51 protein-coding genes (1 of these 51 only partly in view) are annotated in these 56,772 nt (G+C 72.1%); 24 read left to right on the forward strand and 27 right to left on the reverse strand.

Annotation, left to right across the window (positions count from 1 at the left end):
* The 4 genes from DMB66_RS46235 to DMB66_RS46250 all read right to left on the reverse strand — a co-directional run.
* On the reverse strand, positions 1–713 hold a 713-nt coding region (locus DMB66_RS46235), incomplete at its 3' end, for an RNA polymerase sigma factor (protein WP_148112831.1).
* Positions 714–799: 86 nt separating this feature from the next.
* A complete protein-coding gene (locus DMB66_RS46240; protein WP_199753020.1) occupies positions 800–1,786 on the reverse strand; it encodes a phosphotransferase in 987 nt (328 codons plus the stop codon).
* Positions 1,783–2,088, reverse strand: a complete 306-nt coding sequence (locus DMB66_RS46245; protein ID WP_125810472.1) for a hypothetical protein — start codon at positions 2,086–2,088, stop codon at positions 1,783–1,785. The genes DMB66_RS46240 and DMB66_RS46245 overlap by 4 nt, the downstream gene beginning before the upstream one ends.
* 44 nt (positions 2,089–2,132) lie before the next feature.
* Positions 2,133–3,086: a GlxA family transcriptional regulator gene (locus DMB66_RS46250; RefSeq protein ID WP_125810473.1), complete on the reverse strand. Its 954-nt coding sequence runs from the start codon at positions 3,084–3,086 to the stop codon at positions 2,133–2,135.
* 145 nt (positions 3,087–3,231) lie between these two features.
* Here DMB66_RS46250 and DMB66_RS65405 point away from each other — a divergent pair, with 145 nt between their 5' ends.
* Positions 3,232–3,363: a hypothetical protein gene (locus DMB66_RS65405; protein ID WP_255441350.1), complete on the forward strand. Its 132-nt coding sequence runs from the start codon at positions 3,232–3,234 to the stop codon at positions 3,361–3,363.
* A 66-nt stretch (positions 3,364–3,429) separates the two neighbouring features.
* Here DMB66_RS65405 and DMB66_RS46255 read toward each other — a convergent pair whose 3' ends face one another.
* On the reverse strand, positions 3,430–4,299 hold the full coding sequence (locus tag DMB66_RS46255) for a hypothetical protein (RefSeq protein WP_125810474.1): 870 nt from the start codon (positions 4,297–4,299) through the stop codon (positions 3,430–3,432).
* Between the two features lie 163 nt (positions 4,300–4,462).
* Between DMB66_RS46255 and zwf the strand changes: the two genes are divergently transcribed.
* Positions 4,463–5,857, forward strand: coding sequence for a glucose-6-phosphate dehydrogenase (zwf, locus tag DMB66_RS46260; RefSeq protein WP_125810475.1), 1,395 nt, complete (start codon positions 4,463–4,465; stop codon positions 5,855–5,857).
* Positions 5,858–5,902: 45 nt separating this feature from the next.
* On the opposite strand, the gene DMB66_RS46265 is transcribed toward zwf, so the two are convergent.
* Both DMB66_RS46265 and DMB66_RS46270 read right to left on the reverse strand, forming a co-directional pair.
* On the reverse strand, positions 5,903–6,106 hold the full coding sequence (locus DMB66_RS46265) for a hypothetical protein (protein WP_199753021.1): 204 nt from the start codon (positions 6,104–6,106) through the stop codon (positions 5,903–5,905).
* A gap of 25 nt (positions 6,107–6,131) precedes the next feature.
* Entirely contained in the window at positions 6,132–6,407 is a 276-nt protein-coding gene (locus DMB66_RS46270; protein WP_125810476.1) for a hypothetical protein, read from the reverse strand.
* Between the two features lie 212 nt (positions 6,408–6,619).
* On the opposite strand from DMB66_RS46270, the gene DMB66_RS46275 reads away from it, so the two are divergent.
* Complete coding sequence (locus tag DMB66_RS46275) at positions 6,620–7,039, forward strand: hypothetical protein (protein WP_125810477.1); 420 nt, start codon at positions 6,620–6,622, stop codon at positions 7,037–7,039.
* A gap of 48 nt (positions 7,040–7,087) precedes the next feature.
* On the opposite strand, the gene DMB66_RS46280 is transcribed toward DMB66_RS46275, so the two are convergent.
* Positions 7,088–7,291 (reverse strand): hypothetical protein, encoded by a 204-nt coding sequence (locus DMB66_RS46280; protein WP_125810478.1) that lies wholly within the window; start codon positions 7,289–7,291, stop codon positions 7,088–7,090.
* A 26-nt stretch (positions 7,292–7,317) separates the two neighbouring features.
* Positions 7,318–8,136, reverse strand: a complete 819-nt coding sequence (locus DMB66_RS46285) for a BTAD domain-containing putative transcriptional regulator (protein WP_158647575.1) — start codon at positions 8,134–8,136, stop codon at positions 7,318–7,320.
* A gap of 264 nt (positions 8,137–8,400) precedes the next feature.
* On the opposite strand from DMB66_RS46285, the gene DMB66_RS46290 reads away from it, so the two are divergent.
* Positions 8,401–10,359: an acetyltransferase gene (locus DMB66_RS46290; protein ID WP_125810480.1), complete on the forward strand. Its 1,959-nt coding sequence runs from the start codon at positions 8,401–8,403 to the stop codon at positions 10,357–10,359.
* 43 nt (positions 10,360–10,402) lie between these two features.
* Here DMB66_RS46290 and DMB66_RS46295 read toward each other — a convergent pair whose 3' ends face one another.
* Together DMB66_RS46295 and DMB66_RS46300 are read right to left on the reverse strand one after the other, a co-directional pair.
* Complete coding sequence (locus tag DMB66_RS46295) at positions 10,403–11,086, reverse strand: response regulator transcription factor (protein WP_125810481.1); 684 nt, start codon at positions 11,084–11,086, stop codon at positions 10,403–10,405.
* A gap of 53 nt (positions 11,087–11,139) precedes the next feature.
* Positions 11,140–13,992, reverse strand: a complete 2,853-nt coding sequence (locus DMB66_RS46300) for an AAA family ATPase (RefSeq protein WP_158647576.1) — start codon at positions 13,990–13,992, stop codon at positions 11,140–11,142.
* 211 nt (positions 13,993–14,203) lie between these two features.
* Here DMB66_RS46300 and DMB66_RS46305 point away from each other — a divergent pair, with 211 nt between their 5' ends.
* From DMB66_RS46305 to DMB66_RS46315, 3 genes are all read left to right on the forward strand, one after another.
* The gene (locus DMB66_RS46305; RefSeq protein ID WP_125810483.1) at positions 14,204–14,701 is read left to right on the forward strand and encodes a hypothetical protein; all 498 of its coding nucleotides are present in this window, start codon (positions 14,204–14,206) and stop codon (positions 14,699–14,701) included.
* The gene (locus tag DMB66_RS46310; RefSeq protein ID WP_125810484.1) at positions 14,698–16,014 is read left to right on the forward strand and encodes a radical SAM/SPASM domain-containing protein; all 1,317 of its coding nucleotides are present in this window, start codon (positions 14,698–14,700) and stop codon (positions 16,012–16,014) included. The genes DMB66_RS46305 and DMB66_RS46310 overlap by 4 nt, the downstream gene beginning before the upstream one ends.
* Positions 16,015–16,377: 363 nt before the next feature.
* Positions 16,378–17,151: an aminoglycoside phosphotransferase family protein gene (locus tag DMB66_RS46315; protein WP_125810485.1), complete on the forward strand. Its 774-nt coding sequence runs from the start codon at positions 16,378–16,380 to the stop codon at positions 17,149–17,151.
* Positions 17,152–17,309: 158 nt separating this feature from the next.
* Here the strand turns inward: DMB66_RS46315 and DMB66_RS46320 are convergent, their stop codons facing one another.
* The 3 genes from DMB66_RS46320 to DMB66_RS46330 form a co-directional block, all read right to left on the reverse strand.
* On the reverse strand, positions 17,310–20,012 hold the full coding sequence (locus DMB66_RS46320; protein WP_125810486.1) for an ABC transporter permease: 2,703 nt from the start codon (positions 20,010–20,012) through the stop codon (positions 17,310–17,312).
* A complete protein-coding gene (locus DMB66_RS64635) occupies positions 20,009–20,185 on the reverse strand; it encodes a hypothetical protein (protein WP_233625326.1) in 177 nt (58 codons plus the stop codon). Before DMB66_RS64635 ends, DMB66_RS46320 begins: the two co-directional genes overlap by 4 nt.
* Positions 20,186–20,440: 255 nt before the next feature.
* A complete protein-coding gene (locus DMB66_RS46330; protein ID WP_125810487.1) occupies positions 20,441–21,664 on the reverse strand; it encodes a styrene monooxygenase/indole monooxygenase family protein in 1,224 nt (407 codons plus the stop codon).
* A gap of 306 nt (positions 21,665–21,970) precedes the next feature.
* On the opposite strand from DMB66_RS46330, the gene DMB66_RS64640 reads away from it, so the two are divergent.
* Complete coding sequence (locus DMB66_RS64640) at positions 21,971–23,575, forward strand: ricin-type beta-trefoil lectin domain protein (RefSeq protein ID WP_233625327.1); 1,605 nt, start codon at positions 21,971–21,973, stop codon at positions 23,573–23,575.
* Between the two features lie 40 nt (positions 23,576–23,615).
* Here the strand turns inward: DMB66_RS64640 and DMB66_RS46340 are convergent, their stop codons facing one another.
* On the reverse strand, positions 23,616–24,029 hold the full coding sequence (locus DMB66_RS46340) for a VOC family protein (RefSeq protein ID WP_125810488.1): 414 nt from the start codon (positions 24,027–24,029) through the stop codon (positions 23,616–23,618).
* Positions 24,030–24,130: 101 nt separating this feature from the next.
* Here DMB66_RS46340 and DMB66_RS46345 point away from each other — a divergent pair, with 101 nt between their 5' ends.
* Entirely contained in the window at positions 24,131–25,099 is a 969-nt protein-coding gene (locus DMB66_RS46345; RefSeq protein ID WP_125810489.1) for a YafY family protein, read from the forward strand.
* A 134-nt stretch (positions 25,100–25,233) separates the two neighbouring features.
* Here the strand turns inward: DMB66_RS46345 and DMB66_RS46350 are convergent, their stop codons facing one another.
* Positions 25,234–26,268, reverse strand: coding sequence for a LacI family DNA-binding transcriptional regulator (locus DMB66_RS46350; protein ID WP_199753022.1), 1,035 nt, complete (start codon positions 26,266–26,268; stop codon positions 25,234–25,236).
* Positions 26,269–26,300: 32 nt separating this feature from the next.
* Positions 26,301–27,077, reverse strand: coding sequence for an ATP-binding cassette domain-containing protein (locus DMB66_RS46355; RefSeq protein WP_125810490.1), 777 nt, complete (start codon positions 27,075–27,077; stop codon positions 26,301–26,303).
* Between the two features lie 123 nt (positions 27,078–27,200).
* On the opposite strand from DMB66_RS46355, the gene DMB66_RS46360 reads away from it, so the two are divergent.
* From DMB66_RS46360 to DMB66_RS46375, 4 genes are all read left to right on the forward strand, one after another.
* Entirely contained in the window at positions 27,201–28,568 is a 1,368-nt protein-coding gene (locus DMB66_RS46360) for a glycoside hydrolase family 125 protein (RefSeq protein ID WP_199753023.1), read from the forward strand.
* Between the two features lie 492 nt (positions 28,569–29,060).
* Positions 29,061–30,116 carry an ABC transporter permease gene (locus DMB66_RS46365; RefSeq protein WP_125810492.1) on the forward strand — a complete coding sequence of 352 codons (1,056 nt, stop codon included), beginning with the start codon at positions 29,061–29,063 and terminating at the stop codon, positions 30,114–30,116.
* Positions 30,117–30,184: 68 nt separating this feature from the next.
* Complete coding sequence (locus DMB66_RS46370; RefSeq protein ID WP_199753024.1) at positions 30,185–31,180, forward strand: ABC transporter substrate-binding protein; 996 nt, start codon at positions 30,185–30,187, stop codon at positions 31,178–31,180.
* A gap of 85 nt (positions 31,181–31,265) precedes the next feature.
* Positions 31,266–33,911, forward strand: coding sequence for a glycoside hydrolase family 97 catalytic domain-containing protein (locus DMB66_RS46375; protein ID WP_125810493.1), 2,646 nt, complete (start codon positions 31,266–31,268; stop codon positions 33,909–33,911).
* Between the two features lie 43 nt (positions 33,912–33,954).
* Here the strand turns inward: DMB66_RS46375 and DMB66_RS66280 are convergent, their stop codons facing one another.
* Both DMB66_RS66280 and DMB66_RS46385 read right to left on the reverse strand, forming a co-directional pair.
* A complete protein-coding gene (locus DMB66_RS66280) occupies positions 33,955–35,733 on the reverse strand; it encodes an HNH endonuclease (RefSeq protein ID WP_125810494.1) in 1,779 nt (592 codons plus the stop codon).
* A 124-nt stretch (positions 35,734–35,857) separates the two neighbouring features.
* Positions 35,858–36,841: a hypothetical protein gene (locus DMB66_RS46385; protein ID WP_125810495.1), complete on the reverse strand. Its 984-nt coding sequence runs from the start codon at positions 36,839–36,841 to the stop codon at positions 35,858–35,860.
* A gap of 208 nt (positions 36,842–37,049) precedes the next feature.
* Here DMB66_RS46385 and DMB66_RS46390 point away from each other — a divergent pair, with 208 nt between their 5' ends.
* The 7 genes from DMB66_RS46390 (at position 37,050) to DMB66_RS46420 (ending at position 44,269) form a co-directional block, all read left to right on the forward strand.
* Complete coding sequence (locus DMB66_RS46390) at positions 37,050–38,087, forward strand: LacI family DNA-binding transcriptional regulator (RefSeq protein ID WP_125810496.1); 1,038 nt, start codon at positions 37,050–37,052, stop codon at positions 38,085–38,087.
* A gap of 66 nt (positions 38,088–38,153) precedes the next feature.
* On the forward strand, positions 38,154–39,740 hold the full coding sequence (locus DMB66_RS46395; RefSeq protein ID WP_125810527.1) for an FAD-dependent oxidoreductase: 1,587 nt from the start codon (positions 38,154–38,156) through the stop codon (positions 39,738–39,740).
* 13 nt (positions 39,741–39,753) lie between these two features.
* Complete coding sequence (locus DMB66_RS46400) at positions 39,754–41,001, forward strand: sugar ABC transporter substrate-binding protein (protein ID WP_125810497.1); 1,248 nt, start codon at positions 39,754–39,756, stop codon at positions 40,999–41,001.
* Entirely contained in the window at positions 41,002–41,907 is a 906-nt protein-coding gene (locus DMB66_RS46405; protein WP_125810498.1) for a carbohydrate ABC transporter permease, read from the forward strand.
* Entirely contained in the window at positions 41,897–42,727 is an 831-nt protein-coding gene (locus DMB66_RS46410; RefSeq protein ID WP_125810499.1) for a carbohydrate ABC transporter permease, read from the forward strand. Before DMB66_RS46405 ends, DMB66_RS46410 begins: the two co-directional genes overlap by 11 nt.
* 49 nt (positions 42,728–42,776) lie before the next feature.
* Entirely contained in the window at positions 42,777–44,006 is a 1,230-nt protein-coding gene (locus tag DMB66_RS46415) for a GTP-binding protein (protein ID WP_125810500.1), read from the forward strand.
* A 5-nt stretch (positions 44,007–44,011) separates the two neighbouring features.
* Positions 44,012–44,269, forward strand: a complete 258-nt coding sequence (locus DMB66_RS46420) for a type B 50S ribosomal protein L31 (RefSeq protein WP_125810501.1) — start codon at positions 44,012–44,014, stop codon at positions 44,267–44,269.
* 51 nt (positions 44,270–44,320) lie between these two features.
* Here DMB66_RS46420 and DMB66_RS46425 read toward each other — a convergent pair whose 3' ends face one another.
* Genes DMB66_RS46425 through DMB66_RS46435 form a run of 3 tightly spaced genes read right to left on the reverse strand, consistent with a single transcriptional unit; the run spans position 44,321 to position 45,815 of the window.
* Positions 44,321–44,713: a hypothetical protein gene (locus DMB66_RS46425; protein ID WP_125810502.1), complete on the reverse strand. Its 393-nt coding sequence runs from the start codon at positions 44,711–44,713 to the stop codon at positions 44,321–44,323.
* Positions 44,710–45,201 carry a nucleoside deaminase gene (locus DMB66_RS46430; protein WP_125810503.1) on the reverse strand — a complete coding sequence of 164 codons (492 nt, stop codon included), beginning with the start codon at positions 45,199–45,201 and terminating at the stop codon, positions 44,710–44,712. The genes DMB66_RS46425 and DMB66_RS46430 overlap by 4 nt, the downstream gene beginning before the upstream one ends.
* Positions 45,202–45,248: 47 nt before the next feature.
* Positions 45,249–45,815 (reverse strand): hypothetical protein, encoded by a 567-nt coding sequence (locus DMB66_RS46435; RefSeq protein ID WP_125810504.1) that lies wholly within the window; start codon positions 45,813–45,815, stop codon positions 45,249–45,251.
* 129 nt (positions 45,816–45,944) lie between these two features.
* Here DMB66_RS46435 and DMB66_RS46440 point away from each other — a divergent pair, with 129 nt between their 5' ends.
* Genes DMB66_RS46440 through DMB66_RS46450 form a run of 3 tightly spaced genes read left to right on the forward strand, consistent with a single transcriptional unit; the run spans position 45,945 to position 47,960 of the window.
* A complete protein-coding gene (locus tag DMB66_RS46440; RefSeq protein ID WP_125810505.1) occupies positions 45,945–46,358 on the forward strand; it encodes a DUF6069 family protein in 414 nt (137 codons plus the stop codon).
* A 37-nt stretch (positions 46,359–46,395) separates the two neighbouring features.
* Positions 46,396–46,752 carry a YciI family protein gene (locus DMB66_RS46445; protein WP_125810506.1) on the forward strand — a complete coding sequence of 119 codons (357 nt, stop codon included), beginning with the start codon at positions 46,396–46,398 and terminating at the stop codon, positions 46,750–46,752.
* Positions 46,749–47,960 carry an RNA polymerase sigma factor gene (locus DMB66_RS46450; protein ID WP_125810507.1) on the forward strand — a complete coding sequence of 404 codons (1,212 nt, stop codon included), beginning with the start codon at positions 46,749–46,751 and terminating at the stop codon, positions 47,958–47,960. The genes DMB66_RS46445 and DMB66_RS46450 overlap by 4 nt, the downstream gene beginning before the upstream one ends.
* A gap of 5 nt (positions 47,961–47,965) precedes the next feature.
* Here DMB66_RS46450 and DMB66_RS46455 read toward each other — a convergent pair whose 3' ends face one another.
* The 5 genes from DMB66_RS46455 to DMB66_RS46480 form a co-directional block, all read right to left on the reverse strand.
* Positions 47,966–49,207 (reverse strand): phosphatidylserine/phosphatidylglycerophosphate/cardiolipin synthase family protein, encoded by a 1,242-nt coding sequence (locus DMB66_RS46455; protein ID WP_199753025.1) that lies wholly within the window; start codon positions 49,205–49,207, stop codon positions 47,966–47,968.
* Positions 49,208–50,955: 1,748 nt separating this feature from the next.
* Positions 50,956–51,969 (reverse strand): galactofuranose ABC transporter, permease protein YjfF, encoded by a 1,014-nt coding sequence (gene yjfF, locus DMB66_RS46465; protein ID WP_125810508.1) that lies wholly within the window; start codon positions 51,967–51,969, stop codon positions 50,956–50,958.
* The gene (locus DMB66_RS46470; RefSeq protein ID WP_199753026.1) at positions 51,966–52,997 is read right to left on the reverse strand and encodes an ABC transporter permease; all 1,032 of its coding nucleotides are present in this window, start codon (positions 52,995–52,997) and stop codon (positions 51,966–51,968) included. The genes yjfF and DMB66_RS46470 overlap by 4 nt, the downstream gene beginning before the upstream one ends.
* Complete coding sequence (locus DMB66_RS46475; RefSeq protein ID WP_125810509.1) at positions 52,994–54,517, reverse strand: sugar ABC transporter ATP-binding protein; 1,524 nt, start codon at positions 54,515–54,517, stop codon at positions 52,994–52,996. The genes DMB66_RS46470 and DMB66_RS46475 overlap by 4 nt, the downstream gene beginning before the upstream one ends.
* Positions 54,518–54,584: 67 nt before the next feature.
* The gene (locus DMB66_RS46480; RefSeq protein WP_125810510.1) at positions 54,585–55,592 is read right to left on the reverse strand and encodes an ABC transporter substrate-binding protein; all 1,008 of its coding nucleotides are present in this window, start codon (positions 55,590–55,592) and stop codon (positions 54,585–54,587) included.
* Between the two features lie 340 nt (positions 55,593–55,932).
* Between DMB66_RS46480 and DMB66_RS46485 the strand changes: the two genes are divergently transcribed.
* Positions 55,933–56,772 carry the 5' portion of a LacI family DNA-binding transcriptional regulator gene (locus tag DMB66_RS46485; RefSeq protein ID WP_125810530.1) on the forward strand. The gene runs 162 nt beyond the window's last position, so the window shows 840 of its 1,002 coding nt (coding positions 1–840); the start codon lies at positions 55,933–55,935; its stop codon lies beyond the right edge, outside the window.

Consider the following 56,772-nt stretch of genomic DNA (forward strand, 5'->3'; position numbering starts at 1 on the left):
CGCCCCAGAGCGGAATCGCGCGACTCCTCCTCGGACGCGCGCCCCAGAGCGGAATCGCGCGACTCCTCCTCGGACGGACGCCCCGGGGCGGGATCGCGTGGCTCCTGCTCGGGTGGGCGTCCCGGCGCCGGGACGCGCTGTGACGGGACCGCCTGCCACATGGCCACCGCCTGTTTGCGGCCCAGCTTGAGCGCCGTGCGGACCGCCTCCGGCGTCTTGCCGACCAGCTGGGCGATCTCGGCGGGGGTCAGGCCCTGCGCGGACAGCTCGAGCGCCTCGCGGCGGGCCGGCGGCAGCTGGGCGAGTACTCCGGCGAACCACTCCTGCAGCTCGTATGCGACCAGCTCGGGATCGGCGCGCCCGGCGCCGAGCGCGCTGACGTCGGCGACCAGCACCTCGACGTCGCCGTGCCCGGCGCTGCGCCGCTGCTTGAGCCAGTGTGACCGGGCCGCCGTGCGCACCCAGGCGACCGGATGGGTCAGCTCCGACCAGCGGCGCAGCGCCTCCCGGATCGCCTCGGCAACGGCGTCCTGAGCCTCCCAGAGGTTGGCACCCTCACGCTGCAGGCTGTGCACGAGGCCCTGCCAGTAGCGCCGGAAGAACTCCTCGATCTGCGCGGCGGGCGGTGGATCGGGGATGGCCCCGGGTGGTGGAACGGGCGCCTGCGCACTGTCCACGTCGTCCGTGTCGTGCGTATCACGCGCCTCAACCACCGATGTCTCCGTTTCGCCCCGGGAACTCCCACCTAGTTAGGTCTCCGGGAGCCCGTCGGCGTGACATCGACGGCCGACATTTCTTTTCAGGCGCGGGCGAGGGCCTCCCGCATCGCGGCGGCCAGCCGTACGGTGGCGGCGAGGTCGGCGCGCCCGTCGGCCGCGGCGGCGGCGACCCCGAGCCGGTGGATGACCCGCTCGCGGGCGGTCATCGTGCCCCACTGCCAGTCCGCGCGCAGCATCCGGGCGAAGTGGTCCGTGCCGCGCCGCTCGGCGCGTTCGACCAGGGCGTCGCCCTGGACCACCCAGCCCAGGCAGGCGTCGGCGAGGTCACCGGGCGGGTCGCCGCCGCGCAGCGACCGCCAGGTGTCCCGGTACGCCCGCTCGGCGGCGAGCAGCACCGGCGCCGGCGTGGACCGCACGCACCAGCAGGTCGGGAAGCCGATCCGCAGGTAGGCGAGCTCGCTGAGGCCGGCGCCGGCGGCGGCGCCCTCCAGGTCGACGAAGCGGATGCCGCCGGCCGTGGAGATCTCGTTGCCCGGGCACGGGTCACCGTGCAGCAACTGGGCGCTGCCGGCCGCCCGGAGCCGGCCGAGCAGGGCGGACAGCTCGTCCTCGGCGCCGGCCGGGACCGGGACGCCGAGGGCCCGGGCCAGTGCGAGGAACGCGCGGATGTCCGGCGCCCCGGGGCCGGTGTCGGCGGGCAGGTCGCCGGGGCTGAGGGCGTGCAGGCGGGCCAGCGCGGTGGCGTAGCGGATCGCCCAGGGTCCGTCGTCCGGGACGGCGGCGAGGTGTTCGAGCACCAGCACCCGGTGGTCCCGGTCGGCGGCGAGCACCTCGGGCACGACCCGGGGGCGGCCGGCCCCGGCCAGGCGCAGGGCGAGCAACTCCCGGTCGAACCGGTCGACGGCGTCGGGGCCTCCGACGATCTGCTTGACGACGGTGGGCGTACCGGCGAACTCGGCCCGCCAGACCCGCGACCGCGGGCTGCTGACCAGGCTCCGGACGCGGCGCGGCCGGCCCAGCCGGTCGCGCAGCACCACGCCGAGCGGCAGCGTCCGCCGGAAGATCACTCCGCGATCATCCGGATGATCGCGTTACCGCCGAGCATGAGCACGTCGGCGCCGGCGACCAGGGCCATGGCCAGGTGCATCCGGCGGCTGGTCAGCTCGGGGTCGGACCCGGTCATCCCGAGCCCGGCGATGACCAGGGCGAGCAGCACCAGCGGCACGCCGAAGATGAGCAGCACCCCGACGGATCCGGGTGTGCGGTCCTGCACGACGAGCAGCGTGAGCATCACCGCCGGCCCGATGCCGAAGAAGAGCACGGCGAGCCCGCCGTACCATCGCAGCGACCGCGTCGCGTCCGTCACCATGCACCTCCGATGCGGGGGTCATGGTATCGAGAGCCGGTGACGGGTCAGCGGCTCCGGGTCCGGAACATCGACCGGTACGCCTGTGGTGTCGTGTCCAGCCGGTGCCCGAAGTGATGGCGCAGGGTGGCGGCGCCGCCGAAGCCGGCCCGGACGGCGATCGCGTCGACGCCCAGGTCGGAGTCTTCCAGCAGGCGGCGGGCCAGCAGCACCCGCTGGCCGATGAGCCAGTCGTGCGGGGTCGCGCCGGTCTCGGCCCGGAACTTGCGGGCGAAGGTGCGGGGCGCCATGTGCGCCTGCGCCGCCAGCGTGTCCACCGTGTGCGGCTGGTCCAGGCTCTCCAGCACCTGGGCCAGCAGCGGCTGCAGCGTCTCGCACTCGATCGGCTGCAGCGGCGTCTCGATGAACTGGGCCTGGCCGCCGTCGCGGTGCGGCGGCACGACCATCCGGCGGGCGAGCTGGGTGGCCACGGCGGAGCCGTGCTCCTCGCGGATCAGGTGCAGGCCGCAGTCGACGGCCGAGGCGGTGCCCGCGCTGGTGATGATGGTCCCGTCGGCCACGTAGAGCACGTCGGGGTCGACCTTCGCCAGCGGGAAGCGGGCCGCCAGCGCGTCGGAATGCCGCCAGTGGGTGGTGCAGCGGCGGTCGTCGAGCAGCCCGGCCGCGCCGAGCGCGAAGGCCGCGGTGCACACGCTCATCACCCACGCGCCGCGGGCGTGGGCGCGGCGCAGCATGTCGAGCACCGCGGCGGGCGGCTCCCAGTCGGGGTTGCCGGGCACGACCGCGACCAGGTCGGCCTCGTCGGCCGGGCCGAGGTCGTGGCTGGGCACGATGGTGAAACCCGACTGGGTACGGACCGGGCCGCCGTCGACGCTGCACACGGCGAAGTCGTAGGCGGGCAGTCCCTCGGCGGTGCGGTCGTAGCCGAAGAGCTCACAGATCACACCGAGCTCGAAGACGGCCACGTCGGGAAGGGCGATGACAGCGACACTGCGCAACATGCCGCCAGCCTACGACGGGTTGGCAGGATTTTGAAGATGTATGGCATCTCTGCCACTGTCCGAACCCGCGCCGCCGGTCCATGCTGGTAACAAGCAACCCGGTGCGCACCGGCAAACAACTCGCCGGAACAAGGGTGTGAACGTCATGGGAATCGCCATCCTGCTCTTCTTCGTCGCCATCGCCATCGCCTCGGGCGCCGGGCTCACCTTCGACAGCCGCGACAGCGGCGACTGGAAGCCCACCGCCGACGGCGTGCGCGCGCCGGACCGATTTTGACCCGGACGCACGGCACCGGCCCGCCCCGCAGGTGACTGCGGGCCGGGCCGGTGCCGTGCGGTGCGACTAGTTCTTCTTCGTCGTCGCCTTGTGCTCCTCGGCGGCCTGCTCGTCGGCAGCCTCGTCGGCGGCACCGGCGTCGTCAGCCTCGTTGGCCTGGTCCTCGGCACCGGCCTGCTCGTCGGCAGCGGCGCCCTCGCCGGCCGCGTCCTTGGCGGCGGCGAGGTCCAGGCACGCGATCAGCAGAGTCGCACGGGCATCCGTCACCGCGGCGTCGAGATCCTCGGCTGCGGCACCGTCCTGCTCGGCAGCCTCCTGCTCGGCAGCCTCCTTCTCCTTGGCGGCCTGCTCGGCGGCTTCCTTGTCCTTGGCGGCCTCGCGAGCGGCCTGCTCGGCCGCGCGCTCCTCGGCGGCCTTGCCCATGTCCTTGACGTACTTCTTCGCCACGGCCTTCTTGGCCTTCTTGGACATCTCGGCCGGAGCCTTGCCGTCCGCGGCATCCTCCTCGGCGGCGCCCTCTTCAGCGGCACCTTCCTCGGCGGCGCCCTCCGCGGCGGCCTGGTCGATCACGAACTGATCGCACGCGGCCTCGAGTGTCGCGGCAGCCGCATCGGCGGCATCGCCCGCGCCGACTTCCTCCTCGGGCGCCAATTGCTCACCGTCGCAGATGACGGCGCCCGCGTTGATTTCCAGCTTCTCGCAGCCGGCGATATCGAAGTTCTGGCCGTCAACGGCCACGATCTCGGAAGCCTGGGCCTGCTCGCCCGCCGAGGCGAACTGCAGTCCGGTGACACCACCCACCACCAGCACACCAGCGATGACCGCGCCGCCGATCGCCTTACGGTTGAACCCGGTCGTACCGGCTCCGATGCGTCGTCGCTGTCGCAGTCTCATCACCACTCCTAGTCGTTGGCTATCAATGTCGTTCGGGATCAAGTACGCGACGGCACCACACCTGGGTTCAGTTCCTGGGCGAATTCATCCGGTTCAAAATATCGGCGATTATTTTCGGCAGATTGTGAAGCGGGGGCGGCCGGCGTCACAGGACCCGGTCGCGCGTCCGCGGTTAGCCGGCCGCCGAACGGAGAATGCTGGGGACATGGCGACGACGAAGACCGTGTTCGTACTGTTCGGGGCCACCGGCGACCTGGCGCGGCGGATGGTGCTGCCCGCCTTCTACACGCTGGCCATCGAGGGGCTGCTGCCCGCCGACTGGGTGCTGGTCGGCAACGGGCGCGGCGACGTGGCGCACGAGGACTTCCGCCGGCGCGTGCACGACGCGCTGGTCGAGTTCGGACCGCACCCGGGCAAGGGCCCGTGGCACGAGTTCGAGCAGCGGCTGCTCTTCGCCGGCGGCGGCTTCACCACCGACTCCCCCGGCAGCCTGCTCGACGTGATCGGCGGCGCCCGGCGCAGGCTGGGCCCGAAGGCGGAGCTCGTGCACTACCTGGCGGTGCCGCCGCAGACCTTCCCCGAGCTGACCAGGGCACTCGGGGAGCACGGCCTGGCCGCGGGCGCCCGGGTGGTCTACGAGAAGCCGTTCGGCACCTCCCCGAAGGACTTCCGCTCGCTCAACCGGATCGTGCACGCCGTGCTGGACGAGTCGCAGGTCTACCGGATCGACCACTTCCTGGGCAAGGAGGCGACGCAGAACCTGCACGTGATCCGCTTCGCCAACGAGCTCTACGCGGCGATGTGGAACCGAGAGCACGTCGAGAGCGTGCAGATCGACGTGCCGGAGACCCTCGGCGTCGAGAACCGGGCCGGCTTCTACGACGCGACCGGCGCCGTGCTGGACATGCTGGTCACCCACCTGTTCCAGGTCGCGGCGGAAATCGCCATGGAGCCGCCGGCCAGCCTGGGCGCCGCCGACCTGCAGTCGGCCCGGGAGCGGGTGATCCGCTCGTTCCGCCCGCTGGACCCGGCCGAGGTGGTGCGGGGACAGTTCGACGGCTACCGCGACATCACGGGTGTCCGGCCGAGGTCCAGGACCGACACCTTCGTCGCCGCGAGACTGTGGATCGACAACCCACGGTGGAAGGGCGTGCCGTTCCTGCTGCGCACCGGCAAGCGGATGGCCGCGAGCGAGCAGCGGGTGACCATGGTGCTGCGCACCCCGCGGCGCCCGCTGACCGGCCTGTCGCCGCAGACGAACACCCTGACGTTCTCGCTGGCCGGCGACGGCGCGATCGAGCTGGGCCTGCTGGCCAAGACGCCGGGTGTCGAGCTGCGGGTCGAGCCCGCGACGCTCGGGCTGCCGCTGGACCAACTGCCGGGCAACGAGCCGCTGCCGCCGTACGTGCGGCTGATCCACGACGTGCTGCTCGGCGACCGGTCGCTGTTCACCCGCCCGGACGGGCTGGCGGCGGCCTGGCGCACGGTGCAGCCGATCCTCCAGGCGCCGCCACGCCTGGCGAAGTACCCACAGGGCTCGTGGGGCCCGCCGGCGGCACGCAAGCTCGCGGCGCCGCACCGGTGGCTGCTGGGCCAGTGAGTACAGCGTTGGCCCGCCGTGCCCACCATGCCGACAGACAGTAACTCAGGCGCCGTCCGGGTCGCTGAAGAACACGAAGCCGACGTTGTCCAGCGGATCGTCGACCGGGGCCGGATTCTCGCCCGGCGCCCGCACCGCGCTGTTCTCCACGCCCCGGGCGACGAGTTCGGCGCGCGCCTCGGGCACCACCAGTTGCAGGCCCCTGAGCGAGCCCGTTGGTATGTCAGTGCCGCCGGAGGTCGCTGTCATGCCGCGGGTGGTGGCCGGAGCAGGATCAGTGCAGGCTCTTGCGCCGCTTCTTCTCGGCGCTGAGGATCGCTCGTGCGTCCTGCCGGCTCAGGCCGAGCTCGTTCAGCAACCGGCGGTGCGGCACGCTCAACAGGGCTCCGATGGCGACGCCGACCAGGGCACCGGGCACGAACGACACCCCGGCGCTGGCCATCGCCACGACGATCGCCACCAGGACGACGACCGCCACCAACGCCGAGATGTTGAGTTTGCGCTGGGAGCTGACCAGCCGGTCGAGCTCGCTGGGGGTAAGACTGGACACGGGAATCTCCGATCGTCGGCAACGGCGAGAACATAGCCGGATCGGTGATCACGCGAGGCTCTGATTGGACGCGCTTGGACACGGCTGGACAATGCCGTCGGCACGCTCTTACCGGATTCGTCTCGGTGGTTAGGTCGCAGGTAAGGGCCGTGTAACCGGGTGGCGGCATGCTCCGCCCATCGGCAGCGACCTGCTGCCGGGGAGAGGAAGACATGGCTCAGATCCAGTTTCCCAACGTGCTCTTCAGCCCGGGCACGTTCAACGCGACGATCGTGGACAACAGCGGCGCTCCCGCCTCGGTCCTGGAGGCCGGTGCCCCGTTCCGGATCGACACGGACTGGTCGGTCGACGCCCTCACCGCTCTGCTGCTGGGCGGCGAGTGGACGGTCACCGCCTATGTCGAGTCGGTCGGGCCGGGGCCGGAACAGGAGATCGGGACCACGACGCTCGCGGTCAACGGCGGGCAGAACTACGCCGCCACCGTAGCGGTGCCGGCGAACACCCTGCCCAACCCGCCGATCGCGCCGACGTCGGGGATCTACAAGGTCGTCACCGTGCTCACCCACCGCAACTTCGGTACGCCCAGCAACGTGGCCGCCGTCGTGGAGGGGCCGGTGTTGCGGATCGCGTAGCCCGCGGGTCGCGGATGGCGGTCTCCGGCCGGGGCCCGCCATCCCGCGTCAGGCGGGACCCACCCGCGCGGGCGACAACCGGACGCCGCCGACCGAGCCGCGATGCAGGGCAGCCCGGTCGCCGTGATCGATCACCACGAGCCCGCCGCCGGCCGGGTCGACGATCAGGCGGCGGCCGCACTCGTCGTCCTCGCAGGTGAAGAGCAGGCCACCCGGGCTGACGGCGCATGTCAACTGGTGAAATGTGGTCATTCATCGACCGTACGCCGACCGGGCCGTCACGCAACCCTGGTCACGCGGTCGTGCCGGGGATGGCTCAGTTCCTCGAAGAGGGCGGTCGTCCGGGACGACGGCCGCACGCGCAGCGCGGTCCACAGCAACTCCACGAGCCGGTGGTACTGGGACAGCGCCAGGTGCCGCTGGCCGGCCGCCGCGTAACACGTCATCAGCCGCCGGTGCACCGCCTCGTTGCACGGGTCGATCTCCAGCAGCCGCCGGGCGAGCACCGCCGCCGGCCCGTAGGCACCGTCCGCGAGGTAGCGCTCGACCAGGCGGCCCTGCACGTCGATCACGTCGAGCCGCAGCCCGTCCCGGATCGGCGCGGCCCACTCCACGTACGGTTCGTCGGCGAGGAAGTCGCCCCCGTACAGCTGGCAGGCCGCCTCCTGGTCGTGCCGGGCAGCCACCTGGTCGCCACGCCGCTCGGCCAGCGCGCCGGCGGCGCGGTGCCGCTCGAAGCGTTCGATGTCGGTCCACACGGCCACCGCGTCCGCGATCCGGTAGGTGTCGAAGCGCCGCTCGATCGCCGCCCGCGGATGCGCCGTCCGCAGCGCCTGCCGGACGTGGCTGAGCGCGACGTGCAGGCTGTTACGCGCCGCGGCCGGTGCGGTGCCCGGCCAGAGGGCCTCGATCAGCACGTCCCGCGGGACCGGCGCCCGCCGGTGCGCCAGCAGGTAGGCCAGGACGTGGCGGGTGCGGCGGCGGGAGGTCGTGTCGACGGGCACACCGTCGATCGTGACCTGGAAGGTGCCCAGGAAATGGGCGGCGAGCAGCGGCCGCCGGCCGTCGGCCGGCGGCGGCCCGGTGAAGGTTCCCATCGTTCGCATCCCTCGGATCGGCGTCCGCGGCGCGCCGAAACGGCACGCCACCAATTCGAGGATTCCCTTTTCCGGCGGCACCGGCGTCCGTCCGATGCGGGTACGCCGAACTACGTTATCGCGCTGACCGGGCTAGGTAATCGCGCGTGCCGGACGCCGCGCGTACGTCTCTGATCCGACAGGGGAAATCAGTTGAGTGGCGGACGAGGCCGGCGGATTTCCGGCGAATAATCGGAGCACCGGACCAAGATTAAGGACTCAGCCATGGGCGATCTGACGCCGATCCCGCAGTCCCTGCCTGACGGCCGCTACGAGGGTGGCAACGGCACCTATTTCGTGGAGCTGCGAATAGATGTCGGCGATTCCCAGGTCGTCAGCGGCGACGTCTTCCTCGCGGGCGCCGCACCGCGCCGGCCCGTGGCCTCGGTGCGGACCGAGCCGGGCCTGGCGGTCACCCAGCCGCACGGTGCCTGGCGGGCGGTCTGGCAGTCGAGCGACCGGGTGGTCGTCCCCGGCGACCTCGCCGTCGAGGCCGTGCCGGGGCGCGGCGCCGCGGCCGTCGTGCGGCTGCGCCCCGACCGGGGCCTGAACGGCCTGCCCGCCGGCAACGAGGTGATCGTGCTGGTGCAGTGGGTCGCGGCGGAGTTCCGCCGGCTCGGCGTCGAGACCGAAACCGAGATGGACGTGCTGTGGCCCCAGCCGCTGCAGTGGGAAGGCCTGCGGATCACCGTCCGGGAGTGCCTGCGCCTGGCCGGTTTGGAGGCCTCGGGCGTGGGCCAGCCCGGGATGCTCCCGCGCAACCTCCCCGGCTGGGAGTGGAACGAGTCAAACGTCTTCGACCTGCAGCGCGACCTGCAGCGGCTGCACGACGTGATGGACGGCTCGGCCCAGGCCGCCCTCGCCGTGCCGAGCTGGGAGGTCCATCTGCTCATGCTCACCCGGGCGACGAAGCCGGGCCTGTTCGGGGTGATGTTCGACGTGATCGACCTGCTGCCCCGGCAGGGCCTCGCCGTCTTCGTCCAGGAGATCCGCGACCGCACCCCGGTCGACGAGGAGGACCGGCGGATCATCCACACCACGGTGCACGAGCTGGGCCACGCCCTCAACCTCGCCCACCGGTTCGAGCGGGTCCTGGGGCGGGCCGACTCGATGTCCTTCATGAACTACGACTCCGAATACCGCGGCGGCGGCCGGGAGGACGACTACTGGCGGCAGTTCGCCTATCGGTTCGACCCCGACGAGGTGGCCTTCATCCGGCACGGGCCGCTCTCGTCGGTCATGCCCGGGACGGCGCCCTTCCACTCGGTCAACTACTGGGGAAGCACACCGGGCGCCCGCCCGGAGTTCGTCCCGGCGGAGCCGACCCCCGGCTTCCGGCTGGCCCTCGAGCCGCCGGACGCCGGGACGCTGTTCGACTTCGGCCAGCCGGTCTATCTGCAGGTGTCCCTGACGAACAACGGCACCCGCGGCGTCATCCTGCCGCCGGACGCCCTCGACATCAAGGCCGGCCTGCTGGAGGTGCTGGTCGAGCGCTACTCGGGGGTGGGCGTCACCCGGGTGAGCGAGGCCCAGCCGTTCGTGCCCATGCTGCAGCGGTGTCTCGATCTCAGGTCCAGCCCGAGCGTGCTGCAGCCCGGGATCCCCCAGACGGAGAACATCAGCCTGTCGTTCGGCGCCGGCGGCTTCACCATGGCCGACCCGGGCCGGTACCGGCTGACCCCGCTGCTGACCATCGCCGATCCCGACGATCCGGGCCGGTCCGCCACCCTGGTGATCCGCGGCGAGTCGCTGACCATCCAGGTCGCCTACCCGAAGACCCGCCGGGACGAGATGAACGCGATGGAGCTCTTCCGGCCGGACGTGGGCGCCTGGTTCGCGCTCGGCGGCAGCAACGCCCTGAGCCAGGCCCGGGAACTGCTGACCGAGATGGGCGAGGCACGCCGCAAGGACGCCCGGGACACGACCGACCCGATCGCGTCGGTGATCGCGCGAAGCCTCGGCATCTACGCCAGCCGCCCGTACGTGCGATACCGCGACGGCGAGTACGTGCGGCATCCGGCCGAGGTCGGCCGGGCCGCCGACCTGCTCGGCGGCCTGGCCAAGGATGACACGGCGATGCGCTGCTTCGACCCGGCCACCGCCGAGGCGACCAGGAAGCTGGCCAAGGAGCAACGGGCCAAGGCGAAGAGATGGGTCAGGCGCGCCCGGCCCCGCCGGCGGTGACCCGGACCAGCCCAAGGCGCAACGGCCAAGGCGAAGAGATGGGTCAGGCCCGACCGGCCCCGCCGGCGGTGACCCGGACCAGGCCGGAGCGGTAGGCCACCACGACCGCCCGGGTCCGGTCGCGACAGTGCAGCTTCATCAGGATGCGGCCGATGTGCGTGCGGACCGTCGCCTCGCTGAGGTAGAGCCGGCCGGCGATCTCCATGTTGCCCAGCCCGTTGGCCAGCAGCACGAGGACCTCGCGCTCCCGGGCGGTCAGCAGCCGGACGTAGCCGACGACGTCTTCCCCGGTGGCCGGGCGGCTCGACAGCTCCGCCAGCATCGCGTCCACGACCGCGGTCTCGAGCCAGGTGCCGGCCACGGCGACGGCCCGGACCGCACCGATCAGCACCTCCGGCGGGCTGGACTTGAGCAGGAACCCGGCCGCGCCGGAGCGCAGGGCAGCGAACGCGTGGCGGGGGTCGCGGTCCGAAGTCATCGCCAGCACGCGGCAACCGTCCGCGACCAGCTTGCCGATCAGGTCGCCGTCGGCGCAGCCCGGCAGCAGCAGTTCCATGATCACGACGTCGGGCAGGTGGGTGGCGGCCGCCGTGCGCAGTGCCTCCGCGCCGGACGCCTCCGCCAGCACCTCGATGCCGGGCTGCGCGGCGAGCAGCGCGCCGAGGCCGGCCCGGATCAGTGGCTGGTCATCCGCGACCACCACCCGGATGGTCAAGGGTGTCGACATGGCGGGCCTCCGATTCAGCGATGCTGCTGCCATCGTCGGCTCGGAACCGGCCCTCAGGCGTCAGGGTAGCCACCCTGAGAATTGCCCGCGAGAGCCGGCTCCAGCTGGTCGCGCCGGGTGACGGCCAGCTTGCGGTAGACCGCGGCCAGATGCGTCTCGACGGTCTTGATGCTCACGTACAGGCCCTCCGCGATCTCGCGGTTCGTCCGCCCGGCGGCGGCCAGCCGGGCCACTGTGGCCTGGCTGTCGGTCAGCGAACCGACGCCGGTCACCCTGGTCCGCCGCGGGCGGCCGCCGGCGGCGTGCAGGTCGTCCGCCACCCGGCGGCCCAGCCGGGTCATGCCGAGCCGTCCGGTGTGATCGAGGGCCTCGGCGAGCACGGTACGGGCCTCCCGCAGGCGCCCGGCGCGGCGCAGCGCCGCGCCGTGGCTCGCCTGGACCCGGGCCAGCACGGGCAGCCGCGGTGTGCCGGCGCACACCCGGGTCGCCTCCTCGAGCAGGGCGACGGCCCCGCGGGCGGGCGCGAACGACGCGCGCCGGCGCAGGGCCAGGGCGAGGCGGAAGGACGGACCGTGCCGGCGCCGGATGGCGAGCTCCCGTTCGGCCTCCCGGATGGCCGCGTCGCGGTCGCCGAGCAGCTCGTGCGCGTGGCTGGCGACGAGATGCGCCTCGAACTCGATCTCCCGTTCGGTCGGGGCCGCCGCGCCGGCGGGGAGGGCGAGCCGGGCGAGCGCCTGCGCCGGCCGGCCGGACAGCAGGTCGCCGAGCGCACCGATCACGCCGGCCTCGACCGGGCCGAGCAGCAGCTCCCGGCCGGCCTCGCGGTAGTCGCCCCGCTCCAGGTGCAGGCAGCCGCGGGCATAGTGGGCGAGGCCGGTGTAGACCGCGAGCCGGTGCCGGCCGGCGAACTCCTCCGCGTAGTCCAGGCGGGCCAGGGCCTCCTCGAACCGCCCGCGGCGCAGCGTGTTGAGCACCGTCCGGTGGGTCCACTCGGCCTGCAGATCCGGCGCGGCGCCGCGCAGCCGGGCCACGTCGGGACACAGTCTCTCCAGTACGGCCTCCGCGTCGGCCATCGCCTCGACCGACGCGAGGTACGCCGCGGCTTCGAGCGCCGCCAGGGTCTCCCAGTAGGTCAGCGGCCGGTCGGCGGGCAGCCCTCGCACAGATCGACGCAGGTGCGCCAGGAACTCGTCGGGCCGGCAGGCGTCGGCGGCCCGGCAGTGGATCGCCGCGCAGAGCAGCAGGCGCCGCTGCTCGCCCGACTCCATGGGAAGGCTGCCCAGGTCGAAGTCGAAGAGCTCGGCGGGCGCGTTCTTGGCCAGCCCGGTCGCGACGTGCACCAGGAGTTGGGCGCGCAGGCGTAGCTCCGCCGCGCTCGCTCCGTACGGTTTGGCGGCGAACGCCCGGTCGTGCAGCCGCGTCGCGCCCTCCTGGTCGTCGAGCGCGTAGAGCAGCTCGAAGAGCTCGGCCATGGCGCTGATCGCCAGCTCCCGCGGCCCGGTTTCGGCCACCTCGATCAGGTGGGCCCGGGCCGCGGCCGGCTCGCCGACCGCACGCTCCGACTCGGCGAGGGCGAGCAGCACCGCGGGACGCGCCGACGCGGACGGCGGCTCAGCGAGCGCCCGCTGGAGCAGTTGGTGCGCCACCGTGACCGAGCCCGCCGCGAGATCCTGACGGGCCTCGTCCGTCAGGAGCCGCACGGTCTGTGCCGACCCGGTCGGCGGCGCCAGGATCAGGTGCTGGACGACCTGGCGGGCCGGTGCGGCCGCGTCGTCCAGCAGGCGGGCCGCCCGGGCGTGCAGCGCGCCGAGCCCGCCGGGCCCGACGGTGTGCTCGACGGCGACCCGGACCAGCGGATGGTTGAACCCGGCCGGATCGGTGCGGGCCAGGATCGCGGCCGCGGCCAGCCGGGCCGCCTCGTGGCCCGCCCGGCCCGCGTCGATCCCGGCCAGGGCGGACACCTGCCACAGCGGGGTGTCGTCGCCGAGCACCGCCGCCGCCTGGGCCAGCCGGGTGGCGACCTCGCCCAGCTCGCCGAGCCGGCCCTGGACGGTCCGGACGAGGGCGTCCGGGCCGGTCGCCGCGAGCTCGCCGGCGGCGCTCACGCCTGGCGGCAGGCCGGCCGCGACCAGTGGCCGGATCAGTTCCCGGAGATAGAACACGTTTCCGCCGCTGGCCTGGGTGCAGGCGCGGACGAAGGCCTCGTCCGGCGCCCGGCCGAACGCGCCGCGCAACACCGCGGCGGCGCCGCTCTCGGTGAGCGGCGCCGGGCGTACCAGGCTCGCCCAGCCGAGCGTGGCGAGCCGCGCCAGCAGCGGCTGAACGGCCGGATCCGCCGTCGGCCGGGCGGCCACCAGGATCGCCAGCGGGATGGTCCGCAGATCCTCGGCCGCGTCGCAGAGCACTCGCAGCGAGTCGACGTCCGCCCAGTGCGCGTCGTCGACGGCGACCAGCAGCGAGCCCTCCTCGGCCAGTGCGGCGAGCAACCAGTGACAGCCGTAGTCGACACCCGCGTCGCTGCCGGCGCCCGGGATGAAGAGCGGGGCCGCGAACGCCGGGGCGCCGGTGAGCGCGCCGGGCCCACCCCGGGCGGCCACCGCCGGGCCGAGGAGCCGGCGCAGCAGGTCGTACGGCGCGGTGGCGGCGAGGTGGCGCGCGCGGGCCCAGAGCGTCCGGACGCCCGCCTCGGCCGCCATCTCCCGGGCGGCCTCGAGCAGGGCGGTCTTGCCGATCCCGGCGACGCCCTCGACGACGACCACGCGGGCCGTGTCGCTGGGCCCGCCGTCGGGCCCGCCGCCCTGGATGCCGCGCAGGCAGTCGGCCAGCGCGGCCAGCTCATGTGTGCGCTCGACCATCGCCGGTGGCCGGCCGGTGGCCGCGCCGACGACCCGTGGCCGCCCATCCATGGCAACGATGTTATACACGGGTGAGACCCGGACGCATTCAGTTATTGAGCAGCGAGTCTGTCCGCTTGGTTGATTGACGGACATGGTGGTCATAGGAATTGTTCGAGGGGATACCGGTGGCCCGCGGCCATCATTCGATCAATCAGTTAGATCAATTCAAATGCGGGAGTGATCGCTCATGACTGATGGTTCCGGGAAGCCCCGACTATTCATGATCCGCATCGACGGCGAGCCCCAGAAATATTATTCCGAGGCGTTTCGCCAGGCCGCCGAGCTGCTCATCGCGTACGCCGACGGCTTCACCGCCGGCCGCGCCCAGCCCTCCGGCGACGGCCCGGGAGGCTCGCCGTCGACCGGGAGCTCCGGGACAACCATCGCGCCGAAGGGCGACGGCTTGGGCTTCGCGACGAATCCCGGACCCGCTGCCGGGGCGTCACCCGCAGCAGCGCCCTCCCCCGAAAGCCCAAAGCCCGCGGGGACGACACCGCCCGCCGCCGTACGCACAGAGGTGGAGCGAGCGGCGGATGACAAGGCCAGTGCGGCAACGGCAAGCGCAGTCGTCCCCGCGGGCATCATGTCGATCTGCGGACCGATCTACCAGGCCGGTCCGGCCCTTCTCCCGGTGGCGGGCGAGATGCCATCGCCGCGCGAGATCGTCCTGGTCTGGGGCCCCAACGCTTACGCCGAGGTCGAGCGGCGGCTCAAGTGAGGGAGTCCCGCTACAACATCTGGGTCGACGACGGCACCCAGTCGTATGTGTACAACGGTTTCTCCGGCAAGGTCGCCGCCGTGCCCACCGCGCAGCGCGAGCCGATCGTCCGGTTCCTGGCCGGCGACGACGCCGCACCGGCGGATCCCGCGCTGCTGCACGCCCTGGTCGACGGCCAGATGATCGTCGCGGACGGGTTCGACGAGCTGTCCCTGTTGCGCCGGCGCTACGCGCTGACCCGGCGCAACGCCGACCGCTTCCACCTGACCGTCGTGACGAGCCTGGGCTGTAACTTCGACTGCCCGTACTGCTTCGAGGCCAAGCACCCGTCGCTGCTCGACGACGCGGTCCAGGAGCGGCTGCTGCGCCTCGTCGACGTCAAGCTCCGGACGGTCCGCGCGTTGTCCGTGCTCTGGTACGGCGGCGAGCCACTGGTCGGCTTGACCGCCCTGCTCGGGCTCTCCGACGAGTTGCTGGCCCGCGCCGCCGGGGCCGGCGCGAGCTACACGGCCGCGATCATCACCAACGGCTATCTGCTCACCGAGCCGGTCGCGCGGCAACTGCGCGGCCGGGGCGTCACCGCCGCGCAGGTGACCATCGACGGCCCGCCCGAGGTGCACGACCGGCGGCGGCCGCTGGCCGGCGGCCGGGGCACCTTCGCCACCCTGCTCGAGAACGTCACGGCGGTCGCCGACCTCCTCGATGTGTCCGTCCGGGTCAACCTGGACGCCGAGAACGTCGGCCAGGCACCCCGGCTGCTGGCGATCCTGGCGGCGAACGGCCTGGCCGGCCGGGTCGGCGTCCATCCCGGACATGTCGTGACACCGGCCGGCAACACGCGCGCGCCGAGCGCGCGATACCGCGCCGCCTGCCTGCCCCGTGCCGAGTACGCCGCGGCCGAGCAACGCTTCTTCGACGTGGCCGCCGACCTGGGCTTCGCCACACCCGGCCCGCCCGGACCGGTGGGCGCGCCGTGCACGGCGGTCCGGGACAACGAACTGGTGGTCGGCTCCCGGGGCGAGCTCTACAAGTGCACCGAGACCGTCGGCGACGGGTCGGAGGTCGTCGGCAACCTGCTGAACTGGCCGCAGGCCGGCGACCGCCTGATGAAGTGGCTGACCTACGACCCGTTCGCCGACGCCGAGTGCCGAGCCTGCCCGGCGCTGCCGGTCTGCATGGGCGGCTGCGCCTACCACGCGATGGACGGGCGGCTGCGCGACTCGCGCTGCTCGACCTTCCGCTTCAACCACGAGGAACAGGTCCGGCGCCTGATCACCCGGCGTGCCCGCCGGCCCGCGCCCGCCGGATCCTGACCCCGGCTGCGGCGGCCGTGTCGGCACACCGCCTCGGCGGTGCCGGCGGCGTCGGCGTCGGGTGTCGGCGCCAGTGCCAGTGCCGGTGTCGGCGCCAGTGCCAGTGCCAGTGCCGGTGCCAGTGCCAGTGCCCGGTGTCGGCGCCAGTGCCAGTGCCGGTGTCGGCGCCAGTGCCGGTGTCGGCGCCAGTGCCAGTGCCGGCGCCAGCCGGCTCCACGAACTGCGGCGTCACGGTCGCCGTGCCAGTGCCGGTGTCGGTGTCGGCGCCGGTGCCCGAACGCTGCTCCGCGCGGGTCGGTCGGATAGCCGACGGCTCGCGGTAATCCGGTGTCGCTGCCGCGCGAGGCCCGGTACACAAAGTGGATGCGCGAAGTGACCCTGCCCGGCGGTAACACCACCGGCGCCGTGCTGATCGACGGTGTCGTCCACAAGCCGGCCCAGCCGTGGACGGCGACGGTGCACGCCTTGTTACGGCATCTGGCGGATGGCGGCTTCGACGCCGCTCCCCGCGCGCTCGGCTTCGACGGGCAGGGCCGCGAGATGCTCACCTATCTGCCGGGAGAGACGATCGGCGACCGGGATCCCTGGCCCGGCTGGGCATCGACCGACCCGATGCTGGCCCAGGTCGGCCGGTGGCTGCGACGGGTCCATGATCTGACAGCCGGCTTCACGCCGCCCGCGGACCAGCGCTGGTTCATCGGCGGCGCGACCGGGCCCGGGCTGATCGTCGGGCACCAGGACGCGGCTCCCTACAACGCGGTGGTGGACGGCGACCGGCTGGTCGGCTTCTGCGACTGGGACATCGCCGGCCCGTCTTCGCGGGATTGGGATCTGGCCTTCTCCGCGCTGACCTGGGTGCCACTCGCGTCTCCGCGCGACGGCACACCGGCAAGCGACCACGACCTGCGGGAGCGGTCCCGCCGCCTGCATCTTCTGCTTGACGCGTACGGCTACGACGGCGACCGGCGTGCGTTCGCCGCCGTGGTGCCGCAGCGGGCCCGGCGGCAGGCCGATGTCATCCGCAGCATGGCCGACGCCGGGGACGCCGCGGCGACCGCACTGCTCCCCATCGCGGACCTTCTCGAACGATCCGCGACCGACGTCCAGGCCCTGCCAGACAACTTCTGGGCACACTGATCGCTGCCCCCACCTCCGGCAAACCACGCTGCCACCCAACGCGGACCATCTCAAACGATCCGCAACCGACGCCCAAACCCTGCCAGACGACCTCTGGGCACACTGATCGCTGCCCCCGCCTCCGGCGGGCAACCGCGGCCTATCCGTCGCCCGCTGGCCTATGGTCGCCGCTCGATCGGCAGCCGGGAGCGGGTGAGCAGGCCGGCGCCGAGCATCGCCACCACCGGCACCACCAGCAGCGCGATGGTGACATTGAGCCAGGGCACCGCGATCGGGTACGGCGTGGGAACCGGCCAGACGTCGTCGAGGTTCCGGTTGTCGGCCGCCAGCACCGCCGTCGCGGCGCCGAGGCCCGCGATCGCGCCGAGTACCGAGCCGAGTCCGGCGATCAGGCCGGCCTGGCTGAGCGACAAAGCCCGGCGGACCCACGGGGACGCGCCCACGGCGGCCAGCATGGCGAGATCCGCGCGGCCGTCCGCGGCGGCCAGCCCGGTCGCGATCGCGGCGGCGCCGAGGGTGATCACACCGGCCACGATGGCGAGCACCAGCAACGACGCGCGGTCTGGCTGCGGGCGGCGCTCGACCACCACGTCGTACCCGTTGCCGAGCGCGGCCCGCAGCCGGTCCTGCTCGGCGACCGTCGGCACGCGGTTGGTGGTGGCCAGCGTCACCAGGGTGCTGCCGGACAGGCCCAGCGACCGTGCGGTGTCCGGGCTGAGCAGGGCCAGCGGCGCCCGCGGCGGCTGCGCGAACGCGATGCCCGGTGCCGTGACGGTGCGGATCACCTCGCCGGAGGGATCGGCGCGCACCTCCATCGTCGCCCGGCCGTTGTCCAGCAGGCGCGGGTCGTCGACGACGACGGCTCCGGCACGCATCGCGGTGGCCACCCGCGTGGCCTCCTCCGCCGGGATGTCGACGAGCGCGCCCACCGCCTCGGGGTCGAGGACGAGGGTCATGCCGACGTCGGAACTGAGCGCTCCGCCGAAGTAGTCGTACCGATTGCCGACGCCGTCACACCGGGCGTCGCGGCGGGCGGCACGCTGCTCGGCGGCGGTCGGATCGCGCCCCCGGCCGAGGTTCGCATACGGGCAGCGGCGCTCGGGTGGTGTCCGCGCGACCACGAGGCACTCCTGGGTGGCGCAGGTCGCTTCGCCGATCTGGTGGATCCGCGCCACCGGCAGGGTGCTGCGCAGTGCCGACGACACCTCGGGCGGCGTCGCGAACGAGCCGCCCGGCCGCGTCTTCTGCCCGGGGTCGGCGGCGGACACGAACACGTCGCCGACCCGTCCCAGCGGCCGGTAGTCCGCCCGGGCGCGCGCGTCGCTCGCGGTGAGCACCATCCCGACGGCGAGGGTGGGGATGACCGCGGCTATCACGGCGGAGATCGCCGGGGCCGCGGCAGTGCGGTTGCGGGACGTGTCCCGGAGCGCGATGCGCGGGGCCAGCGGCAGGAAGCGGCCGAGCCGGGTCACCAGGCCCACGATGGCCGGCGTGCACAGCACCAGCCCGAGCTCGGCGAGGACCAGCCCGGCGAGGACGAGCGGCGCGTCGACCCGCCAGGCACCGACGGCGGCGACGGCCACGCCCACCGCGCCGAGTGCCGTGCCGAGCACCACCCATCGCCGCCGCGACCGGGTGATCCCACGCCGTCCGGCCAGCGCGGCCACGACGTCCTGGCGGGCGGAGATCCAGGCGGGCACCAGCGCGGCCAGCACCCCGGTCACCACCGCCAGCCCCGCGAGCACCGCCAACGCCAGCGGGAAGACCCGCAACGGGCCCGACCTCACATGGGTGAGGTGTTCCTCCAGCCCGGGGCGGACGCCGGCGGCCACGGCGACGCCCAGCAGGACGCCGGCGCCGGCCGCGACCGCGCCGAGCACGACACCGTCGGCGAGCACGATCCGGCGGACCTGTGCCGGGGTGCCGCCGACGGCGGCGACCAGCGCGAGGTCGCGGCTGCGGCGCCGGGCACTGACCGCGAACGCCGGCCCGGCCAGCAGGACGATCTCCAGGGCTGCCAGCCCGGCGATCAGCATCAGCAGACCGGTCTCCGACACACCCGCCTCCTGCCGGAACTCCGGGTATCGCTCGTCCACGCCCGGTGGGTGCGCGAGCACGTGCCGGGAGACCGCGACCACCCCGCGCGTGTTGAGCCGCTTGACGTCGGGCCAGGTGAGCGGGCCGGGCGTGGCGACCAGCCAGGTCACCGCACGCGGGTCGGCGGGCGGGCCGCCGGGGCGCACGACGATCGCCGTCGCCCGGATGTCGGTCGGGTCCTCCACCAGGCCCACCACGCGCAGGGTGCGGCTGCCGTCGGCCGGGCGCACGGTGCCGCCGAGCCGCGTGCCCAACCGCGCGGTGGCTGCCGGGGTCAGGGCGACCTCGTCGGCGGCTGCGGGCGGGCGCCCGGCAACCGGACGCAGGATGCCGCGCGCCAACGGATCGGCGTAGTCCAGGGCCCGGGTCGCGACGACACCGATACCGGTCGCGGTGTGCACGGTCAGCCGGCCCGGGTGGTCGCTGATCGCCCGGCTGCCCGGTGGCAGCAACGCCAGCAGCCGCGACAGCGTCGGTACGGTCTCCGGCACGGCAGCCGCCGCCCGCGGTGCGGAGAGATAGGAAAGCTCGGCCGGGTCCTGATACAGCGGGTCTTCCTGCGGCCACCGCATCGCGGCCTGTCCGGCGCCCATGAGCCGGTCAGCCTCCTCGCCGGGGCGCAGCGTGAAGGTGTCGTACGTGACGGACGTGAACGCCATGGCCGCCACCGGCAGCGCGATCATCGCGATGACCAGCGCCGAGCGCCCCCGGGCCCGCCGCGCCTCGCGCCGCGCCACCCGCAGCGCGGCCCGCCAGCCGGTCATCCGGCACCGCCGGGGAAGCACGCGCCATAACCGTCCAGGTCCGCCTCGCCCAGCGTCTCCTGCGCCAACCACCGGGCCCGGCGCATTCGCATGCCGTCGAGCTCCAGCGGCAGCGCCCCGTTCTCCGCCGCGGTAAGGCAGGGCAGCAGGTTGAGACCGTGTCGAACCGACATGGCTACCGAGTATGCATACTCGGTATGGGGTTGGCAACCCGGCGCCACCCGGAGCCCCGGCCCCGGGGACGCCCGCCGGGCTCAGGCGGCAACCTCGGCCAGACACGCGACAGCCCGACCCCGAAGACACCCACCCAGCTCACACAGCAACCTCGGCCAGACACACGACAGCCCGACCCCGAAGACACCCACCCAGCTCACACAGCAACCTCGGCCAGACACACGACAGCCCGACCCAGGAGACGCCCGCCCGGCTCAGACGGTGACCTCGGCCAGGTACGCGGCAGCCCGGTCCGGGTCCATGAACCAGTGGTAGAAGTCGCGCGGCTCGTCGAAGCCGTTCGCGAAACGGCGGGCGATACGCGGGTTGCCCCCGGCGGCGCCGAGCAGGTCGAGCACGTGTGGGGGCGGCGGCGCCAGCAGCGCGTTGGTCCACCCGGTCACGTAGCGCGCGTAGTCCCAGTAGCGGTCGAAGGTGGCCTGCATGAACGCGGCGTCGAAGGGTGCGTCGCGATGCTCGAGGATGCTGCCGAGATACGAGGCGGCGCACTTGCCGGCGCTGTTGGAGCCCTGCCCGGTGATCGGGTCGTTGAGCACCACCACGTCGGCCAGGCCGAGGACGACGGCGCCGGACGGCAGGACGCCGACGGGCTTGCGGACGGTGGGCGGGAAGCGGCCGGCGAGGGTGCCGTTGTCGTCGGTGAGGCTGATGTCGCCGGCGCGGGCGGCCTCCCACGGCAGGAACCGCTCGAGCAGCTCCTTCGACCTGCTCAGGTGGTCGGCCGGGGTGCGAACGTCGCCCCAGCAGTCCATCGGCCCGCCGGGGACGCCCTCGAACACCATGATCTCGCACGGGCCGGACGTGGTCAGGGCGGGGAAGACGAAATACTCGCCGACGCCGGGGATGAGATTGAACGACACCGCCGCGTACCCCTCCCGGGGCGCCAGGCAGTGCACGTACGTCAGGGCCAGCGCGCGCTGGGGTTTGTCGTACGTGGAGCGGGCTTCGTCCCGGGCGAAGAGCCCGGCGATGTCCCCCTTGCCGGCAGCGACGATGACCAGGTCACCCTCCCGGGCGTACGCCTCGAGGTCGTCGACTCCCGCGTCGGCGGCCTCGATCTTGCCGCCGCGGCTCTCGAACTCGGTCATCCACGCGGGTATCTTGACCCGCTGGTCCACCGACTGGGCCGGCAGGTCCAGGCGCGACGCCCAGGAGAAGGCCTTGCCGCCGGCGCCGTCGGGCACAGTGAACGAGACCCCCGCGACCGGCGGGCACTCGCCGTCCCAGAGATTGAGCCCGAGGGTGCGCTCGCGGGCGAGCGCGCCGCCGAACATGCACTGGCTCGACATCACCCTGCCGTGGCGGATCTGCTCGGCGGTGCGGTTGGACACGATGGTCACGTCGTAGCCGGCGTCGATGAGGCCGATGCCGAGCTGGAGCCCGGCCTGGCCGGCGCCCACGATAATGATCTTGCGCATGGTCGATGCTCCGTCTTCGCTGGTCGGGAACGCGGGTTCATCCGGAAGGCGTTGATTCTGCCCGGATCAACGGGCGACAGCCCCGGCCGGATGCGCGGCGACTGTCGCGCTCACCGGCGGCGCCGACGACCTTGATCACGGACTGTCCACCCGCCACTCTCACGCCGTCATTGAAGGTTAAATCTTTTATAGATCGCGTCCGGCGGTTTGACGGAGAACGTCAGTCATCGATATCTTCCGCGCTGCTCACTCGCGTTGACCTGGAGTTTTGTCCGGGCGCGTCCACTGACGAACAGATGGGTTCCGGTGACTCCTCACCATCGATCGGCGTTGCTCGCGGCTGCCGCCTCGCTCGCCGTCATCTCCGCGCTGTACGCCTGCGGCACCGCGCCCGCCGCGCAGCCGAAGGCAGCGGCCCAGGCCGGCGTCGCCGTCCCCGCCGCCGGCGCCGGCGCCGGTGCCGACTCCGCCGCGGCCGGCAGCAGCCAGGCGCCCGCCGCGAGCGCGGTGAAATTGTTCGGGCGCGACGCCAGGCCGCTCGCCCGGGTGCCCAAGGACAACCCGCGCAAGGGCCTGATCTACCGCGGCCTGACCGTGGCCAAGACAGGTCCGTGCGTGGGTGGCTACCGGATCGGCACCGCGGCGGAAGCGCCGTGCACCCACGGTCCGGACGCGCCGCCGCGGGACGTGTCGGTGAAGGCCGCGGCCGCGCCGGTGACCGCGGCCGCCGCGGCTGCCGCTGCGGACGGCCTGCCGGTGTGCGAGGGCGACGGCGTCTCCGGGCGGCGGGTGGAAGTCCTCTACGTGCACGGCGCCACCAGCCAGTACGCCAAATATCTGGACACCTTCCGGGTACGGGCCGAGCAGGTGGACGACATCTACTACCAGAGCGCCCTGGAGACCGGTGGGGTGCGGCACGTGCGATATGTGACCGAGACGGTCGACGGGGTCTGCCGCCCGGTCGTCCGGGACGTGCGGATCGCCGACTCCGAGATCCGCGACTTCGACAAGGCCCGCGCCGCGGTGGCCGGCCTCGGCTACAACCGCGCCGACCGCAAGTACCTGATGTTCGTGGACATCAATGAATACTGTGGCATCGGCGAGTTCCTCGGCGACACCACCAAGTCGGACGCCAACCGGTCCAACGGCATCGGCTATTCCCGCGTCGACAACGGCTGCTGGCAGTATCCGGATGTGGCGGCCCACGAACTGGGGCACAACCTGGGCGCGGTCAACTACGACGCCCCCAACACCTCACACCAGGGACACTGCGTCGACGAGTACGACGTCATGTGTTACAAGGACGCCAACGAGACCGTGCTGCGCTTCCCGTGCGCGGCACAGTCGCACGACATGCGGCTGGACTGCAACCACGACGACTACTACCACACCAACCCGTCGCCGGGCAGCTACCTGGCGAAGGAGTACAACGTCGCGGACAACCTCTTCCTGATCAAGGGCACCGGCACGACGCCGGCCCCCAGCGCCAGCGCCAGTGCCAGTCCCACGCCGGCGAGCAGCCCGGCCGCGACGGTCCAGGTGGTCGGCGGGGAGTCCGGCCGCTGCGTCGACTTGAACGCGGACATCGTCGACAACGGCTCGCAGGCCCAGTTGTGGGACTGCCACAGCGGCCGGAACCAGGCGTGGACCTACACCTCGCAGCAAGCGCTGTTGCTGCACGACGGCAAGTGCCTCGACGCGTTCGGAAAGGGCACCGCGGACGGGACCAGGACCGTCGTCTGGGACTGCAACGGCCAGACCAACCAGCAGTGGTCCTTCACCGCGAACGGCACGCTGACCAGCGTGCTGTCGGGACTGTGCCTCGACGCGTCGGCCGGCCGTACCAATGGCACGAAGCTGCAGCTACGCACCTGCACCGGCAGCGCCAACCAGCAATGGACCCGCAGGTAGCGCCGATCCTAGCCGGCGGCCCCTCCACCGGGCCGCCGGCTCACGCCGGCCGGACGTCGAGCACCCAGGTGATGCCGAACGGGTCGGTGAGCATGCCGTACAGCGGCGCCCAGCCGGCCGGGCCGAGGTCGACCAGGACGGTCGAGCCCTCGCTGAGCTTCTTCCAGTAGCCGGAGATCTCGTCGGCGTCCTCGCCGCGGACCGAGACGAAGAACGGGCTGTCGCCCCGGCTCCACGGTCGCGACGACGGCACGTCGTACGCCATGATCTGGAAGCCCTCCGGGGAGGTCACCTGGCCCCACATGATCTGGTCGGCCTCATCCGGATTCCCCACGTTGTGGGCGTCGGCGTAGCTGACCGCGACGACGTCACCCCCGAACACGGACCGGTAGAACTCGAGCGCGGCCCGGGCGGTGCCCCGCAGGTTGAGGTGGGCGACGGTGTCGATGCTCATTGCTGCTCCTTCTGTTCTCCGCCGGCTGTTCACCGGCACGAGGGAACGATCGCAGGGGTAGCGGACAGGGAGTGGCCGCTACTTCGGGGAAGATCGGATTCATGCCCAAGACCTCGGCTCGGCTGCTGTCGCTGCTCTCCCTGCTGCAGGCCCGCCGGGACTGGCCCGGCGGCCTGCTGGCCGAAAGACTGGAGGTCAGCCCGCGCACCGTGCGGCGCGATGTCGACCGGCTGCGCGAGCTCGGCTATCCGATCCGGACCTTCAAGGGGCCGGACGGCGGATACCGGCTCGACGCCGGAGCCCAGCTGCCGCCGCTGCTGTTCGATGACGACCAGGCCATCGCCATCGCCGTCGCACTCCAACTCGCCACCGCCTCGGGCGCCGGCATCCAAGAGGGCGCGGCCCGCGCGCTGAACACGATCCGGCAGGTCATGCCCGGCCGGCTCCGCCACCGCATCGACACCCTGCTGGTCACCGCCGTCGAACAGCCCACCACCCGCCGGGAACCCCCGCTCGACAGCACCGTGCTGACCGCCCTCGGCGGCGCCGTCCACACCCACGAAGTGCTCCGCTTCGACTACCCCCCGGCCGCCGCCGGTACGGACGCACCCCCACGCCGGGTGGAACCCCACCACCTCGTCACCTGGAAAGGACGCTGGTACCTCGTCGCCTGGGATCTCGACCGGGCCGACTGGCGGATCTTCCGCGCCGACCGCATCACCCCGCGCACCCCGACCGGCCCGCGCTTCGCCCCGCGCCACCTACCCGCCGCGGACGTGGCCACCTTCGTCACCGCCCGGTTTCGGGGCTCCTCCGACTCGGCCGCCTGGCCCTGCGTCGGCGAGGTCATCCTCGACCTGCCCGCCGCCGCCGTCGCCGCCCACACCCACGACGGGCTCGTCGAGGAACTGGGCGCCGACCGCTGCAGACTCCTCCAGGGCTCCTGGTCGTGGCCGGGCCTCGCCGCCGCGCTCGGCCGCTTCGACGCCGACATCGAGGTCATCGGGCCCGCGGCGCTCAAGGTCGCCTGCGCCGACCTCGCCCGCCGCTACGCCAAGGCGGCGGAATGACACCGCCTCGCCGGTCAGGACCGCCCTGCCGGACGGGAGAATCCGGGTAGGCGATCAAGACCGCCCTGCCGGACGGGAGGACCCAGGTGGGCGATCAAGACCGCCCTGCCGGACGGGAGAACCCGGGTAGGCGATCAAGACCGCCCTGCCGGACGGGAGAACCCGGGCGGGCGGATCTCGCCGCTGCCCCGCGGCACCAGCGTCGGGCGGACCACCCGGCGGGTCTGCGGCCCGGCCCAGCCGTCGATCCGGGCGAAGAGCGTCTGCGCGGCCACCGTACCCAGCACCCCCGGGTCGCCGGCGACCACCGTGACCGGCACCGGCAGCATGTCGGCGAGGGGGAAGTCGTCGAAGCCGACGACGGCCACGTCGCGGCGCGGGCCGAGCGCGCGCAGCAGCCCCTGGGTCATGAAGCCGGTCGTGGTGAACACCGCGGTCGGCGGGTCGGGCACCGCGAGCAGGTCCCGCGCGGCCCGCTCGGCTTCGTCGACCGAGCCGGTGGTCAGCCGCCGGATCAGGCCGGCGTCGACGCCGCCGGCCTCGGCGCGCATCGCGTCCCGGAAGCCGCGTAGCCGTTGCGCGGTCGCCCACAGGCTGGGCGCCACGATCGCGCCGATCCGGCGGTGTCCGTGCGCGACCAGGTGGCTCACCGCCATCCGCGCGCCGGCCGCGTTGTCGAGCACGACCTCGTCGGCGTCGAGGCCGCCGCCGGGCCGGTCGACGAAGACCACCGAGGTGCCGAGGTCGAGCTCGGGCCGCAGATAGCCGTAGTCGCGGCCGCCCGGCACGATGAGCAGCCCGGCGACCTGCCGGCCGAGCAGACCGTCGATCAGGGCGCGCTCCCCCTGCGGGTCCTCGTCGGCGCTGGCCAGCACGGCCGCGTAGCCCCGGCTGCGGGCCACCGCGATCACCGCGTGGGCGACGGCGGCGAAGAACGGGTTGGTGAGGTCACCGAGCAGCAGGCCGATGTCGTCGGTGCTCTGCCCCGAACGCATCGCGCGCATGCTGCGCGCCACCTCGTTGCGCCGGTAGCCGGTCGCGGCGATGGCCGCCTCGACCTTCGCCCGCGTCTCGCGGCTGACCCGGCCCTCCCCGTTGACCACCCGGGACACCGTCTTCATGCCCACGCCCGCCAGCTGCGCGACCTGACTCATCGTCGGCCGGGCCATGCGCCCGCCTCCTCCCCGTCGTGCCCGTCCGCCTACGGCTCGGGCATCGTCTCGACCGCGCCGGTCATGGCGCCGAGCACCCGCTCGGCGGTCGCTTCCGCCCGCGAGTAGACCGCGACCCGCCGGCCGAGGCGCAACACCTCGATCCGGTCGGCCACCTCGAAGACGAAGGGCAGATTATGACTGACCAGCAGCACGGACACGCCCTGCTCCCGTACGGACTCGATGAGCGCGCGCACCCGGGAGGTCTGCACCACGCCCAGTGCGGCCGTCGGCTCGTCCATCAGCACCAGGCGGCTGGCCCACAGCACCGCGCGGGCCACCGCGATGCCCTGCCGTTGGCCGCCGGACATGGTGCCGACCTCGCTGCGGGTGTCCTGCAGGCCGACGCCGAGCCGGGAGAAGGCCGCGTCGGCCTCGGCCCGCATGCGGGGCTTGTCCAGCATGCCCAGCCGGCCCAACAGCCCGCCGCGGAGCACCTCGCGGCCGAGGAACAGGTTGGCGGCCGGGTCCAGATCCGGCGCGAGGGCCAGGTCCTGGTAGACCGTCTCGATGCCGTGCCGGCGGGGCGCCAGCGGGTTGGCGAAGGTCGTCGGCTCCCCGTCGACGGCGATCCGGCCGGCGTCGGGCTGGATCACCCCCGAGATCACCTTGATCATCGTGCTCTTGCCCGCGCCGTTGTCGCCGACCAGCGCGACGACCTCGTTGCGGTGCACGGTAAGGGCGGCGCCCTGCAGCGCCCGCACGGTGCCGTAGTGCTTGGCGATGCCGGAGAGTTGCAGGATCGGGGCTTCGGCGTGGTCACTCATGTCGCGCCTCCGGGTCGGCGGTGGCCTGGATCTCACCGCGGATGACAACGCTGTCGCAACCGACAGTACTGGGGTAGCGTGCGCTGTCAAACACCCGAACGACCAGGCCCGGGAGGTCATCTAGTGTCGCCGGACGCCCTGCCCGCCGGCCTGGCCGCGGTGGTGGACCGGGCCGCGGCCCGGCTGGAGCCGGAATTCGGCGCGGGCGCCGTGCTGCGCCGGTGCTTCGCCAGTGCCTGGACCACCACGCTGGGCGGCCGGCCCGACGAACCGTTCGTCAGCACCGGGGACATCCCGGCGATGTGGCACCGCGACACGGTCGGGCAACTGCGGCCGTACCTCAGCGGCGTGGCCGACCCGCAGGTGCTGCGAGTGCTCGGCGGGGTGGTCCGGCGCATGGCCGGCGCGGTGCTGGCCGACCCGTACGCCAACGCCGTCAACGACGGACCCACCGGGGCGCACGCCGACCCGCACGACCGGCCGCCGCCCGCGCCGGGGGTGTGGGAGCGCAAGTACGAGGTCGACTCCCTCTGCGCGGTGCTGTCGTTCGGTTACGAGCTCTGGGCGGCCAGCGGGTCCGTGGCGCACCTGGACGAGCGCTTCGCCGCCGCGACCGCGCTGATCCTCCAGCTGTGGCGGGTCGAGCAGGATCACGAGCGGGCCTCGCCGTACCGGTTCGAGCGGGTGGCCGGACCGTTCCGGGGCGACACCCTCGACCGGGGCGGGCTCGGCTCGCCGGTCGCGCACACCGGGATGACCTGGTCCGGCTTCCGGCCCAGCGACGACCGCTGCACGTACGGCTACCTGGTCCCGGCGAACGCCATGGCGGTCGTCGCGCTCAACAGCGTGGTGCACCTCGCCGAGCGCGGCGTGTTGCCGGGCGAGCTGGGCCTGGGGGCCCTCGACCTCGCCGTCGAGGTGGCCGGCGGCATCGCCCGGCACGGGGTCGTCGACACCGGGGCCGGGCCGGTCTACGCCTACGAGGTGGACGGCCTCGGTGGCGCCAACCTGATGGACGACGCGAACGTGCCCAGCCTGTTGTCGCTGCCGTACCTGGGCTGGTGCGACATCGACGACCCGCTCTACCGGCGCACCCGGGCGGCCGTGCTCAGCGCCGCCAACCCGTACCACTACCGGGGCTCGGCGGCCAGCGGCGTCGGCAGCCCGCACACGCCGCCGGGCCACGTCTGGCCGATGTCACTGTGCGTCCAGGCGATGACCAGCGGCTCGCGCGAGGAGGCGGCGGCGCTGTTCCGGACGCTGCTGGCCACCGACGCCGGCACCGGCCAGATGCACGAGAGCTTCCACGTCGACGATCCGGCCACCTTCACCAGGCCGTGGTTCGCGTGGGCCAACTCGCTGTTCGCCGAGGTGGGGCTGCGGCTGGCCGGTGTGCCGGCGCCCCGGATCGTGCCGCCGATGCCGCCCGAGGTGGCCGACGCGGTGCACACGGCAGGCTCGGCCGTCGCGGTCCGCTCCCCCACGGCCTGAAACCGGGGCCACGCGGTGAAGGTCCGGCGCGGCGCACCCGCCACAGCCTGAAACCGGACGCCACGCCGCGAAGGTCCGGCGCGGCGCACTCGCCGCGGCCCGAAACCGGACGCCACGCCGCGAAACTCCAGCACAACCCCACCCACCACACGCCCGAAACCAGGCGCCACGCCGCCAAACTCCAGCACAACCCCACCCACCACAGCCCGAAACCAGGGCGCCACGCCGCCAAACTCCAGCACAACCCCACCCACCACAACCCGAAACCAGGCGCCACGCCGCCAAACTCCAGCACAACCCCACCCACCACAACCCGAAACCAGGCGCCACGCCGCCAAACTCCAGCACAACCCCACCCACCACAGCCCGAAGCCTGAGGCCACGCCGGCAACGTTTCCGTCGTGGTCGTTGACGTTCACCGAGTCACGGGGTTACCGTCCCTGGTCATGGCGGTGACAACGCTGTCACATCCGAGACGGATTGAGGTGGGCGATGGCAGAGCGCGAGGCAGCCCCGGGCGTTGTCGACCCGGCGCCGGCCGCCGAAGACCCCGCCGATCCACCGGCGCGCCGGCCGTACGGGATTCTCCAGTCCTTGCGGCACACCCAGAAGAGCTGGTCGGTGCTCGTCCTGGCGGTCCTGATCGCGCTCTTCTCGGCGCTGCGGCCGGAGCAGTTCGTCTCCCTGTTCAACGCCAAGAGCATCGCCGTGGACGCGTCCAGCTACCTGCTCATCGCGGTCGGCATGACGTTCGTGATCACGATCGCCGGCATCGACCTGTCGGTGGGCTCGGTGCTGGTCTTCTCCGGCGTGGTCGGGCTCAAGGTGATGCTCGCGATCGGCGGCACCGGGCCGCTGACCTGCCTGGCCGGGCTGGGCGCCGCGCTGGTCGCCGGGCTGCTGTGGGGCCTGCTCAACGGGCTGCTCACCACCCGCGGCGGCATCTCACCGCTGATCGCCACGCTGGGCACCTTCGCCGCGGCGACCGGCCTCGCCTTCGTCCTCGCCGGCGGCCAGGACATGCACGGGGTGCCCGACACGCTGGCCAACACCCTCGGCTTCGGCGACCTTTTCGGCATTCCGTACACGGTGCTGCTCGCGCTCGTCGTGGCCGGCGCCGGCGCGTTCGTGATGTCGCAGACCCGGTTCGGTCGCTACACGATGGCGATCGGCTCGAACGAGGAGGCGGTGCGGCGTGCCGCCGTCAACGTCAACCGGCACATCGTCAAGGTGTACGCCCTCTCCGGCGTGCTCGCCGGGCTGTCCGGCTTCGTGAGCCTGGCCCGGTTTCAGACCACCACCCTCAACGGCCACCAGACAGACATGCTGCAGGCCATCCTCGCCGTCGTCATCGGCGGCACCAGCCTCAGCGGCGGCGTCGGCACCGTGCTGGGCACGGTGGTCGGGGTCGCCATCCCGTCGGTGCTCACCGACGGCTTCGTCATCCTCGGCTTCGAACCGTTCTGGCAGCAGGTCGCGCTCGGCACCGCCCTGGTCGCCGTCGTCATGGTCGACCAGCGGCGCCGACGAGCCAAATCCCGCGGCTAGGCCCGCCGCCTGACCTACCACCCACCCACGCTCACTCCCCATGCCCATCCTCTGAAAAGGGGCTCCTGATGACCAGAAGAGCGACCGTCTGCCTCGCCATACTCGCCGGCCTCACTACCACGCTGGCCGCCTGCGGCTCGGACGGCTCGGGCGCGTCCGGCACGTCCGCCGACACCGGTACGAAGAAAGTCAAGGTCACCTTCATCGAGGGCGTCGCCGGCGACCCGTTCTACGAGACCATGGCCTGCGGCGCCAAGGAGCAGGCCGCCAAGGACAACGTCGACCTGACCGTGCAGGGCGCCAAGAACTGGGACGTCAGCCTGCAGATCCCGCTGCTGAACTCGGTCATCGCGGCCCGGCCCGACGCCCTGTTCATCGCGCCGAACGACTCCAACGCCCTGGTACAGCCCCTCAAGCAGGCCACCGGCGCAGGCATCAAGGTGGTGCTGGTCGACACGACGCTCGCCGACACGAGCTTCGTCGCCTCCGCGATCGCCAGCGACAACTACAAGGGCGGCAAGGCGGCCGCGGACGCGCTCGCCAAGCTCGTCGGCGAGAAGGGCAGCGTGCTGCTGGTGGGCGGCCAGCCCGGCGTCAGCACCGCCGAGGCCCGGCAGAAGGGCTTCGAGGAGGGGCTGCGGGCGTACCCGAACATCAAGTACGTCGGCAACGTCTTCACCGCCAACGGGGTCGCGAAGATCTCCCAGCTCGTCTCGGCCCAGCTCGCCGCGCACCCCGACCTGGTCGGGGTGTTCGCGCTGAGCACCGACCAGAGCGAGGGCGCCAACAACGCGGTCAAGGCCGCCGGCAAGGCCGGTCAGGTGAAGCTGGTCGGCTTCGACGCCGGGCCGACCCAGGTGGGCCAGCTCAAGGACGGCGTGGTGCAGGCGCTGGTCGCCCAGCAGCCCGGCCAGATCGGGGCGGACGGCGTCACCCAGGCGGCCGCCGCGGTCCGCGGCCAGCCGGTGACCAAGGAGATCGGCACCGACTCGACCGTGATCACCAAGGACAACGTCGACGACCCGGCGGTGGCCAAGTACCTCTACAAGACCAGCTGCTCCTGACGGGAAGGGCCGATCCGGCGGGCCCCGCCCGCCGGATCAACTAGGGTAGGCATCGTCCCACGTAAATATGCACGAGGGAGATCCGATGCGCCCCGGACGGTTGTCCTCCACTGTGGTCGGTGTCGTGCTGATGGCCGCCACGATCCCGGCCGCTGCCGCGGCTGCCGCGGACCCACACTCCTGGTCCGTGACCGGGCCCGGCGCGGCGGTGTCCGCCCGGCTCGCCCTCGACGAGACCGGTCACCTGAGCTTCGGCGTCGACCTGCGCGGCAGCGTGGTGCTCCCGCCCGCGCCGATCGGCATCACCACGACCGCCGCCGATCTGAGCACCGGACTCAGCTTCCTGTCGCGCAGCGACCGCACCGTCCGCGAGCGCTACACCCGCACCACCGGCAAGCGACTCGCCCGCGACGTCACCCTCGCCGAGTCCACATTCGCCTTCAGCGGCTCCGGCGGCGCGCGGCTCGACGTCGTCGTCCGCGCCTCGGCGGAGGGAGCCGCCTACCGCTACGTGCTGCCGGCCGGCGGCACGGTGACCGGGGAGGCCTCGTCGTACGCCCCGGCGCCCGGCTCACCGGCGTGGCTGCTGCCGTATTCGCCGAACTACGAGAACGCCCACGTGCAGACGACCGCCGGCGCGGCCGCCGCCGGCGACTACGGCTTCCCGTCGCTCTTCCAGGTCGGCACGGCCTACGTGCTGCTCACCGAGTCCGACGTGGACGGACGCTACTCCGGCGCCCGGCTCACCCACCCGGCCGGCTCCGGCGCGTACCAGATCAAGCTCGCCGACCCGCGAATCGTCGCGACCGGGCGGCTGGCGACTCCCTGGCGTACCGCCGTCGTCGGCGATCTCGCCACCGTGACCGGTTCGATGCTGGTCGACGACCTCGCGCCGCCCGCGAAGCTCGCCGACACCTCGTGGGTGCGGCCCGGCCTGGCCGCGTGGTCCTGGCTGTCGGAGCACAGCAGCCCGGCCGACCCGGTACGGCAGCGGCAGTACATCGACTTCGCCGCCCGCAACGGCTGGCCGTACGTCCTGATCGACGAGGGCTGGAGCGCCGGCTGGGTGCCCGAGGTGGTCCGCTACGCCCGGGCCCGCGGGGTCGACGTGCTGCTCTGGTTCCACTGGACGGCGCTGGACAGCGCCGCGGAACGCGACAGCACGCTGCCGCTGATCAGGTCCTGGGGTGTCGCCGGCGTCAAGGTCGACTTCATGGACTCGGACACCCAGGCCCGCTTCCAGTGGTACGACGACATCCTCGCCGCCACCGCCGCGCGGCACCTGATGGTGAACTTCCACGGCGCCACGATCCCGCGCGGCCTGCAACGGACCTGGCCGCACGTGATGTCGCTGGAGGCGGTCCGCGGCGCCGAGAACTTCCGGACCCGGGCCGCCACGAACACGATCTTCCCGTTCACCCGCAACGTCGTCGGCGGCATGGACTACACGCCGGTGACATGGGCGGTCACCGACCGGGACAGCACCGACGCGCACGAGGTCGCGCTGGCGCTGGTCTACGAGTCCGGCTGGCAGCATCCGGCCGACAAGCCCGAGACCTACGAGGCGCATCCCGAGGCCCTGCGGACGCTGAGCCAGCTGCCGACGGTCTGGGACGAGACCCGGCTGCTCGCCGGGACCCCCGGCCAGGAGGCCGTGTTCGCCCGCCGGCACGACGATCGCTGGTACGTGGGCGGCATCTCCGCGGTCGCCGCGAAGACCTTCACCACCGGGCTCGACTTCCTGGGCGGCGGCCGCTACCTCGCCGAGACCCTGCGCGACGGCGACCACGGGCTGGTCCGGGAGAGCCGGATCGTGCGCCGCGGCGACACCCTCGCGGTCCCGGAGCAGGCCAACGGCGGGTTCGTCACCGTGCTGTGCGCCTACACCGGGTCGGCGACCTGCGACCGGCCGATCCGGCACGTGCCGGCGACGACGCTGACCGTCGACCCGGCCACCGCGACCGTCCGTCCGGGAGAGACGGTCACCGTGTCGGCCACCTTCACGTTGCCCGCCGGCGGGCCGATCACCGGCGTCACGCTGGCCCCGGTGCCGCCCGCGGGCTGGAGCGTCGCGGGCGCGACCGTACGGGATGCGACCATGCGCGGCGGCGACTCGCTGCGCGGCAGCTGGCAGATCACCGCCGCGGCCGGCGCCGCCACGGGTTTCGTGGACCTGCCGGTGGCCGCCGGGTTCACCTTCCCCGGCGACCCGGGGTCGCCGGACACGCCGGGCCGGCGCGGAGTCCACGTCGAGCAGGCGGTGCGCGCCCTGGTGCCGCCGCCGAACCCCGGTGGGCCGGTCGCGGTGAGCGATCTGCCGTTCCTGACCGAGACCAACGGGTACGGACCGGTCGAGCGCGACAGGTCCAACGGGGAGGCCGGCGACGGCGACGGCAGGCCGTTGACGATCCGCGGGACCGCGTACCCGAAGGGCCTGGGCATGCACGCGCCGGGCGAGGTGACGCTCTGGCTCGGTGGGGCCTGCACCGGCTTCACGGCCGAGGTCGGCATCGACGACGAGGTGACCCAGCCGGGCTCGGTGGACTTCCAGGTGCTCGGCGACGGCCGGGCGCTGGCGGCCAGCGGCATCCGGCGCAGCGCCGACCCGGCCGCGCGGATCGCCGCGGACGTCACGGGGGTACGGGTGCTGACGTTGCGCACGACGGACGGCGGCGACGGCAAGAACTTCGACCACGCCGACTGGGCCGACGCGAGACTCACCTGCGCCTAGCGCCGCCATTCGTGATCATGGTTGGTGTGGGCTGCTGGAGTGGCTATTGGCGGCGGTGGAAAGTGTTTCGCTGGGGGCGGCGTTCGGGGTCGATGGTCGCTGGTGGGAGGAATTCGGGGTGTCCGTCGGGGCCGAGACGGGCTTGCCAGCCGCTGTTGTTGTGCAGGAGCCGGTGGTGTCGGCGGCAGATGAGGCAGGCGTTGGCCAGGTTGGTGGTGCCGCCGTCGGCCCAGGGGATGAGGTGGTGGCCTTCGGCCCAGCGCGCGGGTCTATCGCAATGCGGGAAAACACACCCGTTGTCGCGCAGGATCAGTGCGCGGCGTAGCGGGCCGGTGAACAGTCGTCGCGCCCGGCCGAGGTCGAGGACTTGGCTGTCGCCGCCGAGGACGGCGGGCAGGATGTGGGCGTCGCAGGCGTAGCGTCGGGCTTCGGCGGCGCTGATCGGGGCTCCGGTGTCCAGCCAACCCACCCTGTTTCCGACGCTGGCCTGACCGTGCGGGCCGGCACTGGCCCGGCCATGCGACGCGGCACCGGCCTGACCGTGCGAGGCGGCACCGGCCTGACCATGCGAGGCGACGCCGGCCTGACCATGCGACGCGGCACCGGCCTGACCATGCGACGCGGCACCGGCCTGACCATGCGACGCGGCACCGGCCTGACCATGCGACGCGGCACCGGCCTGACCATGCGACGCGGCACCGGCCTGACCATGCGACGCGGCACCGGCCTGACCGTGCGGGCCGGTGCTGATGCGGGTGTTCGGTCGGGGAGCCTGGCCACGGGCCTGACTGCCGTTGGTGGTGGTGTTGGCGGCGGCTGGCTCGACCTTCGCGGCTGGCTCGGCGTTCGTGGACGGCTCGGCCTTCGCGGATGGCTCGGCGTTCGTGGGTGGCTCGGCGTTCGCGGCTGGCTCGGCGTTCGTGGGTGGCTCGGCGTTCGTGGGTGGCTCGGCGTTCGTGGGTGGCTCGGCGTTCGCGGGCCGTTCGGCTGGCCAGAGTTGGTCGGTCAGGGTGGTGAATGGGACCGTGACGACTACCTGTGCCGGGTCACCACCCTGGCTGGGCAGGCCCGCGCCGTCGCGTAGCGCACCCGTGCACACATCCACCAACGCGTCCGCCCGCCGCTGCGCCGGGGTGCGCGACCCGGCCGGGTCCTGCCGGGGATGACACAACGGATCCAGGGCGGCAGTGACCGTGGCCGCACCAGACGTGTCGAGGAAACCAGACAACCGGACCTGACCATTGCCCAGCGGGCTGAGGGTGAACCCCCGCCGGCAACGCGCCCGGGCCTCCTCCCGGTCCAGGCGATCCGCTTCCCGCCGCTCGGCGACCTGCGGGGCGACATGAGCCAGGATCCGCGCCCCCAGCCTGCCCAGACTCACCGAGTCGAAAACACCCGCCTGCTCGACCAGCGCGGCCTCGGCCTCCTCGGTGACCTCCCGCCCCAGATCAGCCGGGAAATCCGTGATCATGGCCGCGATGGCCGTGGCCTGCTCAGCGGACACCGCGCCCGCACAGACCGCGTCGTCCAGCACCGGCCGCGCGTGCAACGCTCGCGCGAGGGCGACCAGCCCGGCCGCGACGCCGGGACTGACCCGCAACCGCTGGCGTAACCACACCAGGGTGCTGGTCGCGGCGTGTGCCCGCGGCACACCCCGCGACTGCGCCTGCCAGACCAGATGCGCGGTCACCGCGGTCAACTGCTGCACCGCCGCCCAGACCTGCTCCAAGCAGCCGACCAGATCCCCGTCCGCGACAGCCCAGGCCGGGGCTGTCGCACACACGGCAGCCGCACGACGGGCTTCGGAGACCAGTTCCAGCACCCGACCAATCTGGCACAGACAAACGACAGGATGAGAGGCCTGTGGATAACCCCGCAGCCCACCCAACCCCGCGCCGACGACACCCGCCGGCTCCAGACACGATCTCCAACGGCGGCTGCGAAACCTAGACCGCGCGGGCTACCGCGATGGTCGACGACGAGCGCTGGCCGGCCTCGTAGAACATGTACGAGACGCCGCCGTCGGTGCCGAAGGCGGGCGCGGCCGAGCGGCCGTTGTCGGGCGCGCCGCTCAGCGGGGCGTGGAAGACGCCGAGGTGGACCTCGCGGTTGAAGGCGTTGCCGACCTCGGTCAGGTACATCCGGCCGGAGCCGCCGTGATAGACGACGTAGGTCGTGCCGTTGCGCTTCAGCAGGTGCGGGCCGCTGAGGTCGGTCTGCCCGTCGCCGGCCGGGGAGACCAGCGGCTGCGGGTCGAACGACCAGTTCCGGCCGTCGCCGGACCAGCCCCAGAAGATCTTGCGGCCGGCCGGCGTCGCGGTGTGGTAGCCCATGAAGAGCATCACGAAGCGATTGCCCAGGCCCGGGACGGCGTGCTCGAAGACCCGGGCGTACGAGACCTCGGTCGTGTTCGGCACCATCGCGGTCGTCAGCACCACGCCCTGGTAGGTGAAGGTGATGCCGTCGGACGAGACGGCGAGCCGGGTCGTGGTGTTCTCGCCGTGGAAGTAGAGGTGGAACTGCCGGGTCGGCGCGTTCCAGATGACGTGCGGCGACGACACGTGACTCACCGAGTAGTGCGGTGACCAGGAGCGGGAGATGATCGGGTTCGCCGGGTGCTCGGTGAAGGCGCCGCCGAGCGAGTTGCCGTAGGCCAGACAGATGCCGCCCGGCGGGTCGTGCGGGGCGTACCAGAGGTAGTAGCGCCCGCGCGGGCTGCTGAGCTTGTCGTAGACGCCGCGGACGCAGGGGAAGATCAGCTCGTTCGTGGGGTTGTAGCGCAGCGTCGACTTGGTGAACGGCGTGCCGAGGTAGGTGTAGGCGGGGAAGCCGGCGGGGCCGGCCAGCGCCGCGGACGGGGACATGAGGGATCCCGTGGCGGTGGCCGTGCCGAGCACGACCGCGCCGCGCAGGAGCGAACGACGGTGCATGGTGGCGCCTCCTCAATGGTTGCGGTGGGTAACCTGGGCGTTGGCGCGCTTGTGATCGATGAGTCTCAGTCCCCGGGCGGCGGCCGTCAAGACGCTAATACGAATTATCAGCACGACTTTCCGGTCTTGACGCGGACGGTGCGGATGTCGCAGCATTCATCTCGGCGAAACTAATACGCATTATCAGAGAAACCGAGGGTGACGCGCAGTGACTGCCGCACGGAGAAGGATCACGCAGCAGGACATCGCCCGGATGACCGGCGTGAGCCAGGCGACGGTCTCGCTGGTCCTGAACGGACGGGCGGACGGCGACGTCCGGATCGCACCGGAGACCCGCGAGCGGGTGCTGGCCGCCATCCGGGAGACCGGCTATGTCGCCGACCCGATCGCCCGACGGCTCGTCGACCGGCACAACCGCATCCTCGGCGTCTTCACCTACGAGCCGGTCTTCCCGGCCGGCAGCGGCGACTTCTACCACCCGTTCCTGCTCGGCATCGAGGAGAGCGCCGAGCGGCTCGGCTGCGACCTGCTGCTGCTGACCAGCGCGCCGGTCACCGCCGGCCGCCGCCGGATCTTCCACGAGGGCAACCGGTTCCGGCTGGCCGACGGCTGCATCCTGCTCGGCCGGTCGCTCGACCGCGACGAGCTGACCCGGCTGGTCACCGAGGGACACTCCTTCGTCTCGGTCGGCCGCCGGGACGACGCCGGCGGCCCGGTGCCGTCGGTCGGCGCCGCCTATCCGGCGGCCACCGCCGCGGTCGTCCGGCGCGCCGCCGGGCTCGGGCACCGGCGGCTCGCGTACGTGGGGGAAGGCGCCGGACCGGAGTCCTACGCCGACCGGTTCCGTGGCTTCGCGGCCGCGACCGGGACACTCGGCCTCCCTGCCGCGCACCTGACCACGGCCGGGCGGTCCCCGGCCGAGCTGCTCGACGCGCTGGTGGCCGACGGGGTCACCGCCGCCCTCGTCGAGGAATACGCGGACGCCGCCGCGCTGGCCGCCGTGGCCCGGGAGCGGGGCATGGACGTCCCCGGCGAGCTGTCGCTGCTCGCGCTGGGCGACCCGACCCGGCCCGCGCCCACCGACATCGACTTCTCCGGCTACCGCATCCCGCGCAAGGAGATGGGCCGGCTGGCCGCCGAGCTGCTGACCGCCCTGATCGGCGGCGAGCGGAGCGGGCGCGCCGCCCAGGAACTACTGCCGTGCGAGCCGGTCGACGGCGAAACCCTCGCCGCACCAAGGGTCTGAGCCGGACCAAGCCGAACAAGGGACCTGAGCCAGACCAAGACGAACAAGGGAGTGGTCTTGACGGAGATGCGGTGCGACGTGCTGGTCGTCGGCGGCGGGCTGGGCGGCGTCGCCGCGGCGCTCGGTGCGCTGCGGATGGGCCGGTCGGTCATCCTGACCGAGGAGTTCGACTGGCTCGGCGGGCAACTGACCAGCCAGGCAGTGCCGCCGGACGAGCACAGCTGGGTCGAGCAGTTCGGGGTGACCGCGAGCTACCGGGCCCTGCGCGACGGCATCCGCGACTACTACCGCCGGTTCTATCCGCTGACCGCGCGCGCCGCCCGGGCGCCGCATCTCAATCCGGGCGCCGGCTGGGTGAGCCCGCTCTGCCACGAGCCGCGCGTCGCGGTGGCGGTGATCGAGGCCATGCTGGCCCCGTACCGGGGCTCCGGCGCCCTGACGGTGCTTCAGCCCTATCGGCCGGTGGCGGCCGAGATGGACGGCGATCGGGTACGTGCGGTGCACCTGACCGGCCCCGACGACATCTGGGTGAGCGCGCCGTACGTGCTGGACGCCACCGAGACCGGTGACCTGCTGCCGCTGACCGGCACGGAATACGTCACCGGCTTCGAGTCGCGCGCCGAGACCGGTGAGCCGAGCTCGCCGGACGCCGCCCAGCCGGGCAACATGCAGGCCGTCTCGGTCTGCTTCGCGGTCGACCACCTGGACGGCGACCGCACCATCGACAAGCCGCCCGGATACGACTTCTGGCGCTCGTACACCCCGGAGTTCTGGCCCGGGCCGCTGCTGTCCTGGCGGACGCCCAACCCGCGCACGCTGGAGGTCGCCGAGCGCGGCTTCACCCCGAACCCGGACGACGACCCCCTGACGGTGCGGGCCGATCAGCGGGTCAGCCCCGGCGACGGCAATCTGTGGACGTTCCGGCGGATCGCCGCGCGGCGGCAGTTCACCGACGGCGCCTACCTCAGCGACATCACCATCGTGAACTGGCCGATGATCGACTATTTCGAGAGCCCGGTCATCGACGTGCCCGACCCCGCCGCGGGGTTCCGCCGGGCCCGCGAGCTGTCGATGGCCGTCTTCTACTGGCTGCAGACCGAGGCGCCGCGGCCGGACGGCGGCACCGGCTTCCCCGGGCTGCGCCTGCGCGGCGACGTCACCGGGGGCGCCGACGGGCTGGCCCAGGCTCCGTACATCCGGGAGTCGCGGCGGATCCGGGCCGAGTACACCGTCGTCGAGCAGGACCTCTCGCTGGCCGTGCGCGGCGAGAAGGGCGCGGTGCGCTACCCGGACGCCGTCGGCGTCGGCATGTACCGGATCGATCTGCACCCGTCGACCGGCGGCGACACCTACATCGACGTCGCGGCGTGCCCGTTCGAGATTCCCCTCGGCGCGCTGCTTCCCCGGCGGGTGACGAACCTGCTGCCCGCCGGGAAGAACATCGGCACCACGCACATCACCAACGGCTCCTACCGCCTGCATCCCGTCGAATGGAACGTCGGCGAGGTCGCCGGCCTTCTCGCCGACTTCTGCCTGTCCCGGGGCGTGCCGCCCCGGGCCGTGCGGGACACCCCCGGCCTGCTGGCCGAATTCCAGGACCGCCTCACCGGCAACGGCGTCGAGCTGCACTGGCCCGACATCGCCGGGTACTGAAGGGCACCCGTTCATGAAGAAGAGAATCCTGGCGGCGGCACTGGTCACCGCGCTGCTTCCGCTGTCCGGCTGCGGCGGCGACGCCGCCGACGGGCCGGTCGAGCTGCGGATGACCGTGTGGTCGGCCAACGAGGCCCACCTCAAGCTGTTCAACGAGATCGCCGCCGACTACCGGACGACCCACCCGGACATCGCGAAGATCACCTTCGATCCGATCCCGTTCGAGAACTACACCACGACGCTCACCACCCAGCTGGCCGGCGGGAAGCCACCCGACCTGGCCTGGATCCTGGAGAGCTCGGCGCCCGACTTCGTCTCCTCCGGCGCGCTGGCGCCGCTCGACGACAAGCTGCAGGACCAGGCGGGCCTCAACCCGGCGGCGATGAAGCTCTGGCGTACCGGCGGAAAGACCTACGCGTACCCGTTCTCCACCTCGCCGTTCGGGGTCTTCGTCAACACCGACCTGCTCAAGAAGGCCGGCGCGCCGAACCCGGCGGACCTGATCGCCGACGGCGGTTGGACCTGGGACGCGGCGATCCGGGCGGCCTCGGCGGTGCACGCGAAGACCGGCAAGGCCGGCCTGGTGGTGCGCGACTTCGACTATAAGGGCTGGGACAACCTGTCCACCGTGTGGACCGGCTGGGGCGCGCAGGCGTGGACCCCGGACGGCAGGACCTGCGGCTTCGACCAGCAGCCGATGGTCGACGCGATGACCTTCCTGCACCGGGCGATCTTCACCGGCAAGGCGCTGCCCGGGCCGGGCACCGCCGCGGACTTCTTCGCCGGCGAGGCCGCCATGACGATCACCCAGATCTCCCGGGCGTCGCTGCTCGAGGACAAGTTCGGCTGGGACCTGGTGCCGCTGCCCGCCGGGCCGAAGGGCGAGTACGCCGTGATCGGGCAGGGCGGTCTCGGCGTACTGAAGAAAGGCAGCCGCCCGGAGGCCGCGGCCGATTTCCTGGCCTTCTTCACCGACCCGGCCAACTCGGCGAAGCTCGCCGCGTTCTTCCCGCCGCCCCGGCAGTCCATGCTCACCGCCGAGACCCTGGCCAAGACCAACCCGAAGCTCAGCCCCGAGCAGCTGCAGTCGGTGGTCATCGACGGCATCTCGACCGGCGTGGTCAAGCCGTCGCACACCGGGCAGGCCGAGATCAGCCAGGCGGTCCGGGCCGCGCTCGACCCGCTGTGGCAGCCGCAGGCCGACGTCAAGACCGTGCTCGCCGGCGTCTGCACCGCGATCAACCCGCTGCTGAGCAAGTAGGTGTCCACCCCTTCCACCCCGGCGTTCTGGACCACCAGGCGCCGGGACCACCTGGCGGGCTATCTCTTCGTCGCCCCGCAGCTGATCGGCAGCGCCGTCTTCGTGCTGCTGCCGCTCGGCCTGGTCTTCTACTACTCGCTGCACGAATGGAACGTGCTGGCCGATACCTTCTCCTTCGTCGGCGCGGAGAACTACCGCGCGCTCGCCGGGGACCCGAACCTCGGCCCGGTGCTGCGGGCCACGGCCGGCTTCTCGGCCGGGCTGGTGGTGCTCAACCTCGGCCTGGCGCTGCTGCTCGCGGTGCTGCTCAACCAGCGGCTGCGGGGCACCGTGGTGTTCCGCACGCTGTTCTTCTCGCCGGTCGTGGTGTCGCTGGTGGCCTGGACGATCGTCTGGCGCTTCCTGCTGCAGGACAACGGCGGGATCAACGGCGCGCTGGACCTGGCCGGCGCGGGCGGCCCGAACTGGCTGCGCGGCGAGGGCACCGCGATGCTCTCGGTGATCGTGGTGCAGGTGATCAAGAACGTCGGCCTCAACATGGTGCTCTTCCTGGCCGCCCTCCAGGGTGTGCCCGCCGACCTGCACGAGGCCGCGCGGGTGGACGGCGCCTCCGCGTGGACCCGGCTCCGGCGCATCACCGTGCCGCTGATCAGCCCGACGATCCTGCTCACCTCGATCATCACGGTGGTCGGCTCGCTGCAGGTCTTCGCCCAGATCGCCGTGCTCACCCAGGGCGGGCCGGGCACCTCGACCACGGTGCTCGTCTACTACCTGTACCAGCAGGCGTTCCAGTTCCATCACTTCGGCTACGGGGCCACGTTGTCGGTCCTGCTCTTCCTGATCGTGCTGGCGCTGACCGTGGCGCAGTGGCAGCTGCGCAAGAGGTGGGTGTTCCATGAGCAATAGGGTCCGGCTCGCGTTCTACGGGCTGCTCTGCGTGCTGGCCGTCCCGTTCGTCTTCCCCACCTGGTGGATGATCACCTCCTCGGTGAAGCCGGTCAGCGAGATCTTCTCCTGGCCGCCCGCGCTCATCCCGACGAGCTTCAGCCTGGACGCCTACCGGGACGTCTTCACCCTGCAACCGTTCGCGCAGCAGTACTTCAACAGCGCGTACATCGCGGCGGTGGTCACCCTGGGCACGCTGGCGGTGGCCGCGCTGAGCGGGTACGCCTTCGCGCGCATCCGCTTCCCCGGCGCCAACGCGTTGTTCCTGGTGGTGCTGACCGGCCTGCTCATCCCGAGCGAGGTGACGATCGTGCCGCTGTTCCAGATGTTCAACAGGTGGGGTCTGGTCGACACCCACTGGCCGCTCATCCTGGTGCCGATCCTGGGCGCGCCCGGCGTGCTTGCCACCTTCATCATGCGGCAGTTCTTCCTCGCGCTGCCCGGCGAGCTGGAGGAGGCGGGCCGGCTGGACGGGCTGGGCCGGTTCGCGATCTTCTGGCGGATCGCGTTGCCGCTGTCCCGGCCCGCCCTCGGCGCGGTCGCCATCTTCACGTTCCTGCACAGCTGGAACCTCTACCTGGAACCGATCGTGTTCCTGTCCACCCCGGCGAAGTTCACCCTGCCGCAGGCGCTGACGCAGTTCGTCGACGCCTACGGCGGCCCGATGTGGGACGTGCAGCTCTCAGCCGCGACGCTCTCCGCCGTACCCGTGCTGGTGGTCTTCGTGATCGCGCAGCGGCAGTTCATCGAGGGCCTGGCGCACACCGGCCTGAAGGGCTGACCCGCCGCGCCCTCTTTACAATGAAAACCATTTCCAACAAGATGGGGGAATGAGTACCCGTCCGATCACCTCCGTCGCACCCGCGCCGGCCGACCACCGCCCCCGGGTCACCGTGCTGGCCGGCTTCTCCCCGCCGGCCACCGAGGCCGTCGCCCGCAGCCTGCTCGTCACCGACCCGCGGCTGCTGCTGGTGCGGCACGACCTGACCCGGGTGCGCGACGGGTTCGTGCGCCGCGTCGTGCGAACCGCCGGCACGATCATCGAGGACGAGACCGTGCGGCTCGTGCACGGCTGCGTGGCCTGCACGCTGCGCGACGACGTCCTGCCCACCCTGGTCCGGCTCAGCCGGGAGCGCCCGGGCAGCGACCTCGTGCTGGCGCTGTCGAACGTGGTGGAACCGGAAGCGGTCGCCGCCGCCTGCGCGCACGGCGCGGTCGACGGCGTCGCGGTCACCGACGCGCTGCGCTTCGACTCCTACGTCACCGTGGTCGAGGCCCGGGGCCTGCTCGACGACCTGGCCGGCACCGACGACCTGCGCGACCGGGACCTGCACGCCGCCGAGCAGGACGGCCGCAGCGTCGCGGCCGTGGTGGCCCGCCAGATCGAGTACGCGGACACCATCGTCGTCTGGGGCCGCCCCGACGACCAGGCCGAGGCCCTGCTGCACCGCCTCGCCCCGTGGGCCACCCAGGTGCGCGTCGGCGACACCACCACGATCGACTGCACGGCGCTCGCCGCCCGGCTGCGCGGCACCGGCCGGCACGATCCGCGCACCCCCGGGATGCTGGGCCGCGCGCTGGAGGGCCTGCCGATCGGCGTGCACGATCCGGACGGGGGCGCGGTGCTGTTCCGCGCCCGGCGCCCGTTCCACCCGGGCCGGCTGCACGCGGCGCTGCCGGAGCTGACCGGGGCGGCGCTGCGCGGGCGCGGGCAGCTCTGGCTCGCCTCCCAGCCGGAGGTGGCGATCGGGTGGGAGTCCGCCGGGGGCGGCATCGCGCTCGGCGCCCTGGGGCCCTGGCTCGACGCGCTCCCGGTGGCTCGGTGGGGCGCCGCGAGCGACCTGCGGCTGCTGGCCGCGGATCTGGACTGGGATCCGTACTACGGCGACCGGCGCACGGTGCTGGCCTTCATCGGCCTGGACCTGGCGCCGGACGCGCTCACCGAGCGGCTGACCGACTGTTTGGTCACAGATGCCGAGATCGCTGGCCATCCGGCGGCCCTGGCCGGAATATCCGACCCCTTCACGGGCTTCTTTCCCGTGGATCCCGAGGAGGACTGAGAGACATGAAGACTGGCATCCACCCCGCGTACGGCTACGTCGTCTACCGCGACCGCAGCGCCGACTACGCGTTCCTGACCCGTTCCACGGCGACCAGCGGCAAGACGGTCGAGTGGAGCGACGGAAACACGTACCCGGTCCTCGACGTCGACATCTCCAGCGGCAGCCACCCGTTCTGGACGGGCAAGCAGCGGTTGCTCGACACCGCCGGCCGCGTCGAGAAGTTCCGCGCCAAGTACGCCCGCGCCCGCGGCGCGAAGTAGGCCCTCAGCGAACCGGCGGCGCCCGCACCGGGCGGCCGCCGGTTCCGGCACCTACGCCACAGCCTCGTACGCCTCTTTGATCTCGCGCAGGTCCCGCTGCTCGGCGCGGTAATCGCGGGGCCGGGGCCGGTCCGGGTTGGGGTCGAGGATCACCTCGGCCGCACCCAGCGCGGCCAGCGCACCCACGTCCCCGACCACCTGGGCGAGGGTACCGACGCCGGCGGGCCGGTCCGGTCCGGCCGGCTCGGCCAGCCACGCGAGCAGCACGAACGGGTCGTGGAACGGTTCGGGATAGATCGCGGCGACCTCCGGGGTGAGCACCACGTGGTCCGAGACGACCAGCGTGCCGAAGCCGCCGTCCTCGGCGAACCGGGCCCAGCCGAGCAGCGCGTCGTAGCTGGACCCGGGGCCGAAGTTGGGCACGTTGACACCGAGCCGGATCATCGCGCGTACCCCCGGAACGGCGCGGCCACGTCGGCGCCGGTGCGCCCGGCCCGGGCGATGCCCGGCAGCACCGCGGTGACGGCGTCGATGAGCTGGCCCGTGGTCACCGGATCAGCGTCGACGGCCGCCGGGACGAGCTCCTTGCCGGCCGCGTACACGATCTCGCCGACCCCGGCGGCCGCGGCGACCAGCCGGCAGATCGCGCACGGCTCGCAGCTGGAGTAGACGACCGCGCCGGCCAGATCCGCGGTGCCGAGCCGCCGGGCGGCGTCGCGGACCGCGACGACCTCGCCGTGCCCGGACGGGTCGTGGTCGTCCAGGACGGTGTTCACGCCGCCGCCGAGCACGACGCCGTCGCGCACGACCAGCGCGGCGAAGGGCAAGCTTCCGGCCTCGGCCCGGGCGAGGGCCAAATCGACGGTACGGGCCAGCGCGGCGTCCTCGTCGAGCCGGGCTCCGATCAGTGAGTTGATATCAACCGTGGTCATCCCGCGAGGCTAGGAGCTGACCAGCCCCCGCGCCGCCCCGGACACGGTCATCGGCGACCTGGCCCCGCCGGGAACACCGCCTCGGTGATCGTGGCGGTGCCGGCGACCGGCCGCTGCTCGTACATCGTGATCGGGTCCCCCGGCAGCAGGTGGTGCCACCGGACCGCGGTCAGCGGGGCGAGCCGGACCGAGCCGGCGCCGCCCGGCGGCAGGTCCGGGGCGTATTCGACCCAGATCAGGGCGACGGCCAGCTCCGGCTCCCCGGCGGGGGTGACCAGGCCGATGTCCCACAGCGGCCGGACCTGCCCGGCACCCGGGATCGGGCCGCGCCGCGCGCCGGGGACGAGCCGCAACTCGGCCCGGATGACGCCGTGCAGCACCTCCCGGCGCCGCCAGGCACACCAGGCGGCGCTGCGCTCGAGCTTCATCCGGTGCGCGGCGTCCTCGAGAGTCCGGAAGAACGATGTCGTCGCCGGATAGTCGTCGCCCCGGTCGAGCAGCACGTCGAGGGCGAGCTCCCACTCGTGCACGGCGAGATATTCGTCGAGGTCGGCCCGCGGCAGCCAGGCAGGGAGCTCGCCCGCCGCCTGGCGCAGGAGTTCGGGCACATCCACACCAGCGATTGTGCCCGCCCGGAAACTTCTTGAAGAAATTCCGTCGGACGTGTCGACTACGGTCGAGCCCGTTCGTAGCCCAGGTGAGAGACCGGCACGGAGCCGGTCGCCAGCGCCCTGGAGGGCACCATGACCGCCACCCGCACCGCCGTCCCGTCCCGCACCACCGTCCTCCGCCCGCTGGCCGGGACCGGTGTGGTCGCCCTCGCCCTCGCCAGCGGCGCCACCGCGGCCGTCGCGGCCGCCGGCCACGCGGCCGGGATCAGCCTCGACGTCAGCGGCGCCCCGATCCCCGTCACCGGCTTCGCCGTGCTGACCGCCGTCTTCTCCCTCGTCGGCCTGGTCCTCGCCGCGGTGCTGGCCCGCGTGGCCCGCCACCCCCGCGCCATCTTCGTCCGCAGCACCGTGGTGCTCACCGCGCTGTCCCTCGTGCCGGACGTGATCGCGGACGCGACACCTGGTACGAAGATGCTGCTGATGCTGACCCACCTGGTCGCCGCCGCGATCGTCATCCCGGCCGTCGCACGCCGGCTCCCCGCCTGACACCGTCCAGTCCAGCCACTACTCACTAGGAGCGATCATGAAGCAGTACATGCTTGCCGTGCACACCGTCGAGGGCGCGCCGACGCCGTCGGACGAGGAGATGCAGACCGCGTTCGCCCAGGTCGACAGGGTCAACGCCGAGTTGCGGGCCGCCGGCGTCTGGGTCTTCGGCGGTGGGCTGATGCCCGCCGACAGCGCCACGGTCGTCCGGGTCGACAGCGGCGCGACCACCCTGACCGACGGGCCGTTCGCTGAGACCAAGGAACAGCTCGGCGGGTTCTGGGTGATCCGCAGCGCCGATCTCGACGAGGCGCTGGCCTGGGCCGGGAAGTGCGCGCAGGCGTGCATGAACCCGGTCGAGGTCCGGCCGTTCGAGGACGAGCCCGGCGAGTGACCGGGCACCCGCCGGCGGCCGGGGTTGACCTGGCGAGCATCTACCGGGCCGAGTACGGCCGCTGCGTGGCCACCCTGGCCCGCGTCCTCGGCGACCTCGGCCTGGCCGAGGAGGCCGTCCAGGACGCGTTCGCGATGGCCCTGCGGAAGTGGGAGGTGCCGCCGCCCAACCCCGGCGGGTGGATCGTGACCACCGCCCGCAACCGGGCCATCGACCGGCTGCGCCGGGAGTCCACCCGCGAGGCCCGCCACGCCGAAGCGCTGCTGCTGCACCAGCCCGACGAGCCCAAGGAGGTGGGACCGGTGCGCGACGACCAGCTCCGACTGATCTTCACCTGCTGCCACCCGGCGCTCGCGCCGCTCGCGCAGACCGCTCTCACCCTGCGGCTGCTCGGCGGGCTCGAGGTGCCGGAGATCGCCCGGGCGTACCTGGTGCCCGAGCCGACCATCGCCCAGCGCATCGTGCGCGCCAAGAAGAAGATCCGCGACGCCGGCATCCCCTACCGGGTGCCGGGCGCGGCGGAGCTGCCCGCCCGGCTACCGCCGGTGCTGACCGTGCTCTATCTGATCTTCAACGAGGGCTACACCTCGACCTCCGGGGCGCTGGTGCGCACCGACCTGTGCCTGGAGGCCGTCCGGCTGGCCCGCGAGCTCGCCGCGCTGATGCCCGACGAGCCGGAAGTCCTCGGGCTGTGCGCGCTGCTGCTGCTCATCGAGGCCCGCCGGCCGGCCCGGGTCGGGCCCGGCGGCGAACTGGTGACCCTCGCCGAGCAGGACCGCTCGCTGTGGAACCAGGAGCTGATCGGCGAAGGCCACGCCCTCGTGCGGCGCTGCCTGCGCCGCGACCGGCCCGGGCCCTACCAGCTCCAGGCCGCCATCAACGCCGTACACACCGACGGACCCAGCACCGACTGGGGCCAGGTGCTGGCGCTCTACGACCAGCTCCTGCGGCACACCCCGACGCCGATCGTCGCGCTCAACCGGGCGATCGCCGTCGCCGAGGTGCACGGCCCGGCGCTGGCGCTGGCCGCCATCGAGGGCATCGACCTGCCGGGCTACCACCTTCTGCCCGCCACCCGGGCCCACCTGCTGGAGCGGCTCGGCCGCGGCGCCGAGGCCCAAGCCGCCTACGGTGAGGCCATCGCCCTGGCCACCAACGACACCGAACGGGCGTTCCTGCGGGACCGCCGCTCCCGCCTCGGCCCATGACCCGACTATCGGCAGGGGAAGGTGGCGACGGTGCAGGTGACCCCGACGTTGTAGGAGTCGTTGAAGTGCGCGTAGTACGCGTCGTAGAGCGGATGGGTGCTCTCGGACTCCGGGCCCATCTTGACGAAGAGCTCGTCGTTCTCGCTCAGCGCGTCCTGGGTCCAGTTCTGCGCACCGGTGTAGACCCGGTGCTGGTAGGTGGTGCCGTACAGGCCGTAGGCGAGGAAGAACTTGTCGTGGATGTCGTCCATCCTGCGGATGGCGGCCCCGGCGGCCAGCAACTCGTTGTAGACGCCCTGGCTCATGGCGATGCCGCCGGTGGCATCGCTACCGATCGTCATCCAGACCCGGCATCCGTCGGCGCGGAAGTCCTTGACCAGTTGGACAAGCGCGGGCCGGCCGGCGGTGACGGCCGCCATGCCGATGCGAAGCCGGCAGTTAGCGTTGGGCGTCATGTCGTTGATCCGGGTGGCGATGGTGTCGGTCTGGCCCACCGCTTCCGGCGAGGCGTAGGCATCGGCCGCGGTCGCCTGGTAGTAGCCCCGGCCCGACGCCGCGTCGTAGTAGTCGTTGCCCGCGTAGTGCCGCTGGGACCACATGTCCGAGAAGTTGGCGTTCAGGCCGGTCGTCAGAGCCGCGTCGCCGTAGACGGTGATGGCATTGTTGGAGGCATCCGGGCCGGTGGCGTAGGTCATGTTCGCGGAGCCGAACCACGAGACGTTCGCCCGGGAGACCCCGTTGGGGTCGGTGGTCGCCGTGAACGTGAACATCTTCGTGTGCATGTCCCCGTCCGCGCTGGTGCTGATGCAACTGCGCCCGCCGCTGCCGTTCCGGCAGAACCGGTGGTTCGCCAGACGCTTGATGGTCGCGATCGAGGGATCGGTGGAACTCTCATTCTTGCCGTCGATGACCACCATGACCGTGACGCCCCGGGTCTGCGCGCTGACCAGCGCGTCGGCGATCGAGTCGATGCTGATGGAGTGGATGGTCCCCTTGATGGTCGACCCCGCCGGAGCGGCGCCGATGAGCCGCCGCAACTCGTTGTGAATCGTGTAGTCGCGACCGCCGTTCGCCCGCGGATTGCTGAAATGCGCCCAGACCGGATAGCCGCCGATCGTCGCCTGCGCGGACGCCACCACGGACGCCTCGGCAGCGGTCGCGCTGCCGGGCAGGCCAACCCCGACTGACAACACCCCGGCCAGTCCGAACGCCACGGCGATCCGCATCGACATCAATCTTGGTCTCATGGAGATGTTGCTCCTCGCGCCGCCCGACAGTCGGCTATGGACAGTAGCCGATACACGAGCGATGCACACATTCCGCGCGACGCGTGGGCAGTGAGACAAGCGGCCGTCCAAAAGCGACGTCAGGGCAACCCGGTGCATCCCCTGTGCCGGTCCCGCGGGCCTCACCGGGCGCCTACGACGACCGGCAACGCGCCTGCGGCGCCAGCTGCCAGGCCGGACCGCGTCAACTCGCCCACCGCTTCGTCGGCATCCTGCACGGCTTCCTCACCGGCATCCCGCTACGACGAGACCGGCGCCTGGTCGCACCGCCTCAACAAAGCGGCCGCTTGGCGCACAAGCTCATGGGATGCCTTTGCTCTGCTTCCCTATCGGAAACGGCCTTGCTCTGCTTCCCTATCGGAAACGGCCTTGCTCTGCTTCCCTATCGGAAACGGCCTTGCTCTGCTTCCCCATCGGAAACGGCCTTGCTCTGCTTCCCCATCGGAAACGGCCCTCGGCCGACTCCCAGAACCAACCGAAGCGGAACCCGCGCATCTCCATTCGGTGTTTCCTATCGGGAAGCAGAGCAAAGGGCACCGTTGCCCCTTCCATGGCTGCCGTGGCGTTGGGTAAGTGTGCGGGGTCGGTTGCGCTTTGGGGCGTGTGGAACTGGGAGTGCGGCGCAGGGACGCCAGCGCCTGCCACAAACTCACCACTTACGGGCCGGTCAAGCCGCCCTGGCTGGGGTGAACAGCGTGGGTGGTCGCTGTGCCGCGATCGGCGGCGGTTCGCGGGCGTTCGGGCACTGCTGCGTGGACCGCTTCGGGAGGCGGTTCCGCGCCGGTGCTCAGATTTTGGAGACCTGCGGCGTGCTCGGCACTGTCCTGTCCCGATGCATGTGTCACATGATTGGCCCGGATTCGTTGGCACGGTTCGCCATCGTCGTGGTCCATCAGCTAGCCATTGAACAGCGGTCCAAGACCGAGCGACCCCCTCTCGCCAGGCGGCAGGCGGGCAGGTCGGCGGGTGTGACAGATGGGTCGGGACTGGATGGCGTGCTCGGCACCCTGCGGCACCAAGATTGCGCTCGACGGGGGTTATATGGGGGTTTTGTGCGGCATGGGTCTGGGGTGTGGGACGGGATGCTCAGGATGTGGTAGCTGTGCTCGGCATGCGAAACCGGGTTCCATCAACTGGACGTGGCAGCGACCGGTGGGAAAGCGGCTCCGCAGCGGCAAAGCGGTTCGACTCGATCCTGGCGGCTGGCAAAGGGCCTCGCCACAGCCCGATCGCCGAACGGGTTCGCGGTCAGGATGCTGGCCGGACGCGGCGACCGGAGTACAAACGCAGTACCAGTGGGGTTTCCCCAGCCCGAGCCGCCGCTCCGCTGGGTGTGGCCGGCGGCCGCCGTCGCGGTGTCAGGTGGACAGCCCTTGGCGGACAGCCCCTGGCGAACGGCCGTGTCAGCTGATGTCGTGGAGGCGCCGGATCAGTGGATGACGTGAATCAGTGCGGCGGGCGGCCRGGMGGCCRGGCGGCCGGGAGGCGGGCGGCCGGGAGGCGGGCGGTTGAAGGTACGTGCTCGTGGCCGTGAGGTTCCCGGCTCGATTCGCTGGTTGTCGGCGGTCCGGGCGGGTGCGGTAGGCCACCGCACAGGGATCGGGCACGGACCGGCCGCGCAGCCGGAGGGCTGTGCGGCCTTGGTGGAGCAGACCGGGGACTGCCCGGCAGGTGGCGGCCTGCCGGGCAGTCGCGTGCGGTGCCGCGGTTCAGCGGTTGCGTCTGGTGACCAGGCGCTGCAGCACGATGAAGGCGAACAGCAGGATGCCGATGACGATCTTCGTCCACCAGGAGCTGAGTGTGCCCTGGAAGGTGATGATGGTCTGGATCAGGCCCAGCACCAGCACGCCCAGCACCGTGCCGAACAGGTAGCCCGAGCCGCCGGTCAGGATCACGCCGCCGATCACCACCGCGGCGATCGCGTCCAGCTCCATGCCCTGGGCGTGCAGGCTGTAGCCGGACAGCATGTAGAAGCTGAGCAGCACGCCGCCCAGCGCCGACAGGAAGCCGCTGATGGTGTAGACGGCGATCCTGGTTCGGCCCACCGGCAGGCCCATCAGCAGTGCTGAGTCGGCGCTGCCGCCGATCGCGTAGACGGTGCGGCCGAAGCGGGTGTAGGCGAGCACGAAGGCGCCGGCCAGCACCACCACCAGGGCGATCACCACGCTGGTGGAGATGAACACGCCCGGCCCGAACCGGATCCGTTCCTGGGCCATCGAGGTCCAGAACGGGTCGGTGATCGGGATGGAGTTGCGGTTGATGAGCAGCGACAGCCCGCGGGCCAGGAACATGCCGGCCAGCGTGGCGATGAACGGCTCCACCTTGAAGTAGTGGATGACCGCGCCCATGCCCAGGCCGAGCGTGGTGCCGATCAGCAGCACGAGCGGTAGCACCACCGCCGCGGGCCAGCCCGCGTTCAGCAGGGTCGCGGCGACCACGGTGGTCAGGGCGACCACCGCGCCCACCGACAGGTCGATGCCGCCGGTGAGGATCACGAAGGTCATCCCGGCCGCGACGACGAGCAGGAAGGCGTTGTCGACGAAGACGTTGAGCAGCACCTGGGTGTCGGCGAAGTTGTCGTAGTTGCCGACGCCGATGCCGTACATCAGGGCGAGCAGGGCCAGGGTGGCCAGGACGGGGATGTGCCGCCGGTCCAGGCCGCGCCGCTTGCGCGACGCGGGCGCGGTGGTCGCCGGCTGGGGCGGGGCGCTGATGGCGGTCATGCGGGGACCTCGGCTGCGGGAGTGACGGGCGCGGTACGCCGGCGGCGGAACACCGCGGCGCGGAAGGCGGCGGACTGGCTCAGGCACAGGATGACGACCACGACCGCCTTGAACAGCAGGGTGGTCTCGGCCGGCACGCCGACGGTGATCGTGGTGATGTCCAGTGCCGAGATCAGCACGGCGCCGAGCACGCTGCCCGCGATCGAGAAGCGGCCGCCGGTCAGCGCCGTGCCGCCGATGACGACCGCGAGGATCGCGTCCAGCTCGATAAGGTTACCGGCCGCGTTGCTGTCGGCGCTGCGCACGTTGGAGGCGAAGATGAGGCCCGCGATGGCGGCGCAGACCGCGGCGAAGACGTACGCCCCGATCGTCAGCCCGCGGGCCCGGATGCCGGCGAGCCGGCTGGCGGTCGGGCTCGCGCCCACCGCCTCGACCAGCACGCCCAGCGCCGAGCGGCGGATGAGCAGTACCGCGGCGCCCACCACGACCGCGACGATGATCACCGAGACCGGGATCGCCAGCGCGTAGCCCGCGCCGATCACCCGGAACGGATCCGACGCCACGTTGATGATCTGGCCGTCGGTGAGCAGCTGGGCGATGCCCCGCCCGGCCACCATCAGGATCAGCGTGGCGATGATGGGCTGGATGCCGATCACCGAGACCAGGACGCCGTTCCAGATGCCCAGGACCAGGGCCAGCCCGATGGCCACACCGACCGCCATCAGCACGCCGCCGACGCTGTTCTGGTTACTCAGGTCGCCGATGATCAGGCAGGCCACGGCGCCGGAGATGGCCATCACCGAGCCGACCGACAGGTCGATGCCGCCGGTGGCGATGACCATCGTCATCCCCAGCGCGACCAGCGCCAGCGGGGTGGCCGAGCGCAGCACGTCGATCAGCGAGCCGTACAGGTGGCCGTCCTGCAGGGTGATGGTGAAGAAGCGCGGGGAGAAGAAGACGTTGCTGACCAGCAGCACGACGAGCACGACGGCGGGCCAGAAGAGCCGGTGCCGGAGGATTGTGGTCACGCGTTCGCTCCGCTCGCGATGGCCTGCATGACGCGGTCGGCGTCCACACCGCCGCCGGTGTTGTCGAGTTCCTCGATCAGGTGCCGCTCGCGCAGCACCTCGATCTTGTGGCTGAGCCGGAGCACCTCCTCGAGCTCGGCGCTGACGAACAGCACCGCCATCCCGCCGTCGGCGAGCTCGACCAGCAGCCGCTGGATCTCGGCCTTGGCGCCGACGTCGATGCCGCGGGTGGGCTCGTCCACGATGAGCAGCCGGGGCTCGGTGATGAGCCAGCGGGCCAGCAGCACCTTCTGCTGGTTGCCGCCGCTGAGGTTGCGCACGGCCACGTCCGGGTTGGCGGGCCGGATGCCCAGGGTCTTGATGTAGCGCTCGACCAGCTCGTCCTGCTTGCGCCGCGGGATCGGGCGGGACCAGCCGCGGGACGCCTGCAGCGCCAGCACGATGTTCTCCCGCACGCTGAGCTCGCCGACGACGCCCTCGGTGCGCCGGTTCTCCGAGGAGAACGCGATGCCGTGGCTCATCGCCACCCGCGGGGTGCGCAGGGTGGCGGGCTTGCCGTCGATCTTGAGGCTGCCGTGGTCGGGCCGGTCCGCGCCGAACAGCAGCCGGGCCAGCTCCGTGCGGCCCGAGCCGAGCAGCCCGGCCAGGCCGACGATCTCCCCGCCGCGCACGGCCATGCTGAAGGGCTCGATGGCGCCGGTCCGGCCCAGCTCCTGGGCCTCGAGGAACGGCTCCGCCGGAGCGTCGGCGGTGACCGTCCGCGGCTCCTGCTCGAGCCGCTCCAGCACCGTCAGTTCCTTGCCGATCATCTTGGTGACCAGCTGCATCGGGGTGAGGTCGGCGGTGGCGTACTCGCCGATCAGGGTGCCGTTGCGCAGCACGGTCAGCCGGTCCGCGACGGCGTAGATCTGGTCCAGGAAGTGCGAGATGAACAGGATCGCCACGCCGTCACGCTTGAGCCGGCGCATCACCTCGAAGAGCCTTTCCACCTCGGAGGCGTCCAGGCTGGAGGTGGGCTCGTCCAGGATGAGCACCTTCGCCGAGACGTCCACGGCCCGGGCGATCGCCACCATCTGCTGGATCGCCAGCGAGTAGGTGCTCAGCGGCGCGGCCACGTCCAGGTGCAGGTCGAGCCCGGCCAGCAGCTCGACCGAGCGGCGGCGCATCTCCGACCAGCGGATCTTGCCGAACCGGCGGGGCTCGCGGCCGATGAAGATGTTCTCGGCCACGGAAAGGTTCGCGCAGAGGTTCACCTCTTGGTACACCGTGCTGATGCCGGCCTGCTGGGCCTGCAGGGGCCCGCCGAAGCGCACCGCGGCGCCGTCCAGCCGGATGTCGCCGGCGTCGATGCCGTACACCCCGGTCAGGACCTTGATCAGCGTCGACTTGCCGGCACCGTTCTCGCCCATCAGGGCGTGCACCTCACCCGGCCGCAGCGAGAAGTCGACGCCGTCGAGCGCCACGACCCCGGGAAAGGCCTTACGGATGCCGGTCATCTGCAGGATCGGCGGGTCACCCATCGTTTTGCTCCTTGTCGACGGCGGACCGCCCCGGCTTGCCGGCCGGGGCGGTGCCGCTCGTTCGTGATCAGTACTTGCGGTCCGCCAGGACGGCCTTGGCCTGCTCCTGGGTGAACGTCGTCTCCTCGGTCAGCACGCGGGGCTCAACAGCCTCGCCGGCCTTGACCTTCTTGGCCAGGTCCATCAGCTGTGGGCCGAGCAGCGGGCTGCACTCGACGATGTAGTTGATCTTGCCCTCGGAGAGCGCCGTCATGCCGTCCTTGACCGCGTCGACCGTGATGATCTTGATGTCGGTGCCGGGCTTCTTGCCGGCCGCCTCGATCGCCTCGATCGCACCGAGACCCATGTCGTCGTTGTGCGCGTAGAGCACGTCGATCTTCGGGTGGGCCTTGAGGAACGCCTCCATGACCTTCTTGCCGTCGGTCCGGGTGAACTGACCGGTCTGCGAGGCGATGACCTTGAGGTTCGGGTCGGCCGCGATCACTTCGGCGAAGCCCGCCTTGCGGTCGTTGGCCGGGGCCGCGCCGGGCGAGCCCTGCAGTTCGACGATGTTGACGACGCCGGTCTTGCCCTTGTACTGCTCGACCAGCCACTCGCCGGCCTTCTTGCCCTCGACCACGAAGTCCGAGCCGATGAAGGTCTTGTAGAGGGTCTTGTCCGCCGAGTCCACGGCCCGGTCGGTGAGGATCACCGGGATGTTCGCGTCCTTGGCCTCCTTGAGCACCGTGTCCCAGCCGGACTCGACCACCGGCGAGAAGGCGATCACGTCGACCCGCTGGGCGATGAAGGACCGGATCGCCTTGATCTGGTTCTCCTGCTTGCCCTGGGCGTCGGAGAACTTCAGGTCGATACCGGCCGCCGTCGCCGACTCCTGGACCGACTTGGTGTTCGCCGTGCGCCAGCCGCTCTCGGCGCCGACCTGGGAGAAGCCCATCGTGAGCTTGCCACCGCTGCTGCCGCCAGTGGCGGCGTCGTCGTCGCTACCACCGCATCCCGCGAGGGCGCCGACCGCCAACGCGCCGGCCAGGACCGCCGCGGACCATTTCTTGAGCACAATGCCCTCCAGGTATCTCATTTGTTAGCGTTCACAATCTGAACTTCGGAAGCTCGCCGTGCATTGACAGGAAGGGGTGTTGCCTGTTCCGCCACGCCGGGGGGTGTGAGCGGGCGGAGGAGCCTGACGATCACCCTGCCGCCAGGGGCAGTGGTTCCCGTCACAACGGTGCGTTTCAGGAGTGTTACCGTTCCCAAACCCGCCGTCAAGTGATCGTTTCCGGATTGTGGCCAAGAAACTTCCGTCGATACCCGGGGCACCGGGGCCAGGGGCATTGTTCGGAAACTTGACGGAACTAGACTGTGGCGAAACCAGCAGCGACAAGGGGAACTGCGTGCCATCGAAGAAGCCGGCGGCGGTCATGCGCGATGTCGCCAAGCTCGCGGGCGTCTCTCACCAGACCGTGTCCCGGGTGCTCAACGAGCATCCCAACGTCCGTCAGGAGACCCGCGCCCGGGTCCTGGAGGCGATGGAGTCGCTGGACTACCGGCGCAACCTGGCCGCCCGCACGCTGGTCACCCGGCAGTCGCACACGCTGGGCATCATCGGCTTCGAGACGACCCTGTTCGGCCCCGCCTCGATGCTGTACGGCATCGAGGACGCCGCCCGCACGGCCGGCTATCTGGTCAGCATCGCCATGGTCCGCAACCTGGAGCGCCGGCCGGTGCTGGACGCGGTCGACCGGCTGCGCCAGCACGCCGTCGACGGCATCATCGCGATCGCCCCCAAGCCGGCGGTGACCAACGGGCTGATGCAGGCCCCGGCCGGCCTGGCCTGCGTGGCGGTCGGCGGGGCGGGACCGGCCGAGGCGGTGCCGACCGTCCGGGTGGACAACGCCGCCGGCGCCCGGCTCGCCACCCAGCACCTGCTCGACCTGGGCCACCGCACGGTGCACCACGTCGCCGGGCCGGCGGACTGGCCCGAGGCGCAGGAGCGCATCGCCGGCTGGCGCGACGCGCTGACCGCGGCCGGCGCCGAGATCCCGCCGGTCCTCCCGCAGTCGTGGAACGCCGAGACCGGCTACGCGCAGGGCCAGGCGCTGGCCGCCGACAAGGCCGTGACGGCCATCTTCTGCGCCAACGACCGGATCGCCCTGGGCGTGCTGCGGGCCCTGCACGAGGCCGGCCGCAAGGTCCCCGAGGAGGTCAGCGTCGTCGGCTTCGACGACATGCCCGAATCGGGATACTTCCTTCCCCCGCTG

The sequence above is a fragment of the Actinoplanes sp. ATCC 53533 genome, assembly GCF_003947245.1.

Bases quoted from the DNA above. Each gene is read 5' to 3' on its own strand.
- DMB66_RS46480 (WP_125810510.1), bottom strand. From the start codon at position 55,592: ATGAGATACCTGGAGGGCATTGTGCTCAAGAAATGGTCCGCGGCGGTC.
- DMB66_RS46400 (WP_125810497.1), top strand. From the start codon at position 39,754: ATGAAGAAGAGAATCCTGGCGGCGGCACTGGTCACCGCGCTGCTTCCG.
- DMB66_RS46355 (WP_125810490.1), bottom strand. From the start codon at position 27,077: ATGAGTGACCACGCCGAAGCCCCGATCCTGCAACTCTCCGGCATCGCC.
- DMB66_RS46250 (WP_125810473.1), bottom strand. From the start codon at position 3,086: ATGTTGCGCAGTGTCGCTGTCATCGCCCTTCCCGACGTGGCCGTCTTC.
- DMB66_RS46345 (WP_125810489.1), top strand. From the start codon at position 24,131: ATGCCCAAGACCTCGGCTCGGCTGCTGTCGCTGCTCTCCCTGCTGCAG.
- DMB66_RS46285 (WP_158647575.1), bottom strand. From the start codon at position 8,136: ATGGGAACCTTCACCGGGCCGCCGCCGGCCGACGGCCGGCGGCCGCTG.
- DMB66_RS46315 (WP_125810485.1), top strand. From the start codon at position 16,378: ATGCGCGAAGTGACCCTGCCCGGCGGTAACACCACCGGCGCCGTGCTG.
- DMB66_RS46290 (WP_125810480.1), top strand. From the start codon at position 8,401: ATGGGCGATCTGACGCCGATCCCGCAGTCCCTGCCTGACGGCCGCTAC.
- DMB66_RS46475 (WP_125810509.1), bottom strand. From the start codon at position 54,517: ATGGGTGACCCGCCGATCCTGCAGATGACCGGCATCCGTAAGGCCTTT.
- DMB66_RS46300 (WP_158647576.1), bottom strand. From the start codon at position 13,992: ATGGATGGGCGGCCACGGGTCGTCGGCGCGGCCACCGGCCGGCCACCG.
- DMB66_RS46430 (WP_125810503.1), bottom strand. From the start codon at position 45,201: ATGACCACGGTTGATATCAACTCACTGATCGGAGCCCGGCTCGACGAG.
- DMB66_RS46415 (WP_125810500.1), top strand. From the start codon at position 42,777: ATGAGTACCCGTCCGATCACCTCCGTCGCACCCGCGCCGGCCGACCAC.
- DMB66_RS46420 (WP_125810501.1), top strand. From the start codon at position 44,012: ATGAAGACTGGCATCCACCCCGCGTACGGCTACGTCGTCTACCGCGAC.
- DMB66_RS46425 (WP_125810502.1), bottom strand. From the start codon at position 44,713: ATGATCCGGCTCGGTGTCAACGTGCCCAACTTCGGCCCCGGGTCCAGC.
- DMB66_RS46340 (WP_125810488.1), bottom strand. From the start codon at position 24,029: ATGAGCATCGACACCGTCGCCCACCTCAACCTGCGGGGCACCGCCCGG.
- DMB66_RS46440 (WP_125810505.1), top strand. From the start codon at position 45,945: ATGACCGCCACCCGCACCGCCGTCCCGTCCCGCACCACCGTCCTCCGC.
- yjfF (WP_125810508.1), bottom strand. From the start codon at position 51,969: ATGACCGCCATCAGCGCCCCGCCCCAGCCGGCGACCACCGCGCCCGCG.
- DMB66_RS46280 (WP_125810478.1), bottom strand. From the start codon at position 7,291: ATGACCACATTTCACCAGTTGACATGCGCCGTCAGCCCGGGTGGCCTG.
- DMB66_RS46265 (WP_199753021.1), bottom strand. From the start codon at position 6,106: ATGACAGCGACCTCCGGCGGCACTGACATACCAACGGGCTCGCTCAGG.
- DMB66_RS46350 (WP_199753022.1), bottom strand. From the start codon at position 26,268: ATGGCCCGGCCGACGATGAGTCAGGTCGCGCAGCTGGCGGGCGTGGGC.
- DMB66_RS46365 (WP_125810492.1), top strand. From the start codon at position 29,061: ATGGCAGAGCGCGAGGCAGCCCCGGGCGTTGTCGACCCGGCGCCGGCC.
- DMB66_RS46395 (WP_125810527.1), top strand. From the start codon at position 38,154: ATGCGGTGCGACGTGCTGGTCGTCGGCGGCGGGCTGGGCGGCGTCGCC.
- DMB66_RS46245 (WP_125810472.1), bottom strand. From the start codon at position 2,088: ATGGTGACGGACGCGACGCGGTCGCTGCGATGGTACGGCGGGCTCGCC.
- zwf (WP_125810475.1), top strand. From the start codon at position 4,463: ATGGCGACGACGAAGACCGTGTTCGTACTGTTCGGGGCCACCGGCGAC.
- DMB66_RS46385 (WP_125810495.1), bottom strand. From the start codon at position 36,841: ATGCACCGTCGTTCGCTCCTGCGCGGCGCGGTCGTGCTCGGCACGGCC.
- DMB66_RS46375 (WP_125810493.1), top strand. From the start codon at position 31,266: ATGCGCCCCGGACGGTTGTCCTCCACTGTGGTCGGTGTCGTGCTGATG.
- DMB66_RS46330 (WP_125810487.1), bottom strand. From the start codon at position 21,664: ATGCGCAAGATCATTATCGTGGGCGCCGGCCAGGCCGGGCTCCAGCTC.
- DMB66_RS46295 (WP_125810481.1), bottom strand. From the start codon at position 11,086: ATGTCGACACCCTTGACCATCCGGGTGGTGGTCGCGGATGACCAGCCA.
- DMB66_RS46445 (WP_125810506.1), top strand. From the start codon at position 46,396: ATGAAGCAGTACATGCTTGCCGTGCACACCGTCGAGGGCGCGCCGACG.
- DMB66_RS46370 (WP_199753024.1), top strand. From the start codon at position 30,185: ATGACCAGAAGAGCGACCGTCTGCCTCGCCATACTCGCCGGCCTCACT.
- DMB66_RS46305 (WP_125810483.1), top strand. From the start codon at position 14,204: ATGATCCGCATCGACGGCGAGCCCCAGAAATATTATTCCGAGGCGTTT.
- DMB66_RS65405 (WP_255441350.1), top strand. From the start codon at position 3,232: ATGGGAATCGCCATCCTGCTCTTCTTCGTCGCCATCGCCATCGCCTCG.
- DMB66_RS46275 (WP_125810477.1), top strand. From the start codon at position 6,620: ATGGCTCAGATCCAGTTTCCCAACGTGCTCTTCAGCCCGGGCACGTTC.
- DMB66_RS46455 (WP_199753025.1), bottom strand. From the start codon at position 49,207: ATGAGACCAAGATTGATGTCGATGCGGATCGCCGTGGCGTTCGGACTG.
- DMB66_RS46320 (WP_125810486.1), bottom strand. From the start codon at position 20,012: ATGACCGGCTGGCGGGCCGCGCTGCGGGTGGCGCGGCGCGAGGCGCGG.
- DMB66_RS64635 (WP_233625326.1), bottom strand. From the start codon at position 20,185: ATGTCGGTTCGACACGGTCTCAACCTGCTGCCCTGCCTTACCGCGGCG.
- DMB66_RS46410 (WP_125810499.1), top strand. From the start codon at position 41,897: ATGAGCAATAGGGTCCGGCTCGCGTTCTACGGGCTGCTCTGCGTGCTG.